This is a genomic window from Alteromonas sp. MmMcT2-5, from assembly GCF_022348315.1.
GTDB classification, from domain to species: Bacteria; Pseudomonadota; Gammaproteobacteria; order Enterobacterales; family Alteromonadaceae; genus Alteromonas; species Alteromonas macleodii.
The window spans coordinates 1-57671 of sequence record NZ_JAKRFB010000015.1 but is presented as its reverse complement, the minus strand read 5'-3'; the positions used below and the strand labels follow the sequence as shown (position 1 = coordinate 57671).

The following is a 57671-nucleotide window of genomic DNA, read 5'->3' as shown; positions in this document are numbered from 1 at the left end:
GGCAAAACGGGGGAGTGTTTCTCCGTCTTTTTCAACCGACTCAACAAACATATCTAGTGGACGAACCCAAAGCGCTTTTTCGCCGTAGCATGGGCGGTAAACCACTAGCTTACTTTCATCTTCTGAATGCGTCGCCACTTCGTATACATCGTATAAATTACCTTTGTAATGCTTGTAGCGACCTGGGGTTTTAAGTTCTTTCGAGTCCATAACGTCCTTCATTAAAGTGGAAAAAAATAGTAAGGGTTAGCCAATCGCTTTCATTTGCCAAAGATTAAATGGTCTTAGAAACTAAATTCTGTGGGATTGGCCTTTTATCGGGTAATACAAAAGCGTCGACCTATCGCATAGTATCAGTGCGTTAAGTATAACAAGTGGTTAGATAGAGGCTACTGCATGTTAGTACTTAAAAAGTACTGAGCTTATTGGCTAAATCGGTTCAAAAGGTAACACCAATTGCTGTGTTGATTGGTCGGCAGCAAGGCCTATGTGAACGCCAACAAGACGAATACCCCGCCCTGTTGCTCGTTCGAAGGCTTCCTGCATTAACGTGCGAAAATACGCCTCATCAAGCGTGGCACAGCGGTGTTCTACCGTGGTTAGTTGGAAGTCGTTAAACTTAAGCTTAACGCCCTGCGTGCGAATACGTACCGGCTTACCCGTACGCTTCTTGTGATTTTCCATTCGCTCTTGAAGCTTTTCAAATAAATGTGGCAAAAAATCTATGCATTGCTCGAAGGTGTGAATGTCTTCACTTAGCGTGCGCTCTACGCCGATAGACTTTCGCTCACGAGATACCGATAGTTCACGCTCATCAATACCGTGAGCACGCTCCCACAGCACACTGCCAAATTTACCCAGCTCTTTTTGAATGCGCTCAAAAGGGTATTGGCGAACATCGTCGCAGGTATTAAGCCCCATACGCTGAAGCTTTTGCATGGTGACTTTGCCTACGCCCGGTATTTTCTTTAGTGGCATTTCGCGTACAAACTCATCGAGCTTATCAGGAGTAATGACGCAAATTCCATCGGGCTTATTTTCATCGCTCGCCACTTTTGCCACAAACTTACAAGGCGCAACACCTGCTGAAGCTGTAAGCCCAAGTTCATTTTTAATGCGTTCACGTATTTCTTCAGCAATTAACGTGGCGCTGCCACCGCAAAATTCACTGTTAGTCACGTCTAGGTAGGCTTCATCTAATGATAAAGGCTCAATGAGGTCGGTATAATCAGCAAATATCTTACGTATTTTTTGCGACTCGGCAGCGTACACATCCATGCGCCCTTTTACGAGGGTCAAGTTTGGGCATAGCTTTAAAGCATACGCTGTAGCCATAGCTGAGCGCACACCAAATTTACGGGCGGGATAGTTACAGGTAGAAATAACCCCTCGACGGTCGGCACTGCCGCCTATCGCAATGGGAATATCGCGCAAGGCTGGGTTGTCGCGCATTTCAACTGCGGCGTAAAAACAATCCATGTCGACGTGGATAATTTTTCGCATTACGTGCCTTTGTTCTTTACGTGCTTACGCAAAACTGTATAAAAAGTCAGTATATTATCAATAGCGTTTAATTACACTATGTCGTTGTCGATTCTTGATAAGATTGATGCCTCACACGCATGATTCAAGGCAATGTTGAACAGGAATTAATACAAATAAGCCCATTAATAACGCTTACTTTTACTTAGGCGTAATTGCGAGTGTGAGACGATCCGGCTATATTGTAAGTAATTTACTTACAGGGTTTGTCATATGGCTAGAACAATTACATTTCAACCAAGTAGAAGTATGAGCGAATTTATCGAAGCGATGGTAAATTCAGGCAATTATAACAATCAAAGCGAGGTAATTCGCGCTGCATTGAGACTGCTTCAAGAACAAGACGCATCGTCAAAGTTAAATGCGCTGAGGCTCTTGATTGAAGAAGGAGAACAAAGTGAAGACGACATTAATTTTTCAATGGACTCTCTTAAGAAACGGCTAGATAGTAGATAGTGACTAAATTCCGCGTTTCAAAAGCTGCTGCCAATGATCTATATGAGATCGGTGTTTATACCGAAGAGTACTGGGGCAAGGAGCAACGCAATAATTATTTAGATGACCTTGAGTCAAGATTTATCGAGCTTGCAAACGATGCCAACTCGGCGTTAGCTATACCGAGAAATGATATTAAATGGGGGTGTTTTTCTAGCAATGTGAATAAACATATGATCGTTTTTAGAAAGTTCAAATACGGTATCAGAATAATTAGGGTTCTTCATCAATCAATGGATATCGTTCGGCAACTTCAATAGAACTCAACGTTAACGAGCTAGATAGATATACTCACAGAACAAAAAAGCGCTGTCGATTAGTATCAAACAGCGCTTTTAAACCTTAAACCAACGATGGGTTAAGCATTACAAAATTTGGTTCTGCTTCCACTCGTTTAGTTTTTTCTGGCGGGCTTCTTCTTTTTCCATGCGCGACTTTTTACGGTCACACGGTTCTGGACAGTCACAGGCTTTTTCAATACCTAGTGCACCTAAGCCACCACAGCTTCCAGAGATTGATTTTTTCTGAAAAAGGTAACCTACGGCCATAGCCAGTACCATTGTTAGAAAGAAACCAAAAGCAAGAATGAATGTAGACATTGCTACCCCCTAATTATGAACTGTGACCAGTTTATCAAATTCTGGCGATGCATACTCTTCAAATCCATCTTCTGTGCGACGAATGAGGAATACAGCGAGTTGTTCTTGCTCAGCAACCGCTATCGCTTGTTCCCATCCCATTACATTAAACGCCGTAGCCAAACCATCAGACGTCATTGAAGAAGGATGAATTACCGTAACCGAAACCAGGTTATGTGAGATAGGTTTGCCCGTTGTGGGGTCGATTAGATGCGAATAACGAACGCCGTCTTCTTCGTAATAGTTGCGATAGTCACCTGATGTAGCAACCGCGTTTTCTCCTATTGAGACAACTTTTTGAACAGCACGTTCAGTGGTAACTGGCTTTTCAATGGCAATCAGCCACTCACTGCCGTCGCCTCGTTCACCTTTCACACGCATTTCACCACCTATTTCTACAAGGTAGTTTTCAATGTTGTGGTTTTCAAGGATCTCCGCCACTTCATCAACGCCAAAGCCTTTTGCAATAGTCGACAGGTCGACATAAAGCATTGGGTGACTTTTCTTTAAGCCTGTAGGCGTGGTTGACAGCTTCTTATAACCCACATATTCGCGAATATCGTCGATGTCTGTCTGGCTTGGTACTTTTTCAGGGCGCTTAGTTGGTCCAAACCCCCATAAATTAACCAATGGACCAACGGTAACATCAAGTACTCCGCCACTAAGGTTAGCCAAGCGTAATGCCTCGTTAACTACGGTTAGCGTATCTGGTGATACGGCAAAATTGTCGGTGTAGCGATATTGATTGAACCTTGATAGTTCTGACGTTGGATCGTAAGTAGACATCATCTTGTTAACCTCAACAAGACGGGCATCTATTTCAGCTTGTAAGCCTTCTACCGGTGTCTCCGCTACAAGGTACTTAACGTTGTAGGTTGTGCCCATTGTCTGCCCTTGCAGGTGTACTACAGGCGTTTTTTCGTCGCTACAGCTTGCGAGAAGTAGAATACCTACCGCAACAAAGGCGAGGAAAATTCGAATAGCAAATCGAATCACGATGTTGTCCTTAGCTAATATGCACATTATTCAATCGCTATTATGTGCATTCTGCGTTTTGCTTCAACGAAAAAGGGGCTTACGCCCCTTTTAATATGCTTAATAACTTTTAAGCGAGTAGCTCTTAAATTAAACGCCTAGCCACCGAAGTCATCTAGCATGATGTTTTCGTCCTCAACACCTAAATCTTTAAGCATGTTGATTACGGCCGCGTTCATCATAGGTGGTCCACACATGTAGAACTCACAGTCTTCTGGTGCAGGGTGATCTTTCAAGTAGTTCTCAAGAAGTACTTGGTGGATAAACCCAGTGTAACCTTCCCAGTTGTCCTCTGGCTGAGGATCAGAAAGTGCTACATGCCACTCAAAGTTGTCGTTTTCTGCTGCTAGCTCGTCGAAGTCTTCTGTATAGAACATTTCACGAAGTGAACGTGCACCGTACCAGAAGCTCATCTTACGCTTAGACTTAAGGCGACGAAGCTGATCGAAGATGTGAGAACGCATTGGGGCCATACCTGCACCACCACCTACGAATACCATTTCGTTTTCAGTTTCTTTCGCGAAGAATTCACCGAATGGACCAGAGATAGTCGCTTTGTCACCTTCTTTCAGGCTCCAAATGTACGATGACATTTTACCCGCAGGTAGGCTTAAGTTATTAGGTGGCGGCGTAGCGATACGCACGTTCAACATAATAATGCCTTCTTCTTCTGGGTAGTTCGCCATTGAGTAAGCACGAATAGTCTCTTCGTCTACTTTAGACTCGATGTCGAAGAAGCCAAAACGCTCCCAGTCACCGCGGTATTCTTCAGGAATATCGAACTCTTTGTACTTAACGTGGTGCGCTGGCGCTTCAATCTGAATATAACCACCTGCACGGAAAGGTACACTTTCACCGTTAGGAATTTTAAGCTTAAGTTCTTTGATAAAGGTTGCTTTGTTATCGTTAGAGATAACTTCACAATCCCACTTCTTAACACCAAATACCGACTCTTCCAGCTCAATTTCCATGTCCTGCTTGATAGCAACCTGACATGAAAGACGGCAGCCTTCGCGCGCTTCACCTTTAGTGATGTGGTCTAGTTCAGTTGGAAGGATCTCACCACCACCTGAGTGTACATCTACACGACACTGGCCACACGAGCCACCGCCGCCACACGCAGACGATACGAAGTAACCTGCGTCAGCTAGTGCACCAAGTAGTTTGCCACCCGGTGCAGTTTTGATTGCCTTGTCTGGGTCACCATTGATAGTGATAGTTACATCACCACTTGGTACCAATTTAGACTTGGCAAACATAATGATAAATACTAGCGCCAATACGATGGCAATAAACATGCCGACGCCAAGAAATATTTCTACGTTATTCATTTATATGCTCCCGAGCTCTATTACAGCTGAATACCAGTGAATGACTGGAAGCCAAGTGCCATTAGGCCAGCGATCATGAATACAGAACCAAGACCACGAACACCATCAGGCATATCAGCATACTTCAGCTTTTCACGTACTGCCGCTAGCAATACAATTGCTAGTGCCCAGCCCATACCACTACCAACGCCGTAAACGATGCTTTCAGTGAAGTTGTATTCACGCTGTACCGCAAACGCCACACCACCGAAGATTGCACAGTTAACGGTAATTAGCGGAAGGAAGATACCTAGTGCGTTGTAAAGCGCAGGGAAGAACTTGTCTAAGCTCATCTCTAGAATCTGTACCAACGCCGCGATAACACCGATAAACGTTAGGAAGTTAAGGAAGCTTAGGTCAGCTTCTGGGAAACCTGCCCATGCTAGTGCGCCTGGAGCAAGAATGTTTACATAAATAACTTGGTTAACGGGTACAGAGATACCTAGTACCACGATAACTGCAACACCAAGACCCATAGCAGTTTTAACTTTCTTAGATACCGCTAGGAATGTACACATACCTAAGAAAAGTGATAACGCCATGTTCTCAACGAAAATTGAGCGAACAAATAACGACAAATAATGTTCCATGACTTACTCCTTAGGCTCTACTTGCTCTGGACGGATAGTACGGATAAACCAAATCATACCGCCGATTAAGAAGAATGAGCTGAATGGTAGGATTAACAAACCGTTACCCTGATACCAGCCACCGTTTTGAACCAGTGGAAGGATTTCGAAACCTAAAATAGTACCGAAACCAAATAGCTCTTTAATTGTACCAATAACAATTAGAATGAAAGAGTAACCCAAGCCGTTACCAATACCATCAAGGAAGCTCATCAGAGGTGGGCTCTTCATGGCGTAAGCTTCAGCACGACCCATTACGATACAGTTAGTAATAATCAGACCAACGAATACCGACAGCTGCTTCGATATTTCATACGAATACGCTTTCAGAATTTGGTCAACAACGATTACCAACGACGCAATGATAGTCATCTGGATAATAATTCGAACGCTAGATGGGATCTGGTTACGAATTAGTGAAATAAACAAGTTTGAGAACGCTACAACGCTTGTAAGCGCAAGCGACATTACCAATGCTGTTTCCAGCTTAGTGGTAATCGCCAGTGCTGAACAGATACCCAATACCTGTAGGGCGATCGGGTTGTTGTCCAGGATTGGCCCAAAGAGGGCCTTTTTCATTTCTTTAGTATCTGCCATGAGACTTCCCTTATGAACGCCATGCTTGGTTCTTCAGGAACTGGCCGAAGCCTTGCTCGCCTACCCAGTAACGAATAGTGTTTTCAACACCGTTGCTGGTTAGGGTTGCACCTGAAAGCGCATCGATAGTGTGAGGATTGCTAGGGTTAGCATTTTTCACTACGCGAATAGCAACTTCGCCATTCTCGTAAAGCTCTTTGCCGTCCCATTTGTCCTGCCAAGCAGGGTTTTGCACTTCACCACCTAGTCCTGGCGTTTCTTTTTGCTGATAGTAAATAAGCTCGCGAACCGTTTGGCCGTCTGCGTCTACCGCTAAGAAACCGTACATAAGATCCCAAAGGCCGCTGCCGTGAACAGGAAGGATGATACGAGATACATCACCTGCGTCGTCGCGAACTAAGTAAACACTTGCCACGTTAGGGCGGCGTTGGAAACCAACATTGCTGTTAGTTACCTTTGTGCTGTACTCAGTTTCTTTGGCTGCTTTATACATATCGTAATCTGGCTTAGGCGCTTCTACGAAAGTACCTTCGTCAAGATTAACAAAACGCTGTTCTACTCGCTCGCTGTACGTGCTTTCAATTGCGCTATTGCTCATGCCCATTTCATAAAGGCCTGCAGCATTAAGAATGTTGCTCTTTTTATCTAGAGCTGCGTTTGTTTGTTGTAGAGAGCGAAGGCCAACAGCCGCACCAGAAACAACAATTGAACAAACTAAACATACGGCAACAACAATACCTACCGTTTTGCCTAAAGATTCTTTCTTAGCCGACACGTGCTACCCTCCGCTTGATATTGCTTTGTGCGACGAAATAGTCGAACAGTGGCGCCCACAAGTTAGCAAATAGAATTGCTAGCATTACACCTTCAGGGAAGGCTGGGTTTAGGACGCGGATTAGTACCGTCATGAAACCAATGAAGATACCGTAAGCCCACTTACCTTGGTTTGTGAACGACGCAGAAACTGGGTCTGTCGCCATAAAGAACATACCAAAAGCAAGACCACCAACAACAAAGTGCCAATGAGCAGGCATTGCAAACATAGGGTTCGTATCGCTGCCGATTAGGTTTAGCAAGGTTGCGAAGAACGCCACACCAATTGCTACACCAGCCACAATGCGCCAGCTTGCTATACGCATGTACATGATGAACAAGCCACCAAGAATAATAGCAAGGGTAGACACCTCACCCGCTGAACCTGAGATAGTACCGATGAAGCTGTTCATCCACTGATCCATGTTCGCGTAATCAAGGTTGCCTGAAGCCGCTTGGCTTAGAGACGTTGCACCAGAATAACCATCTGCCGCTACCCATACTTGGTCACCTGAAATTTGCGCAGGATACGCAAAGTAAAGGAATGCACGACCAGACAATGCTGGGTTAAGGAAGTTACGACCTGTACCACCGAATACTTCTTTAGCAATTACAACTCCGAAGGTAATACCTAGTGCAACTTGCCATAGAGGAATAGTAGCTGGAAGTGTTAGTGCGAATAGTACCGATGTAACGAAGAAACCTTCGTTAACTTCGTGCTTGCGCACAGACGCGAACAATACTTCCCAGAAACCACCTACCGCGAACGTTACCGCGTAGATTGGCAGCCAGAAACATGCGCCATAGAAGAATAGACCTAGTGTACCCGCATTTGCCAAGTCACCGCCAAGGGCAGCGAATAGGCCTGCTTGCCACGTATCAGGTAGTGTTCCTGCGCCAGCAGCAATTGCTTCTTGCGCTTGGAAACCAATGTTATACATACCAAAGAACATAGCTGGGAATGTTGCCATCCATACCATGATCATGATGCGCTTAAGGTCAATGCTGTCACGCACGTGCGTGTTAGCTTTATTTACTTTACCTGGGGTGTAGAAAATGGTCGCCGCAGCTTCGTAAAGCGCATACCACTTTTCATGCTTACCACCTGGTTCGAAGTTTGGTTCGATCTTTTCTAAATACGCTTTTAAACCCATGACTTAACCCTCTTTCTCTATCGTGGTCAAACAGTCGCGTAAGATAGGAGCGTAGTTGTATTTGCCAGGGCATACATAAGTACACAATGCCAAATCTTCTTCGTCCAACTCTAAGCAACCCAACGTCTGAGCACCGTCAGTATCACCAGAAATCAGGTCCCTAAGCAGAAGCGTAGGAATGATATCTAGGGGCATAACGCGTTCGTAATTACCAATTGGAACCATAGAACGTTCAGAACCATTGGTAGTTGTTGTCATATCAAATTTCTTGCTGCCACTTAGGTGACCTAAGTAAGCACGAGTCACTGAGTGTTGGTTTGAACCAGGTAGGATCCAACCGAACAATTTCTTCTCGCGACCTTCTTTTAGTAGTGAAACTTGGGTGTGGAAACGACCAAGGAAGCCGTGAACGCCCATCGCTGTCGTACCGCTAAGTACAGAACCAGAGATAACACGTACTTCACCGTCTACTTGCTCGCTAGCAGTAAGCTCGGTCAAGTCTGCGCCCATTACGGTGCGCACTAGGCGTGGGTTAGTTGCTGCAGGACCTGCAAGTGAAATAACACGACGGTTATCTAGCTCACCAGAGGTCAACAATGCACCAATTGCCATTACGTCTTGGTAGTTGATGTGCCAAACCGTTTTGTTCATGCCAGCAGAATCAAGGAAGTGGATGTGAGTACCCGGTAGGCCCGCAGGGTGAGGACCGCCAAATTCTTCAACATCAACTGCCGCATCGCCAGTAGCAACAGAAGCACCTGCCGCTTTACAAACGTAAGTCTTGCCGCCGCTCAATTGCGTTAACGCTTTAAGACCATTTACGAAATCGTCTTGGCGCTCAGCAATAATCACAGCAGGATCTGCTGCTAGTGGATTAGTATCCATTGCTGTAACAAAAATTGAACTTGGAACAGAGTCTAGCTTAGGAGATTTGCTAAATGGACGTGTACGGAACGCTGTCCACATGCCTGACTCTACAAGGATTGACTGAAGCTGCTCGCGTGAAGCGCTCGCGATCTGGTCAGCTGCAATTTTATCAAAAGTTACAGCATCGCTGCCGTTCACTTTGATAACTACAGACTGAAGAACACGTTTTGCACCACGGTTAACCTCTACCACTTCACCCGCTGCTGGGGCAGTGAATTTAACGCCAGGGTTCTTTTTGTCTTCAAAAAGCACCTGACCTTTCTTCACTACATCGCCAACTTGGACGTGCATGGTAGGGCGCATACCCACATATTCTTCTCCCAGAATGGCAACGCGCGTTGCAGCAGATGCATCAGCAATCTCCTGCTTTGGCGCTCCCTCAATTGGGAGGTCGAGACCTTTCTTGATTTTTATCATATGTAATCGCACTACTCTAATAGAAATACCCTTTTGCATGACCGCAGAAAACCTGCCTGTCAGCATGCAAAAGCGCACTATTAACAGGTGTAGAACACCTTTTCGTTGTTGATTGATGGAACTTGCTGCAATTGCTACGGTCAGCCTGTTATGAAGCCGTAACGCATAATTCCTTTTGCGGACGCTTAATTCGCCCTTTCTTTATAGACCACCAGCAGAAATTTACACTTATTATTGTTGTTGTGTAGCTGCAATCGCTACTGCTGTTTCGGTAGAGGCAGAAAAGACCCCTACTTAATTTCGGGATTTTAGCATTAACCCATACGTTTGTGCCACGCTATTTCTAGATAAAGGCAAATTTTTCTACAATTTAATGTAAACCTTTGGTCTTATTCATTTACATTTTGCAAATCCATATGCCGTATCAACTTGTAATCAGGTACAAAAAAGCCGTCAAATCAGACGGCTTTTGCGCATATAAGCATTAGGTTAATTAATGGTAAGTTTAGGTTTTACCAATTAACCATTGGGTCAACTTCACTGTCGTAATCAACACTTGAAATGTCAAAACCGAACAGTTTTAAGAACTCATGGTTGTAACCTTTGTAGTCACTTAAGTCATGAAAGTTCTCTTGTGTCACTTGATCCCATAGCGCCTTAATTTTTGCCTGTGTTGCGTCGTTAGTTTCTTTGCCATCCATGCGATAGCGATTTGCTTCATCTAACGTTGGTGTATTGCCGTATAGGCACTGTGTAAACAAGCCATAAATCTGTTCAATACACCCTTCATGCGTCCCTTCCTCTTTCATCACTTTGTAAATAAGTGAAATATACAGAGGCATTACAGGAATAGCCGAGCTTGCTTGCGTTACCAGTGCTTTCAACGAGCTCACATTGGCTTGCACAAGCAAATCACTGTTTTTACCAATAATGGCTGCGGCAGCGCGATCCAGGTCTTCCTTCGCTTTACCAATCGTCGCTTGACCATAAATAGGCCATGTTAGTTCTTTACCGATATAGGTATATGCGGTGGTTTTACAGCCTTCAGCAAGCACATCGGCTTCACGTAAAAAGTCCATCCAACGCTCCCAGTCTTCCCCACCCATAACTTTAATGGTGTTAAGGATCTCTTCGTCGTTGGCTGGCTCTAGCGATACCTCATGTACTTTGTCTTTATCAGTATCATAAGTTTTTGTGGTGTACGCCTGCCCTACAGGCTTAAGCGTAGATTTATACGTTACACCTGTTTCTGGGTCGGTTCTACGCGGGGATGCAAGGCTATAAATGACCAAATCAACCTTGCCCATTTCAGCCTTAATCTTTTCGATGGTTTCATTTTTGATTTCATCAGAAAAAGCATCGCCATTAATGGTCTCTGCATACAAGCCCTTTGCTTTGGCTTTTTCATGGAATGCAGCGGTGTTGTACCAACCCGCAGTACCTGTTTTGCGTTCTGTTGGTGCTTTTTCAAAGCACACACCCAGCGTTTTAGCGCCATAGCCAAACGCAGAAGTAATGCGTGATGCTAAGCCGTATCCCGTTGAGCAACCAATAACCAAAACATTTTTAGGGCCTTCGCCTAAGTCGCCTTTTGCTTCTACATAAGCAATTTGCTCGTCAACCGCCGTTGCACAGCCAACAGGGTGCGCGTTTGTACAAATGAAGCCTCTCACTTTAGGCTTGATAACCATAATAATTTTCCTTATTTGAGCGTGGGGCTATTGTAATGCCGAAGCCACTGATAACAACTCGGAGCAGATGAAACCTAGCATATCGCAAACGCAAGGCGACACCAATGAAACAACGTGCCAAATTTAGGTTTGCTTTGTATTTACGAGAAAAGACAGAGAAGAAAAGAGATAGGAAAAAGAAACATTAGGCCATATCGCTAAATTTAACGAAGTGCGGGCTAATATTTAAAGTGCGATGAACTATGAATAAGAAGAGATGGAACACAGGTGTACAGAACTGCACACCTGTAAACAACACATTAACCTAGAACGTCTAGAAGCTCTACGTCAAAGATAAGCGTGCTGTATGGTGCAATAGCTGCACCCGCACCTTGCTCACCGTAAGCAAGATCATGTGGCACGTATAAACGGTACTTAGCACCTACTTTCATAAGTTGAAGTGCTTCAGTCCAACCTTTAATAACGCCGCCTACTGGGAATTCAGCTGGCTGGCCGCGCTCGTAAGAGCTGTCAAAAGTGGTACCGTTAATAAGTGTACCGTGGTAGTGAACACGTACAGTGCTAGCCGCAACTGGCGTTTCACCATCACCTTCAGCGATAACTTCATACTGAAGACCAGATTCAGTAACGGTTACTTCGTCACGCTTCGCATTCTCTTCAAGGTACTTTGTGCCTTCTTCAATAACCGCTTTGCTAGCTTCTTCTTTAGCCGCTTGCATACGCTTGTGAATTTCGCCGAACGCATCACGTAGTGTGTCGTTATCAACCTGAGGCGCTTGACCTGCGAAGGCGTCTTTTAGGCCAGCTACAACAGCGTCAATCGCTAGTCCATCAAACGGATTTGATTGTAATTGTTGACCCATTTGAAAACCAATGCCGTAACTTGCTTGGGTTTCTACTGTATTGAATGTATCAGTCACAAGAACTCCTGAAATTAAATTACAAATGCAGTACAAATTTCAAACAAAACGCGTAACGCGAGAATGTTTCTGCATTTTCCGGTGCAAGAGTGTATCACACCACAAAATATCTTGCTTTGAGCAATGTTAATTAGGGTGCAAAAGTATCAAAACGTTGTAAATTATAACCGAAAGTGGTTAGACAAGTCGCAAAGGACACAGTATGGTTAAGGCCATATATTTAGGAGGATAGCATGCAAACACACTATGATGCTGAACTGAAAGATACCGTTCGATACCTAGGTAAGACCCTTGGTGAAACAATCAAAAATCAATTAGGTCAAGAATGGCTAGACCGTATTGAAAAGATTCGTAAAGGCGGCCGAGCTTCTTATCAGGGAGACGCTACCTGTAGCGAAGAACTGAAAGAAACTTTCAAAACAATGTCTGACAGCGATTTGCTTACTGTTGGTCGTGCTTTCGCACAATTCTTGAACTTAGGCAATATTGCCGAGCAGGAATACAACGCGGCAATGAATGTCGATGCATCGATTGATGCTCTGTTTAAACACCTAGATAAAGCAGAATTGACAGCTGAAAAAGTTCAGGATGCGGTTGCAAAACTGAACATCGATCTTGTATTGACCGCGCACCCAACTGAGGTTACGCGCCGTACACTTATTCACAAACATAAAGAATTGGCGAACTGCCTGCAGGCCATCCACCAAGAATCGCTTAATGATGTTGAGCGTAAGAAAATCGAAACCCGCATTGCTGACCTTATTGCACAGGCTTGGCACACTGAAGAAATTCGTTCAGTACGTCCAACACCTGTTGATGAGGCACGCTGGGGCTTCTCTGTTATTGAAAACTCATTATGGGAAGCAGTGCCAGACTTTATGCGCGAGCTTGATGGTCGCCTAAATGAAGATTACGAAGTATCACTGCCACTAGATGCGTCTCCCGTTCAGTTTAGCTCTTGGATGGGCGGCGACAGAGACGGCAACCCATTTGTAACGTCAAAAGTGACTGAGCAAGTATTATTACTTGCTAGAAAACGTGCGGCCAAGCTTTTCGCGATTGATCTTGATCGCTTGCAAGTTGAGCTTTCAATGTACGACTGCAACGACGCGTTACGCGAAAAAGTCGGCGACGCCAACGAGCCGTACCGCGCCCTTCTTCGTCCACTTGTGGACAAGTTCATCGCAACCCGCGATGGCATTAGCGACTACTTAGCAGGTAAAAACCCAGATACTTCAAACTGGGTTGAAAGTGATGATGAGCTAATTGAACCACTGATGCTTTGCTACCAGTCACTGTTAGACTGCGGAATGCAAGTTGTAGCAAACGGTCTGCTGCTAGACACTATTCGTCGTGCTCGTGTATTTGGCATTCACCTTCTGCGCCTTGACGTGCGTCAGGACTCTGAGCGTCATGCAGACGTTTTCAGCGAACTAACACGCTACCTAGGTCTTGGTGATTATGCTCAGTGGAGCGAAGCCGACAAGCAAGCGTTCTTATTGCGCGAGCTTGGCTCAAAACGCCCGCTATTCCCTGCTCAATGGGATGCGTCTGATGACGTGAAAGAAGTGCTTGATACCTGTAAGGTAATTGCGAAGCACAGCAAACACGGTTTTGGTATCTATATTATCTCTATGGCCAGTGAGCCATCGGACGTTATGGCCGTTCAGCTGCTACTTCAAGAAAGTGGTGTAGATTGGCCAATGCCAGTGGCGCCATTGTTCGAAACGCTAGACGATTTGAACAACTCGCCTGACGTAATGCGTAAACTTCTGTCTATCGACTGGTATCGCGGTTACGTTAAAGGGCGTCAATTCGTTATGATTGGTTACTCAGATTCAGCCAAAGATGCAGGTGCACTTGCTGCGGGCTGGGCCCAATATCAATCACAAGAAGCCTTGGTTGCTATTGCTGATGAGTTTGACGTAAGCCTGACGCTATTCCACGGCCGTGGCGGTACAATTGGTCGTGGTGGCTTGCCAGCACATGCTGCCATTTACTCTCAGCCTCCTGGCTCGCTAGACGGCGGCTTCCGTGTAACTGAGCAAGGCGAAACTATTCGCTATAAATTCGGTATGCCTAAGCTGGCTAAACGCAGCCTAGGTATTTACGCCAGCGCCATAATTGAAGCCATGTTATTCCCGCCTCCGGCACCAAAAGAAGAATGGCGAGAGCTTATAACTGCAATGGCAGCCCAAGGTCGTGACAACTACCGTGCAACCGTGCGTCACGATAAAGAGTTCGTACCTTACTTCCGTGTTGCAACGCCAGAGCAAGAGTTAGGCAAACTCCCACTAGGTAGTCGTCCAGCGAAGCGTAAGCCACAAGGTGGTATTGAGAGCCTACGTGCGATTCCATGGATATTTGCCTGGGCACAAACCCGTTTGGTACTGCCAAGCTGGTTAGGCGTTATGCGCGCTATCGATAGCGTGAAGACACCGGAAAATGAAAAAGTGGTTAACGAGATGTTCAGCGAATGGCCGTTCTATCGTTCACGTCTTTCAATGCTGGACATGGTGTTCCATAAAGCCGATCCGCGTATCAGTGAAGCTTATGATGAGCGCTTGGTACCCAAAGAGCTTAAACACTTTGGAGAAGCATTGCGTAGCGAGCTTAAAGAAAGCATCTCGTCGCTGTTGGCTATAACCGGTGACGGCGACATCATGAAAAACGACCCGCAGGGTAAAGAGTCTATGGAGATCCGTGCAGGATATCTTCAGCCCCTTCATTACCTGCAAATTGAGCTTCTGGATCGTATCCGTAAAGCCGGTGACGATGCACAAAACACCAGCCTAGAGCGTGCCATGATGGTTACCATCGCGGGTATTGCAATTGGTATGCGTAATACGGGTTAAGTAAGCTAACCCTATAAACAAAAGAGGCCCGCTTCGTATCACGTAGCGGGCTTTTTTATTATTACTATGCGTATTAGCTAACCATGCTTTGCAATCGGTAAAGGGAAGTACATCGCCTTTAAGGGTTAATGCTTTTGGCAGTTGAGCGAATGCAGTGTCTGCTAATGGTTCGGTATTGCTTGTAGCCGCAACAGTCTGGCGTTAGAACACACGATTAAAAGAGCGATAGAAAGTAAAGTAATTCGTTTTAAAAGACTCATAACACATCCTTGTTGAATTCAAATAAAAAACAGTCAGAATGGGGGTGGTAAATAACTAAGACGTAAACGACTTAACAAAATACGGACCTGATTAGTAACAAAATTTGTCGTTGTGCATTGAATTAAGCAGCCATTAGCCAAACAGATTTGTGCTTTTAGACGAAAGCAAGCGTTACTCCTCTTCTTTCGACTCGTATCTATTAAATCAAGGAAGCTAGAAGACTATTTGATCGAAAGACCCAAACCGAGTGGAATTGACGTTTTATGTAGCCTACAGCATTTTGCAATTATTACTTACGCAGTGCCAGCTAAGCGATTTGAAGGAATTTTCCCCGAGAGGTTTCAACTCGACACTATTGAAATAAATGGTCAAGAGCTTGGGCTCATATCCGTAGTACCTTTTATCGACGTTGATTTCACTTCCGCCGTGTTCCCTTTCCCTAAATTTACGATGGGACAAACCAATTATCGCATTTACATCATCGATAAAGAAACGGGTGAGCGTTGTGTCTGGTTTCTTGGTACTACGCTAGATTCTTGGACGCTAGCCGTTCCCCGATACGTTTGGAACCTGCCGTGGCATTCGGGAAGGGTTAGTTTTGATTGTGAGCGAGACAAAGAGAGTGGTCTCTATAACAAGTATCGAATGAATACCATTTCTGATTGGGCCCCTGCGTCGGTAGAGTTAGTGCAAGGTGAAAGTGACAAGCTTAGTTTCCCGGGCTTTCCCGACGTAGAATCTGCTTTAGTTTATTTAACCCACCCTCTCGCAGGCTTTTATTATCGAAGTGATAACAAACTGGGGACTTATCGCGTCTGGCATAAAGAACTAGCTGTTAAACCCGCTAAACTTGTATCTGCGAGTTTCAAGCTTTTATCTGATCTCGACATTGTTAAGGAGTCAGAACAACATTCGCCTTACAGCGTCCTGATAGAACCCATCAATGAATTCACTATTTACTTGCCACCGACTGTCATTAAATAATGCGAAGAGCTTATAAGCTCCTGTACCACAAGGATGTCGCGACGCAGCCTGCAAAGATGCAACAAAAAAAGGCCGGATACGTAAGGTGGTAACAGAAACACTTATTTTTAGAGAAATGAGAGCTAATAAAATTTCATCTTGGTGCAAAGACTGGAAAGGCGATTGAAATGTAGGCTCTCCACCGCAGGGATGCGGTGGCGAAGCCTACATGGACGTATTCACGGCGGGCCTACGTTTTGATTGCCTTTTCAGGCTTCCCCGCCAATAGCGCTATTAGCCGTTTACGAAGTCAACGCCTAGCTTGATGTCGCCACGTAGGCCTTCAAGCATGTCGTTTTTCGCTTTTTCTTCGAATGCGCTTAGCTCGCCGTATGGCAAGATTTCTTCAACACCGTTTGCGCCTAGGCGAACTGGGTGTGCAAAGAATGCTGCGTCGTCGCTGTCGTCAGTTTGTACATAAGTGTACTCAACAACGTTCTCACCTTGCATTGCTGCAACTAGTGATAGACAGAAGCGTGCCGCTGCTTGACCCATTGATAGGGTTGCAGAGCCACCGCCCGCTTTAGCTTCAACAACTTCAGTACCCGCGTTTTGGATACGAGTAGTTAGGCTAGCAACTTCTTCGTCTGTGAACTCTACGCCTTCAACTTGTGAAAGTAGAGGAAGGATAGTTGTACCAGAGTGACCACCGATTACCGGTACGTGCACAGAAGATACGTCTACACCTTTAAGTTCAGCAACAAACGTTTCAGCACGGATAACGTCTAGTGTCGTTACACCAAAAAGCTTGTTCTTGTCATAAACGCCTTTTGCTTTAAGCGTTTCAGCTGCAATAGCAACAGTAGTGTTAACTGGGTTAGTGATGATACCAACACACGCGTTCGGGCAGTTATCAGCTACACCTTCAATTAGGTTTTTAACAATGCCGGCGTTGATGTTGAATAGATCAGAACGATCCATACCTGGCTTACGAGGCATACCCGCTGGAATTAGAACAACGTCTGCTCCAGTTAGTGCATCAGCTAGGTCATCTTTACCGTGACCGGTTACTTTTACCGCAGTGGGGATGTGGCTCAAATCAACGGCAACACCAGGAACAACTGGCGCTACGTCGTAAAGCGCTAAATCTGAACCTGCTGGCAATTGTGTTTTCAACAACAAAGACAGCGCCTGACCAATACCACCGGCAGCACCTAACACGGCTACTTTCATACCATTTCTCCTATGGGATTACTTCACGTATTTAAACGGAACGTCACACTAATGCAACGCGGGGGAAAACTCAATCACCGGATCGTCTTATTAACGTTATTTATGGCGATTTTATCTCGATATTCATTATCATGAATGATTATGCAAAGAAATTGCGCAAAGTCTACCTGTACGGCACAATATACGCATACTAAATATAATTCCTAACGATAACCCTCAAAAAAGAAAAGAGCGCTAATGGCAAACGCAAAACAAGAGCTACTCATCAAAGCTTTTAAAGAAATTCTTAAAGCAGAAAGTTACGGTTCACAGGGCGAAATTGTTGATGCATTAAAAGCACAAGGCTTCGACAACATCAGCCAATCTAAAATCTCTAGAATGCTAAGCAAATTCGGGGCGGTACGCACGCGAAATGCCCGAGGTGACATGGTGTATTGCTTGCCTCCAGAGCTAGGTATGCCTACGGCTAAAAGCCCTCTTAAACAGCTGGTACTGGATATCGTTCACAACAACGTAATGGTAATCATTAGAACCAGCCCTGGTGCTGCACAGCTTATTGCGCGCTTGCTTGACTCATTAAGTAAGAAAGACGGGGTTTTGGGCACCATTGCAGGTGACGACACTATTTTCATCGCGCCAGCGGATGTGTCTAGAATTGAAGAACTAAGACAACGTGTTGAAGACCTGTTTGAGAACGTTTAGGTAGCCACACTTTTAAAACGGTGCCCTCTCATTGAGGGCACTATATATTCTGCTGTTCGCTGACGCTAACTCAATAGCTTAATCAGCGCATCGGCTGCTGGTCGTGATGACGGCGGATTCTGTCCCGTCACCAGTAACCCGTCGGTACACACTTTTACAGCAAAATTGTCGGCGCTCTCATACTTACCGCCTTTTTTAACCAGTTCATCTTCAACCAGATAAGGCACTACGTCAGTAAGCTCCACCGCTGCTTCCTCGCTGTTCGAGAAACCGGTAACCGACTTCCCTTCGACCAAATATTTACCGTCAGGCGTTTTAACGTCTTTAAGTGCAATTGACGCGTGGCATACTGCCCCAACGGGTTTATTAGCTGCGATAAAGTCTTCGATTAGTTTTATCGAGTGCACATTGTCAGAAAGGTCCCACAACGGGCCGTGTCCCCCCGGATAGAACACCGCGTCAAACTCATCAGCACGCACGTCTTCGAGCGGAATCGTCGACGCTATAGCGTTACGTGCCAGATCATCTTTCGTATATCGCATAGCGTCATCGGTCATTGCATCGTCAACCAGACTATTAGGGTCGATAGGTACTTGCCCTCCCATGGGTGACGCCAACGTTATCGTATATCCTTGGTCTTTAAATGCGTAGTACGGCGCAGCAAACTCTTCCAACCACATGCCTGTCTTTTTGCCAGTATCACCCATAATTTCGTGAGATGTCATTACCATTAGCATATGTTTTGACATAAGCCCTCCTTTCGAGCATTTAAAAATTTGTCGTCAATCAGTTCGACTAATGTACGTATTCAGATCATTAAAAAAGTGGAGGATCGTTAGATTGCATGGTTATGAGATTAATGACGGGCATAAAAAAGTGCCACTTCCTGTTAAGGAGAGTGGCACCTAACACTACAATAGGTTCACACCATTGGATTAGAAGCTGTACTTAACACCAACTCGGATTTGCCATAATGATTGCTCATTAAAGAATCCATTTTGATTAGTGTTACCTTCAAAGAACTCGTTGTACGTATATGTACCATCGCTATTTAGCGATGCATCAAGTACAGGAGCTGAAACGAATGGACCAATTTTACGAACGCCCCAATCATCATTTAAGAAGTTACCAACGTTCTTAAGGATGAAGTATGCACTTGCGCGATGACCTTTCATGAAACCAGGAAGTTGCTGGTCAATACGGAAGTCAACTCGAGAATACCATTCAGCATTTTCAGAGTTACGCTCAAGGATTTCGCCGCGAGCAAAACCACCTTCATCGATGAATGAGTTGAATGCACCTAAGTCGAAGCCTTCTGCATACGTCACGTTTGGATCATCAACTTCTGGGATGTAAAGAAGTGCATTGTTTGTTCTAAACTGCGCGTCGCCGATCGTGATACCGTCAAAGGTGTACGAGAATGGACGACCTTGCTGGCGAGATCCGAATAGCGAGAAGCTTGTTTTGTAACCGTCAACAATTTCAGTCGAATAACGCAAGTTAAACGTAAAGCGATGTGGCACTTCGTAGTTCGAAGTTGCGATACCAGGGTTTAACGGGTCTGATGAAGCAAAGTTAGTAAAGTTCGAGAACGCTACTGAACTTGCCATTGGTGTAACGTCTTCAGAGCGGTTGTATGCATAACCGAATGAAGCATCTAAACCAAAGTCATATTCTTTTTGAACAGCAAAAGAGATAGTGGTCGACTTGCCATCTTCACGAGCATTGGTAAGTACTAAGTCACTCTTACGGAAGTTACGGAAAACAGCGTCACCATCGTCATTAGTTCCAACTTGAATATAGTCGTAGATAGGTCGACCGTCAGCTGCAAAAGTAACGTTTTCTGTGTCCCAACCAACATTTATGATTTGTGCACTATCTTGCTTCTTGTTGTGAAGAATATCTGCTTGGAATACATAATCGCTGTCTGTTACCCAAGTGAAACCAAGATTGAACTTCCATTCGCTAGGAATCTCAAAATCAGGGTCTACGGCATTCGTTGAAGGCTCATTACCCAAAGATGGATCTGCATCAGCAACTTCATCAAACATCTCTTGAAGTGGTGAGTAAATTAGGCGACCACCATTAACCAGCGGAACCGTGTTACCGTTCTCATCGAACAACTCAAAATCACTGCGATAAGTATCAATATTTGTAATACCGTCGTTAGAGAAAGAGTTTGATAGCCAAACGTTAGGGTTACCACCAGAGTATAGGCCTACACCACCACGTACTTCCATATTGTCATTCAATGTATAGTTGAAGCCAAAGCGAGGCTGCAATAAATCAATTCCATCGAATGTTGAAGTGTTGTCATAACCATAGCGTTGAGCAAATACTTCATTGCGCTTAGGCTTGTCATCACTGCTGTATTTGTCATAACGAAGACCGAACAACAAAGTTAGGTCATCAAGGATCCACTCGTCTTGAACATAAAGCGTGTTCGTTTCATAAGAGAATCGTTGCGCTGCGTCCTGAGGATTATTTGTGCCAGCAGAGTTGTTGTAGTAGATGTCGTCAGCCAAACCAGCTTCAAAATCATCAATAGTTTCGAAACGGTATTCACCAATAGTATGTTGCATGAACAAGTTAAATGCTTCTAGCTCTTCATACTCATAACCGAATGTAATTGTATGGTTATCTAGGTAGTACGTACCAGCGAACTTGGCAGTTGTGCTATTCCAATCCATTTCGTTAGATTGACGAGAGTCATCTGGACCGAAAAAGACGTCTGCACCGTTTACTCTATCGATGCGAATTTCACCAAAACCACTGTCAGCATCTAGTGAGTTTTGACGGTTGGTAAGCTTGATTCGACCTAAGCGAACTTCGGTAGAGAAGTCGTCGGTCCAGTCTGAGTACAATGAAGCAACTGTTGAATTAAGCTTTGCACCTACTTCGTAGAAATGGCTATCTAAAGAAAGAGCTGTCGAGTAGTCATCAGATTGGTCGATTCTAAAGCCATCGTTATAGTTATAAACTAATGATGCACGGTGAGCGTCGTTGATGTTCCAATCAAGCTTAACAAGTACTTTCTCGTCTTCCACAGGCATTGAGCCAGGCGTACCGCCGATATCGTAATCGTAAACACGTGACGCAATTTCACGAATGCGATCGATATCTTGTTGTGATACTTGGTTACCTAGAGGGCCGTAAGAGAAGATTTGAGCGCCTTCAAGTTTTTCATAAGCACCAAAGAAGAAAAGTTCATCTTTGATTAGTGGAAGACCAACGTTTACACCGTAGCGCTTTTCAGTAAAGTCGCCTGTATCAACGTCTGTATCTTCTACTTTATCACCCATTAATGAATCACTAGTGTAATCATAGAAAGCACTACCGTGAACTTCATTTGTACCCGATTTTGTAACTGCGTTGATGTTACACGCCGTAAAACCACCGTATTGCACGTCAAATGGTGCAAGCTCAACGGTTACTTGGTCAATTGCATCGAAAGAGAATGGCATTCTAACAGTCGGATAACCATTTTGGTTCAAACCGAAACTGTCGTTCATACGAACACCATCAACAGTTAGTGCACTAAAACGTGGGTTACCACCACCACAGATGATCGCCTCTTCGCCGTCGCTTTCAGAAATACTAATACGAGGATCTACACGAACGATATCTTTTAGGTCACGGTTTGCAGAAGGAGCAGACTCTAAATCTTCAAGATTGAATGTTGACGCAGGACTTTTTTGACCGAATACGTCGTACCCCATTTGAGAAGCTGTAACTTGAATTCTTTCAACGTCAGCTTCGTCAGTTAGCGCTAAATTAAGAACTAAAGGCTCACCTAGTTGCAAATAAACATCACTTATGACTTTATCATCAAACTTATCTGAATCAAATTCAACAGTATAAGGACCACCTACGCGTAGACCTTGAGAGCTAAATTGCCCTGCGTTGTTAACTTGAACGGTTTTTCTGGCGCCAGTGGGGACGTGGGTAATAATAACTGTAGTTCCTGCTGCTGGAGCTCCTGCTGGACCAACTAGGCTACCTTTAATTGATGAAGACGTTTCTTGCGCCATTACAGCGGTAGACAACCCGATGGACAGCGCAACAGCAGCCGCAATACGGCTGAATTTAGCTGGAGAGTTCATGTGTGTGTTTCCCTTTTTGTTTAAAATTCTTTTTTATGGACTTGCGCAGGGCGTTGTCCCTATCAAGACCACTTACTATTCTAGTACCACGAAGAATTGTTATCGAGATTCATGTCAAATTTATTACAGTTTTACATTTTTGTTTAACACCAATTGCCCGACGCTAGTGACTTTGTAAAAAATTACTTGACCATGTAGTCAAGTTAACTTACTTGTTATTGTTGTTGTCTATCTGCAGCAATTGGACAGTGCTATTCTTGGCAGATGTGCGACTAATAAACAGCGTTTAATAAAAATCAGATTTACCTATAAAAATAAACTATATTTCAATAGCTTAACGATTTAAAATAAATTTACCTATTGCAATAAATAACCTTAACTGATGAAATCCCCACATAAATCGTTAATTCATTTGGTCGTTTTTTTGGCGAATTTTAGAATTGTTGCCTCCGGAAAGTGGATATTATTTGTCATCGTCGCTATCGCGTGCGGTACTTTTAGCTATTTACAAAAAAACAATGTTTATAGTGACATCACCCCACAAACTGGTCAATTTTTATACTGCAAAACTAAATTAAGTGCGAATAGCGACATTTTTTCAGTGTATGTTACCGACGGTCGCATTGCTGAAATGGCAAGAGATAGATTGTGCGCTGACAGCACAATAAAGAAGCAATTCGGCGAAGTAAAAATTATCATCGGTCAAAGCGACTATGACACGTTTCGCTACATCAACCACGGCGTTGTTGACCTTGCATTAGTGAAAAAGAACGTGGTCGACGCGTTTGGCGCTGACCAAATATATGGGCTGTCTAAAGTGGCATCGCACCCTAATTACAGCGCCTTTTTCATTGCGTTACGCGAACGCCCGCAATTAAGTAAAGAATACTTGCTCGGTAAAAAAATTGGTTTATTAGATTACCCAAGTAGTCGCTCAGGCCACATTGTACCCAAAACTATCCTACAAAATTTAGGGTTAAGCGACACAAACGTATCAATTGTATATTACAGTTCCCATCAAGAGCTTCGCAGAGCACTGTTAGCAGGTGATGTTGACATTATTTCGTCTTATTGGGCTGAAGATGACAGTGATCGCTTTTCAAGAAATTACGCAACACCGTTACAAGAAAGCATAGGTGGAATGCAGTGGTACCTGAAAATGCAGACACAAAACACCGATTTGTTCTGTGCTATGCAGTCTGTTGTACATGAAATAGCAATGGCTCGCCCGCGACCATATTACAAAAATATTACACTTGAAGCGGGGTGTAACAAATGATCAAACCTAAGTTCAAATCGCCTGCATGCATAACGTTAAACTGGGCACTGCTATTTCTGTGCTTACAGACTATCGCGCTGATTGGCCAGTACTTTTCATTTAAGGCTGATATTCATGAAGCGCAAGATAAAGTCGAACGTCGTATAAGCCTAGACAGCGCATTTCTAGATGTGGGCAATGTAACGCTTAATACGCCGGTCAATCAGCATGCTATCTATAGCTATTTAGATAGATTAAATAGCGAACTAACCAAAGAAGGCTATCCTATTTTAGTGAGCCATATTCAGGAAATCAGCGTTCAATCTCAAGATTTCACACAATACCCTAACGTGACATCTACCTTACTGATAAATGCAGAGCAACGTATTGTACTTGAAATGCGCAGTAAGTCGTCATGGAGTGGAGTAGGATTTAGTTTTATAGCATTGCTCTGCTCACTTTTACTACTTCCAGTATTTTCTATTGCAACGAAAAAGCGTAAGAAAGTGTCGGCTGTTGAAGAAGAATTGCTGCCGCCAACACCGAAGCTCATTATTAATCTCAAAGATAAAACACTTTCAAACGGTGTTGATGACAAGGTAGTTGCACTACAGAATAAGCCATTATGTTTCTATACTGCTTTAGTTAAGTTTTGTATTGAGTACCCCAATCAGCCGCTTCCTCCGCATAAAGATGTACCACATGAACTTATGATTCTTGCTAACAAGAGCTTTGGTAGACTGATTGAACTTGGGCATACTAAACGCAAAAGGCCAGACTTCAACGCGAATTTAGACAAAACCTTGAGCGAGATCCGTGCAGCCCTTGATGAAGTGTTTGCCGGATTCACTGAAGAAAAAGAAACCTACTACCCGCCCAGAGCGCAAGGTGAGGGCTCTCGCTCGAAGCAGCATTCGTATGCATTACCGAGTATTAAGGATGACGATATAGAGATAATTGGTAACTAGCGATATTTTGACTTGTTCAGTTAAAAACTGACCACTTGGAGAACTTTTTGGTATTTTTTGCATGCTGACTAAACGCCCTGCAATACCTTGAAAATACGATAAAGTTCTAGCAAAGACCGATCCAAAAACCGAGAACTTGTGAATATAACATTGATTCGCGAGGCCTAAACGCGTATCTTTGCACCAACAAAATCAGCTTTATAGTACTATGCAATCGCCACTTATTATTGCCATTTCTGGAGCTTCTGGCTCTGGGAAGTCTCTTTTTACAAAAAATTTGTTTAACGGCTTCAGTGCTCAAGGCCGCCCTGTTCAAGTGCTGCGCGAAGATCACTACTACCGTGCGCAAGATCATCTTCCCATGGAGCAACGTGAGAAGAACAACTATGATCACCCGAATGCCTTTGAACATGAGCTTTTGAAAGCGCACTTGCAAGCATTGCGCGATGGTCAGCCTATTGACTATCCACATTACTGCTATAAAACGCATACGCGTTTGCCTGAAACTGAGCGTCTAAATCCTGCGCCAGTCATTATTCTTGAAGGTATCATGCTACTTGCTCGTACTGATCTACTTCCTTTGTACGACGTGAAGATCTTCATTGATACTCCTCTTGATATTTGTTTGATGCGCAGAATGATGCGCGACCTAAAAGAACGCGGTCGTAGTATTGAATCTGTGGCAAAACAGTACGAAGAAACTGTTAAGCCTATGTATCATCAATTTATCGAACCTAGCCGCTTCACTGCCGACGTAGTAGTGACGCAAGGTGGCAAAAACCAAATTGCATTAGATGTGATCAAATCACACATTCAGCAAGCGCTTCTTTAAGGGAACATTACTATGGTGAGTTTACTGGGCATTGCAGTCCTTCTGGGTATTGCCTTCGCGTTATCATCGGCGAAACGCAATATAAATTGGCGCACCGTTGGTGGCGCATTTGCTATTCAAGCATCCGTTGGCGCGTTTGTCCTGTATTCTGAACCTGGTAAAGAAGTATTGTTGAGCGCGACGCGTTTTGTCGCCAACATCATTGCTTATAGCCAAGAAGGCATTAATTTCTTGTTCGGTCCTATTGGCGACAAGTCGATCGCGTTTATTTTTGCCTTTAACGTGCTTCCAGTTATCGTGTTTTTCTCTGCGCTTATTGCAGTTCTTTATCACCTCAAAGTAATGGGTTTGATCATCAAGGTTATCGGTGGCTTTTTACAGAAAGCGCTGGGAACTAGCCGACCTGAATCCATGTCTTCTGCTGCCAACATTTTTGTGGGCCAAACAGAAGCGCCTCTTGTGGTTCGCCCTTTTATTCCACACATGACGAGCTCTGAGCTATTTGCCATTATGGTGGGTGGTTTAGCGTCCATTGCTGGTTCAGTAATGGCGGGCTACGCTGGCATGGGGGTAGATCTTAAGTATTTGCTAGCAGCTAGCTTTATGGCTGCGCCAGGTGGCTTACTTATGGCAAAAATCATGTTGCCAGAAACCAGTAAGCCAAATGAAGATTTACATGACGTAGATGCGGAAGATACCGGCTACGCCAATGTATTTGATGCAGCCGCCAGTGGCGCTGCATCAGGCATGCAACTTGCGTTAAACGTAGGTGCAATGCTACTCGCTTTCATAGCACTTATTGCCATGTTTAACGGCCTTATTGGCTGGACAGCAGGATTATTTGGCTATGAAAACGTGACGTTTGAAGGGATCCTGGGTTATGTGCTTCAACCTCTTGCATGGGCAATCGGCGTACCATGGGAGGAAGCGCAACTTGCAGGCAGCTTTATTGGTCAGAAAATGGTAGTTAACGAATTTGTTGCCTACCTAAACTTCCTAGAGAACCAATCACAGCTATCTGAAGCATCTCAGGCCATTATCACCTTTGCACTTTGTGGTTTTGCAAACTTCTCTTCTATCGCTATTTTGATGGGTGGAATTGGTGCCATGGCACCAACACGCAGAAAAGAAATTGCGAGACTGGGGTTAAAAGCTGTTATTGCTGCAACGTTATCTAACTTAATGAGTGCCGCGCTAGCGGGCTTTTACCTCTCTCTTGGTTAAATTTCATTAATTTGGACCAGTTGGTCAAGATTTTACTAGACTAACTGGTCAGGTTTCTGTAAATTACGCGCAAATTCCTCGCGAGGTTGATTTATGTCAATTTCTGCGACTTTTTTCTGTAGCCCGTCTACCTTTATAATGCCGCAGTCAAAATATACGGGATAAAGTTATGCAATTAGTTGCTGTTGATTACCAAGCGGAAAACGCACAAGAAGAATTCGTGAAGTCACTTCGCGAGACAGGGTTCGGTGTTTTAAAAAATCACCCTATCCAACAGTCATTAGTTCAAGGTATTTACGACAATTGGCAGGGCTTCTTCGACAGTGAAGAGAAGAACGATTACCTGTACAACAAGGGTAAACAAGACGGATTTTTCCCTCAGAGCGTATCTGAGGTAGCCAAAGGCTTTACGAAAAAAGACATTAAAGAGTATTACCACTTCTATCCGTGGGGTCAGTGTCCAGAAGCGCTACACCCGCAGATTTCCCAGTACTATGGGGAAGCAAACACACTAGCGAAAGAGCTATTGGGTTGGATAGAAAAACATTCTCCTTCAGAGGTGAGCGATAAGTACAGTCAACCGCTGGGTGACATGATCAAAGATTCTGATCAAACCTTGCTACGTATACTGCACTACCCACCACTAAAAGGTGATGAAGAAGTAGACGCAATTCGCGCAGCTGCTCACGAAGATATTAATTTGATTACTATCTTGCCTGCAGCCAACGAGCCTGGATTGCAAGTACAAGCTAAAGACGGTAGTTGGATTGAAGTTCCGTGTGATTTCGGGAACTTGATTGTGAATATTGGCGACATGCTTCAAGAAGCGTCTGGCGGATACTTCCCATCAACTACGCATAGGGTTGTAAACCCAGATGGTGCTGACATGACGAAATCTCGTATTTCATTGCCGCTGTTCTTACACCCTAGACCAGATGTTGTTCTTTCAGAACGTCATACCGCAGGGTCATACCTGCAAGAGCGCCTTCGTGAGCTGGGCGTTATATAAATTAAGTTCCTTTTGTAGTGTTATTCTTTTGCCGCAGCTAGTCTGCGGCTTTTTTTTAACTGCTTGCTAACGTTGCCAGTTTTGACGAATAGCGTTGCTTTTCTTGCTCATTGGGCGAATACCTGACCGCTCGCTCTAGATAACGTTGAGCTTCACTTACATCACCTAACTCGTGATAGGCCTTTGCCATCCCAAATAGAATCTCATGGCGCGCGTTATCAAGTCTTAGTCCTCTTTCGTAATGAACTATTGCCAATGCAATATCACCTGCCTCAAGTGCCTGTTCTCCTAATATGTAGTGGTAATATGGATTATGCTTCCGCTTAGCTTCTACCATTTGGGTTATTTTTAAAGCCTCGTCATCTCTATCTTGATAAGTGTAAAGAATGGATAAATTTTCCCATGCGGTTAAGTTTTCTTCATTTAGCGATAGTGCGTGTTTGTATGTCATTTCAGCCTGCTCATATTCATCCACCATTCTATAAAGCACACCTAAGTTCACCCAGCTCTGCTGAAGTTCGGGAGCGACTTTTGCTGCTGCACGAAAATAGCTATAAGCCCGAGTGTAGCTGTTCGCCACTAAGGCATCCGCTCCTTTGTTGTTGTAATACATTGCTATTACTTTGTTTTTGGAAACGGCATTTCTTGGGAAGTAATTTCGCAGCATTTGTGGATCAAAATCAACGTCTGCCCACGTTCCTCCCACAGCTGCAACAGGACTTTCATTTGGCAATGAGAGTCGAAGGTTAATGTGCCCATTCAGTAAGCTATACCCTTCTCGTCGTGTCCAGTATTCCGGAATTTCCACCTCGTAAAATGTTGCATTGAGTCCAACGTGTTCTGCCAAAGCGTACGTCATAATAGAAAGAGACAGACAGTTCGCGGCTCGGTTATTAAATGTTGTATTTGCCGTTGTATTTGCGCTGTTACGATAAAGCATCCCATGATCAGAATGATCGAAAATTGCTTTTACTAACCCTTTTACATTCTTTTGCAGGATACTTTTTTCGTAAACTGCCCTTTCGGCAAAAAACTGTGCGTCTTCGTCTAAGTAAAAAATTTCATCTGAAGACTCTACGGGAAATAACGTATAGGAAGGAAAGAGACTGTCATTTAACAAAGTGGGCGCAGCTTTTACATGCTGATTATCAGTAGATTGGCAAGCGGCAAGCACTATGCATAACAAAGGAACAGCGAGTCGAGCATTCATAATAGGCACCTTTCTTATTTACTCGATAGATTAAGTATAGCAGTGCGCCATGAATTTACATTTTATTTACAACTCACTTTAAAGCTCGTTCAACGCATAATTTTACTCGCTTCATTAGGTGCTCATACATTGCGACTTGGCATTACACAAAGTTAATCATCAAATTTCCCTGAAGTGCCGTAACAATTCTCAATTCAGTAGCTTTCAGTGGCGTAGGTCAGTAGTTGGCGAAACGTAGGATGTTGAATTTCACTTAACGTAATGTAATAGGAAAAAGGAAAGAGTATGAAAAAGTTAATTAGTGCGTTCTTTTTAGTTGTATTGAGTGCCTCAGCGGTTGCTGGCCATCATGCAAAGGATGGACATAAAGATATTGTCGACACCGCAGCAAGCAACGACATGTTCTCAACACTTGTCACCGCAGTTAAGTCTGCAGACTTGGTCACTACACTAAAGGGAGATGGGCCATTCACTGTATTCGCTCCCACCGATGAAGCTTTTGCTGCACTGCCGGCAGGCACCATCGAAATGCTATTGAAACCTGAGAATAAACAAACCCTTGTTAAAATTCTCACTTATCACGTAGTAACGGGTAAAGTCACAGCAAAAGATGTAGCTGGGCTATCTGATGCCACTACCGTCGAAGGAAGCAAGGTAATGGTCTCAACTGATATGAATAAGGTTATGATAAACGACGCAAATGTGATCAAAGCCGACATCATGACGAGTAACGGTGTTATTCACGTGATCGATACCGTGTTGCTTCCAAACGATGTTAAGGCAGCGCTGTAATCCCTCTTGCAAAGAAAAGCGCTGAAAACGAAAGCACTAAAACTTGGTGCTTTCGTTCATCGATTTATGCATGTGCTTCGATCTCTTCAACAAGTCTCGGCGTAGAAACATTAAACGGTTAGTTGGTCACGGGCATGTTTAACATACGCATGTTTAAACAGGCCTTCGTTGTCATCTAACCAGTCGTCTGAATCCATTCAAGGAATAAAGAAAGGAGTTCACGTGTTCACAGTCTACACATATAGTATTGCGGGCCTTTTGCTTATAAGCTTTACCGTTTTCGTGCAAAACATCGTTGCCGCTATCGCTCACAGAAAACAGTCTCGCTATATTCCAGGGAAAGTCAGCGAGGAATTGAGTCATGATAGTTTCGTATTCAGAAGCCACAGAACATTTCACAATTCGCTCGAAAATATTCATCAGTTTACGCTCCCAGCTCTTCTTTGCATTTTTCTTGGCGCATCAACCAGCATACTTGCAGCACTTGTTTGGATTTACGCGCTAAGTCGCATCATTCATATGGGACTGTATTACGCAATCGCTACAGAAAAAAATCCAAGCCCAAGAAGCTATTTTTATATGATAGGCACGCTGTGTACCTTCGGCGTATTTGGTCTTGCAGTGTTTAATTTGTTTTCCTAGAAACGATATAAAGTAAGAAGATAAGAGTGAAATTGAACCAAATGGTTAAATATTAAACTTTTGGTTAATCCACATTTTCTAAAATTAGGCGTACTCTTGAACCTGAACACTCACCTTTGTGTTTAGGAGTACTTGTGTATATTGAACAAGTTGGCGACCGAACTTTAGCAGATTGCAAAGTACTGATTGTCGACGACCAAGCCAGCAGCAGACTTGTTCTGGAAACTTTACTTGAAGACACAGTCGCCTGCGCCTCTGTGGGCTCAGGTAAAGAAGCAATTGAATATTGCAAGTACCATACGCCTGACCTAATCCTCATGGATGTTTCAATGCCCGAAATAGACGGGCATCAGACCACCGCATTGTTAAGAAAAAAGCCGTTGTGTGCTCACATTCCTATTATTTTCGTGACCTCTTCGTCAAGTGATGAAGAGGAGTCGAGATGTTGGGAATCTGGCTGCGTTGACTTTGTGGTGAAGCCGGTAAACGCTTGTACCCTACGCAACCGTGTAAAATCACATATCAATCACAAGCTTAGAAACGATTTGCTCGAAAAGCTTATCTATGTAGATAAGTTAACAGGTGCCTACAATCGCCACTATTTAGACGACTATTTACCCCGTTTAGTGAGAGATGGGTTGCGTAACGTTACTCCTCTCTCCTTGGTCATTTTTGATGTTGATCACTTTAAACTGTTCAATGATATGTATGGTCATATAGATGGCGATGGCTGTTTGTGGAAGGTCAGTAAAACGATCAACGACGCCCTACTTCGACCCATGGACAAATTAGTGAGAATTGGCGGTGAAGAGTTTTTGGTTATTCTGCCTAATACCGATGTAGACGGCGCGAAGGCTGTCACTGAGCGCTTATTGCGAACGGTTTATGACCTGAATATTCCTCATGCAGCATCTGAGTATGAACGCGTTACGCTAAGTGCTGGCTTAGCCGTCAAGCATGCTGATGACAATAAAACTATCGACTACGTCATGTTAGAAGCAGACAAAAATCTGTATGTGGCCAAAACCTCTGGGCGAAATCAACTCGTGGCGCCGACAGCAGTAAGCGCTGGCAAAATAAAAGCACCGAGTCATCCCACAAAACTTAAGGCCTAAGTGCTATAGCTAGAATTGCCTTGTCTTCGACGCTAGTGCAGTACTCCCAGCCTAAAACGGCCAACAGCATTCGTATGAGCCAAAGACTCGAGTGAATTCTCCAAAGTAATTCCCAATTCATTTAGCTGGGCGTAAAACAACTGCATTGTCGCTAGCGCGTCATCTAGTGCGTTGTGTTCAGGAAACGCGGGTAAGTCTAACCGTTGCCTACAAACCGTTAGCGTTGCACTATTACTCGGTAGCACCTGATGTTGTTTGTTTAACTGATAAAGTGCGAGCTGAAGCGTATCAATATAGAGCACTTCCAACTGCGGTAATCCACACCGTTTGAAGGCACTATCAAGCGCCATCAAATCTAATCGCGCATTGTGAAAAATTAGAACATGTGTCTTCAGTAGTGGTAGCAATGAATTGATGGCGTCTGCTAAGCCTTCGCCTTGTTGCAAAATATCTAAGGTCAATCCGTGTATTACAGGGCTTTGTCCTAAGTCCGCTGACGTATTAATAACGTGATAGCCACTGGAGGAAAGCGTAATTTTTCCAGCTGAACCACTTACATAACCAATCGATGTAATTTGAGTTGTCACAGGGTCTAACGATGTGAGTTCTAAATCAACAGACGCCAAAGGGGTGTCGCCCAACGTTTTATCACGTAATGACTTTCTGAATTGACGCTTCCCAAACAGTACCGATGCACAGGCTTCGATTATTCGCGTTATCATGGGGTTAACTTACGCCGCCAGAGAACTTCATAACCATTGCTTGATTGGTTCGTTCTATAGCCTTGAATGCGGCTTTTAGCTGATGCTTTTCTATCGATGATAAACTTGAAACCGACACACGATTGTCCGTTACTTTATTTTCCAACTGATGACGCCAACGCAAACGATTTAAGAACAGCCAAATATCACGTAGGTTAGTCGCATCTCTTTTTGAGAGCTGTGAATTTTCCGATAGCGCGTCTAACCGGGCAAGTGTATTAGGCAACGTCACGCCATCAGCTAGCGCGTATATGCGGGCGATATTGTTAATTAAGGCCACGGCTCGGGTTTTAAGGTCGATAACGTCCTTCTCTTTACGGCCTTTTTCATAAATGAACTTTTGAAACATGGAAAGCGGAACCGATATTTCGTTACTATTTCTCGTAAGCGCTGCTAAGAACATATTTTGCTTCATCAAGGGGGCTCTTTGACGCTGCAACTGCTTAAATAAACTTATATCCCCGGCTGCGCAGCGAACATCAAGAAAAATATTAAAGTGCATAATCGCATCTTTAGTTGGTGCTTTTACCCATCGCTTAGCTTCTTCAATGGCTTCTTCAAGCGAGAGTCTAAGCTTAGGATTGCTCGCCATAATATTACCATCGCACAGTTTAATGCCGCATTTGGCCAAACCGTTGCACACATAATCAGCCATTTTTGCGAAATATTCTGCTTGCGCTTCGCTTGGCCGCTCAGCAAGAAGCAGTCCATTGTCTTGATCCGAACCCATCGTCTGATCTTCTCTTGCCTGTGAGCCATAAACAAGCCACGCAAACATCATGGGTGCTTTACCGTTAGCCTGTTGGAAAAAGCCAATAAGCTTTCTTGTCATAATATCGGTAGCTTGAGACAAAATTTTGCCAGCAATGTCATAGTCCCCCGCTTTTTTCGCATGAGCAGAGAAATAATGCGGTAACTGCCAGGATAGCCGTGTTAATTCGTAAAGGTTCTCCGCTTTGCTTAGCTCTCCAATTATAAAAAGAACGTTACCACGCTGATGACGAATAATATCGCTGGCTGTCACCATACCCAATGGCACAAGGGTTTGCTGGTCGATAACGGGTAGGTGATGGATGTTCCTTTCGGTCATAAGCGCCAAGGCATCAAATAGCGTTCTATTTCCCATAATCTGCGCAGGATTAGGCGTCATTATATGGCTGACTGGAAGATGAATATCGAGAGAGGCGGCAACCACTCTTGAACGTAAGTCTCGGTCGGTGATAATGCCAATAAGCTTATCTTCTCGTGTAACCAGTAATGACGATACCTTTTGAGTTGTCATAAGCTGCGCCGCAGCTGTAATTGAGGTTTCTACGTCCACCGACACGGGAGACTTATTAATAACATCCTCAAGCCCTTTATAAAGCCACATGGAGTTGCTATCGGAAATAGCATGGTTTTGAAGGGCATTATTGCGCAGCCCATCAAAAAAATTTCGAATTGCTGGCAGTTCAAATAACGGGGTAACAGCAGATGCTTCAAAACAGTAAACCAGACCTGGACTGTCTACACTGATGCTTAATGAAAAATTACGTTTTTCCATTATATTGGTGTAGCCGAAATAGTCGCCCTCACTTAAATGGCGTAAAGGGGCATCTGAATCTTGGACGGAAAACTGTCCATTTTGAATAAGAAAAAGCGACGATTTACCCTTTTGCAGGTCGCCCACATTATCCGCTGTTAGGTAAATCAATTCAGTATGTTTTACTAGCTCAAGCTTTTGCTCTTTATCCAGCATGTCAAAAGGTGCTGAAGTGTTGAGAAAGTCTTCAACTTGTTTAGCCATCGCAGTCATAGGGAATGTCCAGTTCACAAAAAGAAAAAACCAACCTACTCACTTTCGCCAGTAGATTGGTTTTATTTTGCTAAAGCCTATCTTAAGGCAACATTAGTTTAGTGCGCTGATGCTTCACCCGCTCCTTTAGGATAACGAATGCTTTCAACCAGTTCTTGGATTTCTTCTGGCGCTTCATCTGTTGCTTTGAACACAAGGAAAGCCACAATGAAGTTCACCATCATACCTAAGGTACCAATACCTTCAGGAGAAATACCAAACCACCAGTTGTCAGGCGTATTGGCCGCTGGGTTTACAAATTTGAAGTAAATAATGTAAGCCGCAGTGAAGGCAATACCTGAAATCATACCAGCAATAGCACCTTTATCGTTCATGCGCTTGCTGAAGATACCCATAATAATTGCCGGGAAGAAACTCGACGCCGCTAAGCCGAAGGCAAATGCCACCACCTGTGCAACAAAGCCTGGCGGATTGATACCGAAGTAACCTGCTATAACAATGGCCACCCCAGCAGCAAGTCGCGCATACATGAGCTCGGCTTTATCGGTTATGTTTGGCATAAAGTTTCGTTTCAGTAAATCATGGGACACAGAGGTTGAAATAACCAGCAGCAAGCCTGCGGACGTTGACAATGCTGCTGCCACACCACCCGCTGCAACGAGTGCAATAACCCACGCAGGTAAGTTCGCAATTTCAGGGTTAGCCAATACCATGATATCGCGGTCGACTTTCATTTCGTTGCGCTCGTCACCCGAATAGAACATCTTGCCATCACCGTTCTTATCTTCATATGAGATAAGGCCAGTTTGTTCCCAGTTTTTAATCCACGACGGCGCTTCTTCATAGCTTGTTCCCGTCATTTCAGGTCCATTAATGGTTTCGATCATATTCACACGGGCAAACGCTGCTAGTGACGGTGCTGTGGTATATAGAATTGCGATAAACGCTAGTGCATAGCCTGCAGATTTACGCGCATCGTGAACTTTAGGCACAGTGAAGAAGCGAACGATTACGTGTGGAAGACCCGCTGTACCTACCATTAACGCAAAGGTGATAAAGAATACATCAATGGTACTTTTTGTTCCTGAGGTGTATTCGTTAAAGCCTAACTCGACAGATAAATTATCGAGTTTCTGCAGCATATGCACCCCCGAACCGTCTGCTAAGGTTGCACCAAAGCCGGTTTGCGGCAGGATATGTCCTGTTACCATCATAGAGATAAATACCGCAGGTACAATGTAGGCGAAAATCATTACACAATACTGTGCAACTTGCGTGTAAGTAATGCCTTTCATACCGCCAAGTACGGTGTAGAAGAACACGATAACCATACCGATAACCACGCCAGACACAATATCAACCTCTAAGAAGCGGCTGAATACCACACCTACGCCACGCATTTGACCTGCAACGTATGTAAAGCAAACGAAGATTGCACAAAATACAGCAACCGTACGCGCGGTTTGTGAGTAGTAACGATCCCCAATGAAGTCAGGTACCGTGAATTTGCCAAATTTACGTAAATAGGGAGCTAAACAAAGCGCAAGTAGAACATAACCACCTGTCCACCCCATTAGATATACTGCACCGTCATACCCCATAAATGAGATAAGACCCGCCATTGAAATGAACGAGGCTGCCGACATCCAATCTGCTGCCGTTGCCATCCCATTCATAACGGGAGGTACGCCGCCACCTGCAACGTAAAAATCGTTAGTTGAGCCTGCGCGAGCCCAAATAGCGATGGCGATATAAAGCGCAAACGATGCGCCAACGATAATAAACGTTAAAGTTTGAACGTCCATGATTTACTCCTCATCTACGCCGTAGCGTTTGTCCATGGCGTTCATCTTCGCCATGTAGACAAAGATTAATGCAACAAATACGTAAATTGCGCCCTGCTGCGCAAACCAGAAGCCTAATTTAAAGCCAAAAAATTGGATTTCATTTAAGATATCGACAAAAATAATGCCGGCACCGAATGATACGATAAACCAAACGACTAAAAGCTTGGCGAGAAGAGCGAGATTCTCCCTCCAATACGCTTTTTTGTCCTCTTCGTTTCTAAATGCCATTGTTTCACCCTCATGTCAGGTTAATTGATTGTTATGATTTTACATATTCCTAACGCCCGGCTTTGTTAACGTTATTGCTGCGTGTTACGTGATTGAGGAAAGACAATCACAGGCAGCAAAGTCAAGCATTTAGGAGCTCGCGTATTACTCTAGACCTGCCTTTAAAAATTCAAAATGAGACCATGGTCGTAGGTAGACCATGGTCGAAATGATTATAATAGCGACAGCATTGTTAAAACTAAGTTAAAAGGAACGTTATGGTTTTTGGTTGGGTAACACTTGCAGTACTGTACCTCTTCTTGCTGTTTTCACTGGCGAGTTGGGGTGAAAAGAACTCGCCCACCGCTAGAGCACTAACGTCACATCCCGCTATATATTCGCTGGCCCTTGCTATTTATTGTACCGCGTGGACTTTTTTCGGCATGGTAGGCCAAGCAAGTAGAGACACCTGGATTTACCTGCCAATCATGCTTGGACCTATTCTCGTTTACGTCTTGGGTTATAAGTTTATTTACAAGTTAACCCTCGTCAGTAAGAAGCAACACATCACTACCATTTCCGACTTCATCGCGTCGCGCTATGGAAAGCGCCAAACCGTAGCTTTGGTAGTTACGCTTATCGCGCTCCTTGCCACTATTCCTTATATCGCGCTTCAATTAAAAGCAGTGGGTGCTACTTTCCAACTCCTTACTCAGCAGCCTAACAGCAACGGCATTATTATTGCCGCCACTGGCTTCATCGCGGCATTCGCAATATATTTCGGTACCCGGCAAACGGACGTCACCGAGTACCGACGGGGTTTGATGCTGGCTATCGCCTTCGAATCGACCATTAAATTGCTGGCGTTAGTGCTGGTTGCCATCGTTGGTTATAGTGCGTGGAAGCGCACCCAGTCTGGTCCATTCTTCGAAAGTTTCACCAATGAAATAGCCTTGGCGCAGTTTGGTTCGTTTACTTTCATCGCTCAAACTATCATGGCGGCAGCGGCCATTGTTTGTTTGCCTAGGCAGTTTCACGTTGCCATAATTGATAACCTAAGCCTAGGTCATCTGCGCACGGCAAGGTGGTTATTCCCTCTCTACCTGACCATTATTTCAGCGGTAATTCCTATTATCGCCATTGCAGGCAAAGCCATTTTTGCTGGCGCTAATATCGAGCCCGACTCTTACGTACTGTCACTGGCTGTATTTTCAGAGTCAGTTCTTCTTCAAGTGATTGTCTTCGTAGGCGGGCTCTCTGCCGCAACAGCTATGATCATTGTGGCAACACTCACACTGAGTACTATGCTCACCAACGATGTGATTCTGCCGCGCATTCTTGCATTTACAGGTAATACCGATGACAAACAGGACGTGTCGAGCAAAATCAGGCTTATTCGCCGTATCGTCATCGCGTTTATCTTGCTTATGGCGTTTTTGTACCACCAGCAAATGACCAGCAGCCGCTCGCTTCATTCAATTGGGCTTATTGCGTTCTCGTTAGTTATCCAGCTTATGCCAGCCATTGTTGGCGGACTTTACTGGAAACGCGCGCATGCGCACGGGGTTTACGCAGGGCTAATGGTGGGATTAGTGATTTGGGTATTGTGGCTTGTGCTTCCCATTGTGAGCGAGCAAGTTTCACAAATGGAACAAAACGAACTCATTAGCCAAGGCGCTATGATTAGCTTAGCGGCAAACAGCTTTGTTTACATACTCTTTTCACACTTTGCACCGCAGCGTCTTATCGACAGAATGCAAGCTGAAGCCTTTGTGTCTCCTGCCATTTCCACTAACAATACCGTTAAAGCGCAGGCAACTAACGTGACCGTCTCCGATCTTATAACGCTATTGTCGACCTTTATGGGATCCGGTCGTTGTGAACAATTGTTGGAACAATATCAGCAACTCAATAATTGCCAATTAAAGCACGACGATACGCCAAATGAGTCATTTTTATCATTTTGCGAACGCGCCTTGGGTGGCGTTATTGGCGCATCGAGTGCCAAAGTACTGCTAGACAGCGCATTGCGTGGTAAGAAGATGGACTTTACCGAGGTTATCAACTTCTTCGATGACACAACGCAAGCCATGCAATTTAATATGACTGCACTACTCACGTCACTTGAAAACATGGACCAAGGCATTAGCGTAGTCGACAAACACTTAAATTTAGTAGCGTGGAATAAACGCTATGCCAACCTCTACCCTTACCCAGATAACTTGTTGGCAGTAGGTACGCCCATAGAAAAGCTTATTCGGTATAACGCTTCACAAGGTGAGTTCGGCACAGATAACGTAGACGGTGAAGTAGAAAAAAGGCTGGCTCATTTGCGCTCTGGTATGCCCCATCGCTTCACGCGACAACGAATGGATGGACGGGTTATTGAGATGGTAGGTAATCCTTTACCTGGCGGAGGCTTCGTAACAAGCTTCAACGACATCACCGGACACGTGGAAATACAGCAAGCGCTTGAAGAATCAAACATTGACCTTGAGGCTCGTATTAAGAAGCGCACTGAAGAAGTACACTCCATAAACGCCGAGCTTCGACTTGAAATAGAACGGCGCTCTGATGCCGAGAAAGAACTGATAAGGGCACGAAAGGCTGCAGAAGATGCCAATGCCAGTAAAACCCGCTTCTTGGCGCTCGCAAGCCATGATGTTTTGCAGCCGCTAAATGCGGCCAAGCTCTACGTGAGCGCCCTTGAAGAACAAGAACTGACTGAGTCAGCGCTAGCCATTATTCAAAAGCTTAGCCATAGCGTGACGTCTAGCGAAACACTCATTGGCACTTTGCTGGATATTGCACGCTTAGATCAAGGTGAAATGAAACCCGATATTGAGCCTATTGATGTAAGGACCCTGCTGTCACCACTTGTGGACGAAATGGCGATGCGCGCGCGGGAAAAAGGACTTGGTTTTAAAGCGATTATACGCCCGTGCTGGGTAAAAGCTGACAAAACGTACTTATACCGAATAACGCAAAACTTGCTTTCAAATGCGGTGAAATACACGGAAAATGGCCGCGTTTTGTTCATTATCAAGCCTGTAAAAGACACCGTTTATTTCAAAGTTATCGACACAGGTATTGGCATATCTACCGATAAAAAAGACAGTATTTTTGGTGACTTTTTCCGCGCGAACGAAAGCAAGGAACACGGTATTGGTCTTGGCTTGGGGGTTGTTCGACGTTTAAGTCTGCAGTTGAACAGCGATATTAGTGTTACCTCGAAAATAGGCAAAGGCAGCTGCTTTGCGTTTAGCTTGGATAAGGCTGAGCCAAAACAGGTATCCAACGTTACAGCAAAGCCCCGCAGTACAACATTTACAGGCATGGACGTGCTTTGCGTGGACGATCAAAGAGAGAACTTAGATGCCATGCAGACCCTATTACAGAAATGGGGAATCAATGTAGTGCTTGCGAACAACTGGGATGACGCGTTGAAAGTCTGTGAGACTATTCAGCCTCAAATCTTACTTATGGATTATCAGCTCAGTCATGACAGCGACAAAAATGGGCTAGCTTTGATTGAAGAGATAAGACATCGACTTAATATTGTGGTGCCAGCAGCGCTTATAACGGCGACACCAGATGAAAGCTTAGTTACACAGTGTAAAGCCCAAGGCGTAAACTTCTTAGCTAAACCGCTAAAACCAGCGAAACTGCGCGCACTACTTCAAAGTATGACGCGCTACATCAGGGAGGCGAAAAACGTGTAGCTAGTAGCTCGCTGCATGTTTTTCGCTATATGTATAAGGAAAGACGTCTAGAGTAATTCGTCGTGTGGTTTACTTTCTTCAATTTTAACCACCGGCGTTTCTACGCTCGACTTTGCCACCACTTTTCCCATTGCTCCCCACTTCTCTTTAGGGTTGAGCAAAACAGGACGGGTTAAAATTAGGTTATTAGGATACATGAGGGTTTCACGCTCAGCGGTAAGCAAGCGCGTGCTAAACGGCCCTACATCGGCAATCACACCTTCAATGAAGTTATCGCCGTCGAGAATGCGCACATAATTACCTCTGCGATAGGCTACGTTTGTGAGCAAAATAAAGTACGCAGTGATGTTACTGATGAGTGACCAACTAGCAAAAAGCGCAACACCGGTTACCGTGATGATAGAAGTGGAAAGCACTAAGAGCCCAGAAAAATCGATCCCCCATGCTAGCAACAACAAGGCTAACGATACTGTAGCAACAATAACCCGTGCAGCAAAAAGCCCTTTAATAGCACTATTTGATTTTAGCTTTGACTTTACGATGTTGGTTTCTAATTTTGGCAGCAACTTACGAGACATCGCCAAATAAATTAGTAAAACCAAACCACTCCACACGACATTTGACTGGTACTGAGTTAACCACGCCAAAAACCCATGCCACCACTCATTCATTAACCCAAATCCTTACATTTTTTCGTTAAGCAGACTGACCTTAAATTCTGATTTTACGTTAAAAAGGCCGACGCGCTCTAATGCTAACGTGAAAAACAGTCAAGTTCATGCATTAAAAGCAATCGACACAACAAGAATTATTCGTAAGACACCCCCGAACACTTACATTAGTATGCGCGCAAAAATGACTTGTCTAATTAATACCAGTCCGCATAGATAATTACCCACTCAGCGAGAGTTAAAATGTTCGTAATCGCGGCGTGTTACCGCAGGTATAGTGGTTCTACATCAAGGTGACACAACAAAGAGCACGGACATTTTAAACTCGCCCTTCGGGAAGGTCTGGCAAGCTTCCTAGCTTCATTCTGGGAATTTGAAAGGGAACAGCCATTCCTGCATTCCCACGCTTCGCTAGGAAACTTGCCAGCGCCTTCTGAATGGGCAATTATCTATACGGATTGGTATCATCACGTTCTAACGTGGTAATAGATTGGTCGATAAAACGACAAAATAAAACACAAACTACAGGCTTTTTTATAATGCGCATTGCAATTCTTTCTAGAAATCCTCGTCTTTACTCTACTTCACGCTTAGTCGAAGCTGGGCAGGCTCGCGGGCATCAGGTTGACGTTATCGATACCATGCACTGCTACATGGATATCACCAGTGCGCGACCGTCAGTTCGCTATAACGGTAAGCGACTACCCTATTACGATGCAGTGATCCCTCGAATTGGCGCATCGGTTAGCTTTTATGGCACATCAGTCGTTCGCCAATTTGAAATGATGGGCACATACAGCCTTAACGAGTCGGTTGCTATCAGCCGCTCTCGAGATAAATTGCGTTCATTGCAGCTTTTATCACGTAAAGGCATAGGTATGCCGAGAACAGGCTTCGCACACCACCCTGATAAAATCGATGATGTTATTAAGACGGTTGGCGGCGCCCCAGTGGTTATTAAGTTACTTGAAGGCACGCAAGGTATTGGCGTGGTATTGGCCGACACGCAAAAAGCGGCAGAGTCGATCATTGAAGCCTTTATGGGTCTTAACGCCAGTATTTTAGTGCAAGAGTTCATTAAAGAAGCGGGCGGTGCAGATATTCGTTGCTTTGTGGTAGGTGGAAAAGTTGTAGCAGCGATGAAGCGCCAAGCAGCACCTGGGGAATTCCGCTCTAACCTTCACCGTGGCGGTCAGGCAAGTTTAGTTCGCCTAAGTCCAGCGGAACGCAAAACAGCGGTAGATGCGGCTAAAACGATGGGACTAAATTGTTGTGGCGTGGATATTCTTCGTTCGAACAACGGTCCAGTCGTTATGGAAGTAAACTCTTCGCCGGGCCTTGAAGGCATTGAGAAGGCGACCAATAAAGATGTGGCCAGTATGATCATCGAGTTCATTGAAAAAAGCGCAGAGCCGCACAAAACAAAAACCCGTGGAAAGGGCTAGCGCCCTTTAACCTTTGCTATGCAATAACGTAAATATAGGAAAACGTTAGTGGTAAATGATGTTTTAAGAATTGGGGGTGAAAACATTGCTCCTGGCGAAACAAAAAAGATTGAGTTAGAAATGCCGCCGTTGTACACGGCCACCAATATGAGCATTCCGGTTTACGTTAAACGAGGAAAGCGACCAGGTCCCATTATGTTCGTCAGCGCAGCCATTCACGGTGACGAATTAAATGGCATCGAAATAGTAGGCAGACTTATCCGCTCAAAAGCGATTGAACGCCTAAGAGGAACCCTTATCGCGGTGCCTATGGTTAATGTGTACGGCGTACTAAACCAGTCTCGTTATTTACCCGATAGACGCGATTTGAACCGCAGTTTTCCAGGGAGTAAAAAAGGTTCGCTTGCCGGTAGATTAGCCAACTTGTTTTTCAAAGAAGTGGTAAGTAAGTGCGATGTCGGCATTGACCTTCACACCGGCGCTATACACCGTAGTAACTTGCCACAGATTCGCGCTGACTTAGACGACCCAGAAGTACTGGAAATGGCAAAAGCGTTTGGCGTACCTGTACTTCTTAACGCAGAGTTACGCGATGGCTCTTTGCGCGAATCGGCCAGTGAAAGTGGCGTTAAAATTCTGCTTTACGAAGCAGGCCAAGCGTTACGTTATGACGAGTTTTCTATTCGTGCCGGCGTAAGAGGCATTATTAATACCATGCGTCATTTGGGCATGCTGAATAAAAGCCGCAGCAAGGGCCACAGTATCGAGCGTTTTATAGCGCGCCAAAGTGGATGGGTTCGAGCGCCAGAAAGTGGCTTTGTGACGCATTTAGCACAGCTAGGTGACCATGTTGAGAAAGGTGACAAACTGGCCATTATTGCTGATCCGTTTGGCAATTATTTAGACAGCCTTGAAAGCCCTGCAGAAGGTGTTGTAATTGGTAAACAAAATATTCCGCTTACCCAAGAAGGTGAAGCGGTTTACCACATTGCATACTTTTCAGAGCCTGATACTGTTGCAGAACACGTAGAATTATTACAAGACAATTTATTGCCACCAGAACAGGGGCCTGTTTTATAAAATTGGTAGAAAAACTGATGAACAATAAAAAAATTGTTGGTGCGGTAGAGCTGTGCGATTTACCCAAACTCGCCATCTCTGATTTGAACGTACGCGTTGATACAGGGGCGGCAACGTCTTCACTTCATGTGGACAACATTGAAGAGTTTGATCAAGACGGTGAATTATGGATTAAATTTGATATTCATCCGGACATTCACAACGTCGAACGCGTGGTTCGCAGAGAAGCACGTGTAGAAGGACAAAAACGCGTAAAAAGCTCAACGGCTACACTTGAGAAGCGCTATGTTATAATTACGCCTATAATAATGGACGGGTACCAGTGGGATATTCAGTTAACCCTAACGGACCGCTCTGAAATGACCTATTTGATGCTGCTCGGAAGAGAAGCGATGAGTGGTCAATTTATTGTAGACCCCGAACACGACTTTTTGCTGACGGGGAAAGATTAACATTACAAGTTAGCCATAAGGGAAATGTTAGCTGGATCCCTTGGGCAACTTGCAGTAAGGCATGCGTTTAGTGCATGAAAAATACAATATGGACGTTACGAAAAAAGCCCGAATTGTTGCCGCTTTGCTGTTGAGTGTAGTTACACCATTGAGTGCTCATGCTCAGCAGATAAACACAAACGAGGTAAGTACTGACTTACCTCACACCGTTCTCCGCCTGCCAAACATTCATCCTGGGCGAGATGCCGTATACGCCTACGCTAAACGTCTTCTCACAGAATCGCTGCGCGTTACTGAACCTCAATACGGCTCTTTTGAACTGATTGTCAGCGACCAAGAAACGGCGCAAGAACGTCAACTACGCAGCCTTGAACACCACATGCTAGACGTGACGTGGAGCGTTACCTCAACAGAGCGTGAACGTCAGTTCCTGCCCATTCGCATTCCCATTATGGCGGGTCTTTTAGGTAAGCGTGCACTGCTGGTCAGAGAAGGCGATACGCGACTTAAAGAAGTAAAGTCATTAAACGCGTTACGAGCATACCGCGCGGTTTTGGGCTACGACTGGCCCGATACGAAGATATTTCGCGCAAACGATATCCCAGTGTTGGAAACGACCTACCGAGCGTCATTTCGCATTGTTTCGGAAGGCTTCGCCGATATGTTTCCAAGAAGCGTAATGGAAATCAAAGAGGAGCTTTCAGACAAAACCCTTTCTCGCGGCCTAACTATTGATGAACACCTTATAATATCGTATCCAAGCCCCATCTTTTTCTTTGTAGGAAGCGACAATCAGGCATTAGCCGGGCGGATAGCTGAGGGTCTGTTAAGGCTCTTCGAAACGGGTAAGTTTCAGGAGCTACTGTTAGCTCATGATAACTTTAGAGAAGGTATGGCACTTACCGAAGGGCGAACGGTTATTGAAATTGACAATCCTTTGCTCAGTGAACAAAGCCGCTTGGCATTGGAAAAGTTCTTACCGGAATTTGCTACCTCAGAAGCCGTGCTTAAGTTCGACGCTACTGAACCGGCGGCTCCAACTCAAGTTGTGAAGCAATAAGTACCGCTTGTGTGCGGTTGTTTATGCCCAACTTTTTAAAGATAGCAGTAACATGCGCTTTAACCGTGGCCTCTGCGATATCTAAATTAAAGCCAATTTGCTTGTTCAGCAAGCCGTCTCGCATGTAACAAAGCACCTTGTATTGCGAAGGCGTTAGCGAGGCAACTTTATCCGCTAATTCAGAGAACTCTTCATTCACCTCATCAACGTCTTCACTTAAGTTATCAGGTAGCCATACATCGCCATCCAGAATTGCTTCTACGGCGTTTGCAATATCCTGCGCACTGGCAGTTTTTGGGATGAACCCTAGCGCGCCCACGCTAATAATCTTTGAAATAAGTGTGGTGTCTTCTGTGCCAGAGACTACGGCAACAGGAAGTTCGGGAAAGAGTTTTCGAATATGCAGCAAACCAAACAAATCATTGCTACCCGGCATGTGCAAATCAAGCAACAATAAGTCGATATCCTCGTTGTTGAGAATATCGACTGTAGTGTTAAGGTCTCCCGCCTCTTTGAGGGTTAAGGCTGGAAGTGACAACGACAACGCGCCTCTTAGTGCATCGCGATACAGCGGATGATCATCAGCGATTAGAAGGGTTATCATTGTCTATATCCTTAGTTTCTACTTATTTAGACGTTCCTCTATCAGTGTATCAACAACCGATGGATCCGCCAACGTAGATGTGTCACCTAATTGCTCATGCTCATTGGCGGCAATCTTACGCAAAATACGGCGCATAATTTTACCAGAGCGGGTTTTAGGTAATCCACGAGACCATTGGATCATATCAGGTGTAGCAATCGGGCTTAGCTCTTGACGCACCCACGCCTTAAGCTCTTTAGTAAGGGCTTCATCTGCTTCAACCCCTTCATTTGGCGTTACGTAAACGTAGATACCCTGCCCTTTGATATCATGTGGGAAGCCAACAACGGCAGCCTCAGCCACTTTAGGATGGGCAACAAGTGCGCTTTCGATTTCAGCGGTGCCCAAACGGTGTCCAGAAACGTTTAGCACGTCATCTACACGACCGGTGATCCAGTAGAAGCCATCTTCGTCGCAACGAGCACCATCACCGGTGAAGTACACACCTTTGTACGCGCTAAAGTAGGTGTTAATAAAGCGCTGATGATCGCCATAAACCGTTCGAGCTTGGCTAGGCCAGCTGTCTTTAATAACAAGATTACCTTCTGCTGCCCCTTCAAGCTCATTACCGTCAGCATCAAATAGCGCAGGCTGAATGCCGAAGAATGGACGGGTCGCTGAGCCAGGCTTCAACTCCGTAGCGCCAGGTAAAGGCAGGATCATGTGTCCACCTGTTTCTGTCTGCCACCATGTATCGATGATTGGACAACGGCTCATACCAATTACGCGGTGGTACCATTCCCATGCTTCAGGATTAATAGGTTCACCTACTGTTCCTAACAGACGAAGCGATGAGACATCACACCCTTCAGCTGGAACATCTCCGTGGGCCATTAATGCGCGGATAGCAGTTGGCGCGGTATATAAACTATTTACTTTGTATTTTTCCACTACCTGAGCAATACGCTTAACGTCTGGATAGGTTGGTACACCCTCAAAGAACACTTGTGATGCGGCGTTCACCATAGGGCCATAAACCATGTAGCTGTGGCCTGTGATCCAGCCTACATCAGCGGTACACCAATAAATATCGTCTTCTTTGTAGTCAAAGGCATATTTAAAGGTCATCGCAGAATATAAGAGATACCCGCCCGTGGTGTGTACTACACCTTTTGGCGTTCCAGTAGAGCCTGATGTATAAAGGATAAACAGTGGGTCTTCCGCGTTCATTACCTCTGGTTCACACTGCGCTGACACGCCATCAACAGCGTCATGCCACCACACATCGTGCTTACCATTCCAGTCTACTTCTCCTCCTGTGAGCTTATGAACTAAAACATGAGTAATAGACGGACACGCATCACCAGACAGTGCTTTATCCACATTCGCTTTCAGTGGAATACTTCTTCCAGCACGACGGCCTTCATCAGCAGTAATCACGACTTTGGCGTTGCTGTCGTTGATACGATCGGCAATCGCGTTAGGTGAAAATCCACCGAAAATCACCGAATGTACTGCACCAATTCGGGCACACGCTAGCATGGCGTAGGCAGCCTCAGGTACCATCGGCATGTAAATCGCAACACGATCACCTTTTGCTACGCCCATTTCTTTAAGTGCATTCGCTAATTTACAAACTTCATAGTGTACTTGTTGATACGTGATATCTTGGCTATCTTCTGGTGAGTCGCCTTCCCAGTGAAAGGCAACTTTTGTGGCATTGTTAGCCAGATGGCGGTCAATACAATTATAGCTGGCATTTAGCTCACCATCTTCAAACCATTTTATCGACACATCGTTTTCGCCAAACATCGTGTTTTTAATTTTGGTTGGCTTTTGATACCACTCAAGCATGGATGCGTGCTCAGCCCAGAACGCTTCAGGTTGCTCTACAGATTGCTTGTACATCTCGTCGTATTGAGATGCGGTTAAATGGGTAGACTGAAGAATGTTCTCAGGCACAGGATAAGTTTTGCTGGCGGTCATATAGATTGCCTCCAATATCAATGATGTAAATTCTTGTTGTATGGTGAAACACTCTAGCCATTCACCCACAAAGCAAAATGAGACTTTGGTCTTAGCAGCATACAACTAAGGTTCTACTAGAAAAGTATTACGACTATAGTCTTATGCGACCATTGGCTTATTTAATTTTGAGATAATAAGTACACAATCAGCAATGTTAACGTTGAATTTACATTTATTTAACCACTTTTTTGGAACAGACACGATGAAAGCTAAAATAAAAAATACGGCTACAGCAGTAGCGCTGTGCCTAGCAGCATCTACCGGTGCAGCGCAAGCAGCAACAATCGGCGACACAAGTGTGAAATTCACAGGCTACATTAAAGTCGACGCTATGGTCAGTGACTACTCAGATGGCACCATTGCATCGGGTAGCGTAGGTCGCGATTTCTATATTCCTTCACTAACACCTGTTGGTGGCGTTGACGAAGATCCACAATTTGATGCTCACATTAGAACATCGCGATTCCGCTTTGCTACTTCAACACCAACCGCTGAAGGCGATACCATTAACGGTGTTTTCGAGCTCGACTTTTTAGTGACCGATGGCGGCGATGAGCGCATCAGTAACTCTTACGTTCCTCGTGTTCGTCACGCATACCTGACCTACAAAAATTGGTTGGTAGGTCAAACATGGACAACTTTCATGGACGTAGGTTCTTTACCTGAATCTTTAGACTTTGTTGGTACGACTGACGGCATTACCTTTGGTCGTCAAGTTATGGTGAGATATACCAACGGCGGCCTTCAGCTTGCCCTTGAAAACCCAGAATCAACCATTACGCCATTTGGCGGTGGTAGCCGAATTACGAGTGACGACAGCAGCGTTCCAGACTTTGTAGCTGCCTATACGTCAAAGTATGACTGGGGTTATGTAAAAGTAGCGGGCTTATTAAGACAGTTGTCTTACGATAATGCCGCTGGCATTGATGCGGACGAAACCAGCTTTGGTGTATCGGTAACCGGTAAATACAATTTGTCTAATGGCGACGATATTCGCTTCACGTTCAACACGGGTAAAGGTTTAGGCAGATACTCTGCGCTAAACGCAGTTAATGGTGCAGTACTTACCGAAAGCGGCGACCTTGAAGCCATAGACTCAACAGGTTACGGCGTTGCGTATCGTCACAAGTGGAGCGAAAAAGCGCGCAGTAGCATCATGTTCTCGGCGTTTGAAGCAGACAATGACGTATCATTAACGGGTTTAGCTACCACTGAAAGCACTTATAGCACACGTGTAAACTACTTGTACTCGCCAACTAAAGCGCTAACCGTTGGCGCTGAATACGCTTTCGCAAAGCGTGAAATTGAAGCCGGCCTTGAAGGCGACATGAACCGCTTCCAAGTTTCAGCAAAATACGCATTCTAATACATGCACTAAGTTAAAAAAGAGAAACGGCACTGAGCTCATCAGCGCCGTTTTTTTGTGCATACAGAAAATAGAATGGCGCGCTACGTTAGCTACATAGTGGTGAAGATAATACCCAAAGGCATAATAAAGAATAAGCCACCGATATAAGCTGCGCCGTACATTTTCCGCTCTGCCGCTATCACTGATAATTGATAAGACAAATTGAGCGGAATATTGCGCAATAAAGGCAGCCCGTAAATAAGCGTAACGCCCAGAACGTTATAAATCAGGTGCACTAGCGCTATTTGTAGTGCAAATCCACTATTAACCCCCACTACACCCAACGCTGCGATAAGCGCAGTGATACATGTACCTATATTCGCGCCCAATGTGAACGGATAGATATCCTTAGCTTTTAAAATTCCACTACCAACCAAAGGTACCATAAGCGATGTGGTGGTTGACGAGGATTGCACTAGCACGGTCATCACAGCACCCGACGTTATTCCAGAGAGCGGACCTTTTCCTATGCTGGTACGCAATAACGCCTTTGCCTTGCCCACCATAAGTGATTTCATAATTTTACCCATGTAGGTAATTGAAAACATAATAAGGCCAATACCAAGAATTATTTTCGCTACGCCCGGATAAATAGAAGGTAAAAAGGAGAATGCTTGTGTAACTAAGTCTGTTACCGGTTGCGTCATCGCTTTAATAGGATTAACACCAGACACACCGATGGCTTCACCAGTATGGAGAAGCGCAACCAATTGGGCACTTAAAAACTCCAAAATACCAAACGCCATTTCAAGAGGTAAGAAAATTAGTACCGACAGTACATTGAAGAAGTCATGAATAGTGGCCGCATTGAAGGCTCGTTGAAACTCATCTTTTTTTGCAACATGACCAAGGCTCACCAAGGTGTTGGTAATACTGGTCCCAATGTTGGCACCCATCATCATGGGTATAGCGATAGTTATGGGTAAACCACCCGCTACCATTCCGACAATAATAGAGGTAACCGTACTTGAAGACTGAATAAGTGCGGTACACACCATACCAATAATCAATCCCATGACAGGATTAGAAGCAAAACTAAAAAGAGATTTCGCGTGGTCGCCAGTAGCAAATTTGAATCCGCTGCCAATCATGCTGACAGCTAATAACATCACATAGACTAACAAGGCTAAAAGAAACCACTTACGCCAGTTATGTGCTTTTTCTAGCACGCTGTTCTGGGCTAGTTGAGGGTCAATCATTGACATAATACGCACAACTTCATACTTGAAAAACTCATAATATGACGTGCGTATTACACAAAAATGACGGGGAGTGAAGTACTACCCCGCCATTCTTAGGAAGAAAATAAATTCGCTTAGAAGCCTAAAGGATACTGCCTTAGTACACTGTGAATGTCGTCCAATGTTTCCTTCGAAAGTGAAATATCAAACGCGTCTATATTTTCTTTAAGTTGAGGCACAGTGGTAGCACCAATAATTGTTGAGGTAACACCAGGCACTTGCTTACACCACGCCAACGCGAGCTGCGAAGGTGTTATTCCTGCGTTTTCTGCAATCTTCATATATTCTGCTGTAGCTGCCTGCGCTGGCGCTTTATCTCTAAATAACCCCATACGCTGAGCTAGTGTCCAACGACTACCTTCCGGTCTGGCTCCATCCTGATACTTACCACTTAACATACCCGTTGCTAACGGCGACCACGGAAGGTAAGCAATGTTCTCTAGTTCACACATTTCAATTAAATAAGGCCAGTCTTTCGCATGAAGTAAACTGAACTCATTTTGGATAGAAACTGGAAGCGGCATATCCAGCTCTTTGCAAAGTGTAAGAAAGGCGTGAATGCCCCAAGGCGTGTCATCTGACAGCCCCCAGTGTCTAATTTTCCCTTCATCCAGCGCGCGCTTAATGCCTAAAAGGATATCACGCATACCATCCAGTTCTTTTTCTCGATTGGTTTTGGTTGGATCAGCACCATCCGGCCAATGCTTACCGAAATGAGGTGTAACTCTATTCGGCCAATGAAGCTGGTAAACGTCGATATAATCGGTTTTTAAGCGCTCTAATGAATAGGTGAGTGCGTTTGCGATAGCGTCAGCTGTAATGGGCCCTGCGTTGCGAATGTACTTCAAACCGCTGCCAGCAATTTTAGTCATTAAAACAATGTCAGAGCGCTTTGATTCGTTCCTCGAAATCCAATTACCGATAATGCGCTCTGTATCGCCATAGGTATCTACATTTGGGGGAACAGGATACATTTCGGCCGTATCGACAAAGTTCACGCCTTTATCCAGGGCGAACGCCATTTGCTCATCTGCATCTTGTTGGGTGTTTTGAATGCCCCATGTCATTGTGCCCAAACACACATCCGACACCTGTAAGTCGCTATTTCCTAAGCGGTTAAACTTCATTTTTGCTTCTACCTTGCTTGGCTTATACCTTATTGATGCAATAATGAGTCGACCGCTTAAGAAATAAAAGTGCCCTCTGTGGTTATGAGGCTTTCTTAGTGGCCAACTCGGCTTCTACACTTGCTAGCCGCGCCTCAATATCTCTTTTGGACTCGACCATTTCATTCGCCAATTCTGCGAGTGATTTTAACTCTGCAAACCCTAACTTTCTCGTATCAATCATTTGATACTGACGCTTACAGCGATAAAAGAAAGTAAGAAAGTTAACAAAAGCGCGGTGAAATGTCGCAAAACTCTTGATCAATACCAGAATTAACACGATAGACGTGAGCGCAGCAACTAAACGGTCAGCCTGTAACCCGTAATTTGGGTAGATTCATGGTTTTCTAGTATTAGTGGCGAAGCAGCAAGCGCATCAGCCAATGTTTTTCTGCTTCCCCTATTTCGTAAAGCCGGTGAGGTAAGCTACTTATTATCTTTGTTCAGTGCCTCAGCCAGCGCGTAATTGCCTTGCGACAAGGCTATATCTGCCACTGAGTTACCAGCTTTATCTACATGCTTGGGATTTGCGCCTTTTTCTATTAGGCTGCTTACAACCTCTTGTCTATTGAAGAGACTTGCAAACATTAGCGCCGTTTGCCCTTGTGCGTTTTCTTCGTCTATATCGCAATCGGCAAATACCAGCTGCTTTGCCACACTGACATGACCTTTAAATATAGCGCCCATAAGTGCAGTATTCCCGCGGTTGTCTTCTTGACACGGGTTTACCTTCGCCTGCTCAATAAGAAAGTTCACGGTGTCAGTGTGACCGTGGTACGCCGCAAGAATAAGTGCTGTATAGCCTTTTTCATCTGCGACGTTTACATCTAGCCCAGCGTTATAAAAGGCTTGCAACATGGTGCTGTCGCCTTCTCTAGCTGCGTCGAAATACCGCACTTTTAGTGCTTCCATAGATAGCGAAGCTGATTGCGCAGGTTTGTCCGCCGCGCTAGTTACTTGTGTTACAGCACTGGCATCGAAGCTGAATAGAGTGACAATAACGAACAGCGTTGATAGTAGTGAGTGCTTAAAAATAGACATTGTGCCCTCTTTATTTATCGACGCATGAAGTGAAAAGTAATTGAAATTAGGTAGCTACGCATTGGGTGGACTATTTATCAACGATAAATAGTCCACCTTTTAGTACTTCTGACTTTAATATTTCTGACTTAAGTAGCTCTGACTTTAGTAGCTCTGGTTTATTGCATTAGCGCCGTCAGGCTTTCTGCAACTTGTTTCGCTTTAGCTGCACGTGCAGCCTGCTGTTCCATCAAGTCTTTCGCCGTTTGACGGACTTTAGCCATTGGTGCGTTTGCTAGTTTAGCTACGCCTTTGCCGTAGTCTTTATCTGCGTTGTACATATAAGCACTAATAATGACGCGGATTTCTTCTTCAGGCACCGATGCCAGTGCTCCACCTAAGTTATTAATCAGGTTTTGCTGGCCTTCTTTGGTTAGCTTTCTGAAAAACTCCCCTGCTTGTTTAAAGTTCTGCTCTTTGTAGAACGGAATTTGTTGCGTCATACCTGCAAGCGGTTTGCTTGAGTAACGGAACGCCGGTTCTTCGTTAAGATCAAGACGTCGACTTGGCTGGTAGTTCACATCGCGATTAGTACTCGTTGTGCGTAGCTGACCATGCTGTTCGTGGTTATTGATAACCGCATTTTTGAGGTTCTCACAGCTGTACTCCCACATGAAGGTTGGTACGAGGTTTAGGGGCTTTGACTTCTACGCAAACTTGGTCGCCATAATAGTTATCAGCGTAATTGCATTGCGTTCGAATGGGTTGATTAGTTGTGGAGGAAACACGGTGGCTATTCGCCGTTGTTAGCTTTTTTAATAGTGCGCTCATTTGGCTCTCCTTCTTAAGTTAAGCGCATTATCATTAATTGAACAAAACTATTAAAACGGGTTAAAACGATTCAAATAATTAATTTATTAGATTGTAAAGGTACTCGTTAATCGAGAAAAGGTATGAAAGTAAGTAAATGATGCGTGACGAAAGAAAGGTCGATAGAAATTTGCAGTTCACACTTTGGGGATAGCGGCGCCATTTTAAAGTAATAAGAATAAATGACGCCAGTTTACTAGAGAACCCTTAATATCTGGTCTCCAACCTCTGATCTCTAACCTTCAAGCCATGCCCCGGTTATAGCTAAGGTCTTCGTTGGAGAGTAAATATTCACGAAAAGCGTATTGCCGTCAGGCGAGAAACACGCGCCAGCAAGTTCAGTTTGCGCATGGAGTTTTGCAAAGTTATACACCTCTCCATTTGGTGTAACACCGCGTAAATGGTTATCAACAATGTCGGTATATTGGTCTTCACACACCAATAGATGTCCGTTTGGACATACGGTTAAGTTATCGCCGAAGTTATATAAGTTCTTGTCTTCGCTTTCTAAAAATAGCTGAAGCTTGTCTTGTTTACCATCAGCAGAAGGAACAAGTTTCATTACTTGACCGAGCTGCTTTTGGCCGCCATTAGTACAGCAAAAATAAAGCTCATCTTCACCCCAATGTATACCTTCACCGCGAGCGAATAAGGCAGCACCTTTCTCATATCCTCTAGCGCGTAAGTCATCGTTCGGGCTTTCTGGATTGTCTAATGCTATCCACTCAACGTCGAACCACGTCGCCAATGGCATAGTTGTGGAATTCCAGTTACGTGTATCAAACTGAGGTTTATTTTTTACTACCAGGGCTTCTAATTGGCCGCCAGCTGCCAAGTTAGCGTACTCGTTAGGTACAAAGCGATAAAGCAAGCTGTCACCCTGATCTTCAGTCAGGTAAACAATACCGGTTTTGGGGTCAACACATGCCGCTTCATGGTTAAAGCGCCCCATTGCTTTAAGCGGTTTAGCTTCAATGAGTGAGTCAGCGTTTGCAGGTACTTCAAATATGTAGCCGTGATCTTTGTTTACTACATCGCCGTTCGGGCCATGAGGTCGGTCTACGGACTCTTCACACGTAAGCCACGTGCCCCAAGGCGTAATGCCGCCCGAGCAGTTTCTTACCGTTCCAACAAGACTGATAAACTCTCGCTCTACCATTTTGGTGGTAAGGTTATACACCATGGTTGTGGTGCCGCCTGGTAAAGCAACCCCACTATGATAGTTGTCATAGGCCAACTCGCTAGTATGCTTTTGAATAGACTGTGGCTGAGCACTTAAATGTTTGGGGTGCAGTTCGTGGTTACGTATAAGCGCCACTTTGTCGCTACTGCCTTCTACAGGCAAACAACCCATACCGTCCGCTCTGTCAGGTACATGCATACCATCAGACATGCTATTTCCAAGGCTTGATATAACCTTATAGCTAAAGCCTTTAGGTAAATCGAGCAGCTTTTGAGGGTCGGCGACTAGTGCACCATAGCCTTCACTAATCGGCATAGACGCCAAATTTATTTTCTTACCAAAAGCACTGGTCGCTAGGCCACCAAATGCCAAAGAGCCTACTAAAAACTGGCGTCGTGTTATCATCAAAGTCTCTCACAGCACTAAATTCAAAAATTATAACTCGGTATTGTTACAGTATGACAAAAGGAGCTTATAAAACTTACAAGAAAGCCGCTTTTTCAGGTGGAAAAGAGAACCTAGAACACGATCAAGACTTGGCTAGCCAATAGCGGATAATTGCAAACTTTCTTTAAATTTAGGGTAGTTTTGTGTTTTCATTGATTCCCGCCCAATGTGCTTCCGGTTCAGGCCTTGAGAAGTAATAGCCTTGAAATTTTTCACAGCCTTTACCTATTAGGTATTTTAGCTGCTCTTCACTCTCTACACCCTCTGCAATACATGTGACATTCAGTGCTTTGGCCATTTCAATAATTGCATCAACAATCTGCGCCGCTTTTCCATCAAAGTCTTTTCCTATGTCGTCCACAAAGTACTTATCAATTTTAAGCTCACTGATAGGGAGAACTTTCAGGTATGCAAGACTGGAATATCCAGTACCGAAATCATCAATTGAAAAGCGAAAGCCGAATCTTGCGAGTTCAAGCATGGTTTCCTTAACCAGCTCAATATCCACCACTAAAGCAGTTTCTGTTAATTCCAGCATTAACATGTGAGGTGGAATGCCGTATTGATTTACGCGAGAAAGTAGCGAATTTATAAAGTCAGGCACAACGATTTGTCTAGCGCTTATGTTGATCGCAATACTGGTTTTTAAACCGCTTTTCACGAAGTTACTAATAACGCTCAGCGTTTTTCTTAAAACTATGTCACCTATTTCGCAGATAGCGTAGCTCTCTTCGGCAATAGGAATAAATTCACTTGGGCTTACTGGACCTAACTCTTTCGAGTACCACCGCACCAACGCTTCGAAAGAAGAAACCGTTCCATCATGGGTAACTTGAGGCTGAAGTACTATTGATAATTCATCGCGTTCTATCGCTTGTTCAAGCTTAGATTTTATATCTAAATAACGGTCGAACTCTTTAAACCCATCCTCTGAAATATGACAAAGACCAAAAGGTGCCGACCTTTTTGCCCTTTTAACAGCCTGTTCGATTACATTGATGATTGACTCAAAGCTTTGACCTTGCGGGTTAAAGATAGCACTGCCAAGTGACGCAGTAAGAGACCATTTCACTGAATTTATGACAATATCGAAATGACGTGGACTAAGGAGTGCGCTTTCCACTAAGTTCGCATCAAATTTATGAAGGTCTTCTTTTATGTAGGTTTTTTTAGACAGTACGACAAAACTATCACCGCCATATTTAAAAATTTCATAATCGTGGCCGATGACGAAAAGCAACTGCTCTGCAATCTTTCTTATAGCATAGTTGCCGTTACCAAAGCCGAAACGCGTATTAATTTGCGCCATATTATCGATATCTAACAACAAAATATGTATATATTCTTGCTTCAACGATGCGCGTAACATCAAGTCTTTAAAGCGTTGATGGAACCACTGCTGATTTCGAAGGCGGGTAACAGAGTCAGTATAAGCGAGGTTATAAATGGTATCCTGCGCTTCTATACGTTCACTAATATCCCGTATAACACCTATAAATCCCCTTTCACCCTGGTCAAAACTCTCCGACAATGACAATTCCATCTGGAATATATCGCCGTTTTTTCGCTTAGCCGGAAGCTGACGACCTACTCCTATAATTTTACCTACCCCAGTCTCCATATAATTGCGCATATAAAAAGCATGGTTAGACGCATAAGGTTCTGGCATTAGAATCTCTACAGATTGAGCGATTAACTCGCTTCGCGTGTAACCAAACGTTTTAAGCGCAATGTCGTTACAATGTGTGATTGTGCCCTTGACGTCGATACTAAATACAGCATCATTGATATTATTCAAAATATTTTGAATTTTCATCGCTCGCTCTTCATTGAGAGTAAGCGCGGTTTTATATTCAGTAATATCTTCAAATGCACCGAAAAGACGCTTCACTGCGCCATTCTTATAAAGCTCCGCTTTCCCAGAGGCTCTTACCCATCGAATAGTGCCTGACGAATCGATAATTTTGCACTGAATGTCATAGGGCTGTTGGTGAAAACGGAGGTTATCAAATGCGAGCGTTAACTCCTCAGTATATCCCGGGGCGAAAGAGTTGATGGCTTTTTGGACGTTTATGGCACTACCGACTGGTAAACCGAAGATACGGTATGTCTCTGATGACCATATTAACTTTTCAGTTTCAGGATAAAACTCCCATGACCCTGTTTTCGACATACGGCTTATTTCATCAATAAGGCTTAGGTTACGCGCGGTTTTTATTGCGAAAAAGTCCTTCTGCAGTTGTGTAGAAAACAACTTAGCTTGCAGTGAGAAAACTTGTAACCACTCATTGATGTCATGCTTGGGAGTGTTAAAAATAGCAACGAGTAAACCAATATCTTGGTTTTTCTCATTAAAGAGGCCCGCGCCTAAATACCCTTGCGCATTAAGCTCACTGAGGGTTTGATCATCGGGAAAATGCTCGCAAATGTCCGACTTGTAACCACACGCTCCAGTTAGCAAGACAGTTTCACAAGGCGAACCCTTCAGGTCATATTCAATTTGTGAAATTGGAGAGTCGTGCGCAAGCCCTACTAATACGGAAATTTTATCCGCTTTTTTGACGCCTAAAAAGAGATAGTCAGCGTGAAGTAACTCATTAAACCCTAATAAATCTTGCTCATAAGCACTACGATTTTCCAAAACAATTGTGCTGAACTCCGATTCATTTAAAACTGACTCGAATGACATTACTTATAAAACCTTGTTAAAACATTAAAATGGAGTTTGCCACTTCGCACTGACGGAAAAAAGGCAGGACGATAATAAGTTTCAAATTTATCAATGCCTAAGCATAGCTCAACTTGCGATTAAGGCTAGCCTCGAACCTAGTCATTTTGAAATAAGTTTGTCCGCTTCCCCATAAAACCCGCCGGGCCTTAAGTTATTTCTGTATTAGAGAGTGAGTGCTGTGCCCTCTGAAACTCTACAACGCAGGGGGGGCGGTGTCGAAGCTCTAACTTAAAAAGAAGGGTAAGTTTACGGCGTGTTTCCTTCTCTCCCCAAAGCTTTCTGTTATGCAGATTGCGAGGGAGTGACGTTCTAAATCGCAGGCATAAAAAAGCGCACCTAAGTGCGCTTTTCTTGGCTTGTGTTGCTAAGTCTAGATTAGTCTAGGATCTTAGATACAACACCGGCACCTACTGTACGACCACCTTCACGGATTGCGAAACGAAGACCTTCTTCCATCGCGATCGGAGCAATTAGCTCAACTTTGAATTTAAGGTTGTCACCAGGCATTACCATTTCTACGCCTTCTGGAAGCTCTACAGCACCAGTTACGTCAGTTGTA

At 44.3% G+C, this 57671-nt stretch carries 49 protein-coding genes and 2 pseudogenes (1 of these 51 running past the window's edge); 19 read left to right on the top strand and 32 right to left on the bottom strand.

Annotated features, from left to right (window positions below; all coding sequences use genetic code 11):
- Both MHN09_RS08740 and dinB read right to left on the bottom strand, forming a co-directional pair.
- On the bottom strand, positions 1–210 hold the 5' portion of the coding sequence (locus tag MHN09_RS08740; protein WP_239240209.1) for a DUF1653 domain-containing protein. The gene continues 39 nt to the left of window position 1, outside the view; 210 of the gene's 249 nt are visible here — the first part of the coding sequence; it begins with the start codon at positions 208–210; its stop codon lies off the left edge, out of view.
- A gap of 219 nt (positions 211–429) precedes the next feature.
- Complete coding sequence (dinB, locus tag MHN09_RS08735; protein WP_014950790.1) at positions 430–1503, bottom strand: DNA polymerase IV; 1074 nt, start codon at positions 1501–1503, stop codon at positions 430–432.
- A 252-nt stretch (positions 1504–1755) separates the two neighbouring features.
- Here dinB and MHN09_RS08730 point away from each other — a divergent pair, with 252 nt between their 5' ends.
- Together MHN09_RS08730 and MHN09_RS08725 are read left to right on the top strand one after the other, a co-directional pair.
- Complete coding sequence (locus MHN09_RS08730; protein ID WP_239240206.1) at positions 1756–1998, top strand: type II toxin-antitoxin system ParD family antitoxin; 243 nt, start codon at positions 1756–1758, stop codon at positions 1996–1998.
- Positions 1998–2297 (top strand): type II toxin-antitoxin system RelE/ParE family toxin, encoded by a 300-nt coding sequence (locus MHN09_RS08725; protein WP_165477921.1) that lies wholly within the window; start codon positions 1998–2000, stop codon positions 2295–2297. Before MHN09_RS08730 ends, MHN09_RS08725 begins: the two co-directional genes overlap by 1 nt.
- 105 nt (positions 2298–2402) lie before the next feature.
- Here MHN09_RS08725 and nqrM read toward each other — a convergent pair whose 3' ends face one another.
- From nqrM to MHN09_RS08675, 10 genes are all read right to left on the bottom strand, one after another.
- Entirely contained in the window at positions 2403–2636 is a 234-nt protein-coding gene (gene nqrM, locus MHN09_RS08720) for a (Na+)-NQR maturation NqrM (RefSeq protein ID WP_014950791.1), read from the bottom strand.
- Positions 2637–2645: 9 nt separating this feature from the next.
- Positions 2646–3671 carry an FAD:protein FMN transferase gene (locus MHN09_RS08715; RefSeq protein WP_014950792.1) on the bottom strand — a complete coding sequence of 342 codons (1026 nt, stop codon included), beginning with the start codon at positions 3669–3671 and terminating at the stop codon, positions 2646–2648.
- A 137-nt stretch (positions 3672–3808) separates the two neighbouring features.
- Positions 3809–5041, bottom strand: coding sequence for an NADH:ubiquinone reductase (Na(+)-transporting) subunit F (gene nqrF / locus MHN09_RS08710; RefSeq protein ID WP_014950793.1), 1233 nt, complete (start codon positions 5039–5041; stop codon positions 3809–3811).
- Positions 5042–5061: 20 nt separating this feature from the next.
- Entirely contained in the window at positions 5062–5670 is a 609-nt protein-coding gene (gene nqrE / locus MHN09_RS08705; RefSeq protein ID WP_014950794.1) for an NADH:ubiquinone reductase (Na(+)-transporting) subunit E, read from the bottom strand.
- A 3-nt stretch (positions 5671–5673) separates the two neighbouring features.
- A complete protein-coding gene (locus MHN09_RS08700; protein WP_014950795.1) occupies positions 5674–6306 on the bottom strand; it encodes an NADH:ubiquinone reductase (Na(+)-transporting) subunit D in 633 nt (210 codons plus the stop codon).
- 10 nt (positions 6307–6316) lie between these two features.
- Positions 6317–7081 carry a Na(+)-translocating NADH-quinone reductase subunit C gene (locus tag MHN09_RS08695; protein ID WP_014950796.1) on the bottom strand — a complete coding sequence of 255 codons (765 nt, stop codon included), beginning with the start codon at positions 7079–7081 and terminating at the stop codon, positions 6317–6319.
- Positions 7071–8273: an NADH:ubiquinone reductase (Na(+)-transporting) subunit B gene (locus MHN09_RS08690; RefSeq protein ID WP_014950797.1), complete on the bottom strand. Its 1203-nt coding sequence runs from the start codon at positions 8271–8273 to the stop codon at positions 7071–7073. The genes MHN09_RS08695 and MHN09_RS08690 overlap by 11 nt, the downstream gene beginning before the upstream one ends.
- Before the next feature lie 3 nt (positions 8274–8276).
- On the bottom strand, positions 8277–9617 hold the full coding sequence (locus tag MHN09_RS08685; RefSeq protein WP_239240204.1) for a Na(+)-translocating NADH-quinone reductase subunit A: 1341 nt from the start codon (positions 9615–9617) through the stop codon (positions 8277–8279).
- Between the two features lie 512 nt (positions 9618–10129).
- Positions 10130–11308 carry an enoyl-ACP reductase FabV gene (gene fabV, locus MHN09_RS08680; RefSeq protein ID WP_239240202.1) on the bottom strand — a complete coding sequence of 393 codons (1179 nt, stop codon included), beginning with the start codon at positions 11306–11308 and terminating at the stop codon, positions 10130–10132.
- Positions 11309–11607: 299 nt separating this feature from the next.
- Positions 11608–12228, bottom strand: coding sequence for an FKBP-type peptidyl-prolyl cis-trans isomerase (locus tag MHN09_RS08675; RefSeq protein ID WP_014950800.1), 621 nt, complete (start codon positions 12226–12228; stop codon positions 11608–11610).
- 233 nt (positions 12229–12461) lie between these two features.
- Between MHN09_RS08675 and ppc the strand changes: the two genes are divergently transcribed.
- Together ppc and MHN09_RS08665 are read left to right on the top strand one after the other, a co-directional pair.
- On the top strand, positions 12462–15083 hold the full coding sequence (ppc, locus tag MHN09_RS08670) for a phosphoenolpyruvate carboxylase (protein ID WP_014977467.1): 2622 nt from the start codon (positions 12462–12464) through the stop codon (positions 15081–15083).
- Between the two features lie 486 nt (positions 15084–15569).
- Positions 15570–16328 carry a DUF2071 domain-containing protein gene (locus tag MHN09_RS08665; RefSeq protein ID WP_239240200.1) on the top strand — a complete coding sequence of 253 codons (759 nt, stop codon included), beginning with the start codon at positions 15570–15572 and terminating at the stop codon, positions 16326–16328.
- 273 nt (positions 16329–16601) lie between these two features.
- Here MHN09_RS08665 and mdh read toward each other — a convergent pair whose 3' ends face one another.
- Positions 16602–17540 (bottom strand): malate dehydrogenase, encoded by a 939-nt coding sequence (gene mdh, locus MHN09_RS08660; RefSeq protein ID WP_014950802.1) that lies wholly within the window; start codon positions 17538–17540, stop codon positions 16602–16604.
- Positions 17541–17777: 237 nt separating this feature from the next.
- Here mdh and argR point away from each other — a divergent pair, with 237 nt between their 5' ends.
- A complete protein-coding gene (argR, locus tag MHN09_RS08655) occupies positions 17778–18242 on the top strand; it encodes a transcriptional regulator ArgR (protein WP_014950803.1) in 465 nt (154 codons plus the stop codon).
- 65 nt (positions 18243–18307) lie between these two features.
- Here the strand turns inward: argR and MHN09_RS08650 are convergent, their stop codons facing one another.
- Both MHN09_RS08650 and MHN09_RS08645 read right to left on the bottom strand, forming a co-directional pair.
- The gene (locus MHN09_RS08650; protein ID WP_239220030.1) at positions 18308–18991 is read right to left on the bottom strand and encodes a type 1 glutamine amidotransferase domain-containing protein; all 684 of its coding nucleotides are present in this window, start codon (positions 18989–18991) and stop codon (positions 18308–18310) included.
- A gap of 186 nt (positions 18992–19177) precedes the next feature.
- Positions 19178–22345: a TonB-dependent receptor gene (locus MHN09_RS08645; protein ID WP_187447207.1), complete on the bottom strand. Its 3168-nt coding sequence runs from the start codon at positions 22343–22345 to the stop codon at positions 19178–19180.
- Positions 22346–22769: 424 nt separating this feature from the next.
- Here MHN09_RS08645 and MHN09_RS08640 point away from each other — a divergent pair, with 424 nt between their 5' ends.
- The 5 genes from MHN09_RS08640 (at position 22770) to MHN09_RS08620 (ending at position 27636) form a co-directional block, all read left to right on the top strand.
- Positions 22770–23624: a PhnD/SsuA/transferrin family substrate-binding protein gene (locus tag MHN09_RS08640; RefSeq protein WP_168463575.1), complete on the top strand. Its 855-nt coding sequence runs from the start codon at positions 22770–22772 to the stop codon at positions 23622–23624.
- On the top strand, positions 23621–24571 hold the full coding sequence (locus tag MHN09_RS08635) for a hypothetical protein (RefSeq protein WP_239240198.1): 951 nt from the start codon (positions 23621–23623) through the stop codon (positions 24569–24571). The genes MHN09_RS08640 and MHN09_RS08635 overlap by 4 nt, the downstream gene beginning before the upstream one ends.
- Before the next feature lie 208 nt (positions 24572–24779).
- Positions 24780–25403 (top strand): uridine kinase, encoded by a 624-nt coding sequence (udk, locus tag MHN09_RS08630; protein WP_014950808.1) that lies wholly within the window; start codon positions 24780–24782, stop codon positions 25401–25403.
- A gap of 12 nt (positions 25404–25415) precedes the next feature.
- A complete protein-coding gene (locus MHN09_RS08625; protein ID WP_014950809.1) occupies positions 25416–26627 on the top strand; it encodes a NupC/NupG family nucleoside CNT transporter in 1212 nt (403 codons plus the stop codon).
- A 169-nt stretch (positions 26628–26796) separates the two neighbouring features.
- Positions 26797–27636 carry a 2OG-Fe(II) oxygenase family protein gene (locus tag MHN09_RS08620; protein WP_014950810.1) on the top strand — a complete coding sequence of 280 codons (840 nt, stop codon included), beginning with the start codon at positions 26797–26799 and terminating at the stop codon, positions 27634–27636.
- 55 nt (positions 27637–27691) lie between these two features.
- Here MHN09_RS08620 and MHN09_RS08615 read toward each other — a convergent pair whose 3' ends face one another.
- Entirely contained in the window at positions 27692–28846 is a 1155-nt protein-coding gene (locus MHN09_RS08615; protein WP_239240196.1) for a tetratricopeptide repeat protein, read from the bottom strand.
- Between the two features lie 285 nt (positions 28847–29131).
- Between MHN09_RS08615 and MHN09_RS08610 the strand changes: the two genes are divergently transcribed.
- The 3 genes from MHN09_RS08610 (at position 29132) to MHN09_RS08600 (ending at position 31395) form a co-directional block, all read left to right on the top strand.
- Positions 29132–29638, top strand: coding sequence for a fasciclin domain-containing protein (locus tag MHN09_RS08610; protein ID WP_039228607.1), 507 nt, complete (start codon positions 29132–29134; stop codon positions 29636–29638).
- Between the two features lie 222 nt (positions 29639–29860).
- The gene (locus MHN09_RS08605; protein WP_014950813.1) at positions 29861–30280 is read left to right on the top strand and encodes an MAPEG family protein; all 420 of its coding nucleotides are present in this window, start codon (positions 29861–29863) and stop codon (positions 30278–30280) included.
- Between the two features lie 134 nt (positions 30281–30414).
- On the top strand, positions 30415–31395 hold the full coding sequence (locus MHN09_RS08600; protein WP_239240194.1) for a diguanylate cyclase: 981 nt from the start codon (positions 30415–30417) through the stop codon (positions 31393–31395).
- A 32-nt stretch (positions 31396–31427) separates the two neighbouring features.
- On the opposite strand, the gene MHN09_RS08595 is transcribed toward MHN09_RS08600, so the two are convergent.
- The 4 genes from MHN09_RS08595 to MHN09_RS08580 all read right to left on the bottom strand — a co-directional run bounded on the left by MHN09_RS08595 (position 31428) and on the right by MHN09_RS08580 (position 36026).
- A complete protein-coding gene (locus MHN09_RS08595; protein ID WP_239240192.1) occupies positions 31428–32117 on the bottom strand; it encodes a 3'-5' exonuclease in 690 nt (229 codons plus the stop codon).
- Between the two features lie 4 nt (positions 32118–32121).
- Positions 32122–33951: a putative nucleotidyltransferase substrate binding domain-containing protein gene (locus tag MHN09_RS08590; protein ID WP_239240190.1), complete on the bottom strand. Its 1830-nt coding sequence runs from the start codon at positions 33949–33951 to the stop codon at positions 32122–32124.
- A gap of 98 nt (positions 33952–34049) precedes the next feature.
- Positions 34050–35756: a sodium:solute symporter family protein gene (locus tag MHN09_RS08585; RefSeq protein WP_014980378.1), complete on the bottom strand. Its 1707-nt coding sequence runs from the start codon at positions 35754–35756 to the stop codon at positions 34050–34052.
- A gap of 3 nt (positions 35757–35759) precedes the next feature.
- A complete protein-coding gene (locus MHN09_RS08580; protein WP_014950817.1) occupies positions 35760–36026 on the bottom strand; it encodes a DUF4212 domain-containing protein in 267 nt (88 codons plus the stop codon).
- A gap of 257 nt (positions 36027–36283) precedes the next feature.
- On the opposite strand from MHN09_RS08580, the gene MHN09_RS08575 reads away from it, so the two are divergent.
- The gene (locus MHN09_RS08575) at positions 36284–39727 is read left to right on the top strand and encodes a PAS domain-containing hybrid sensor histidine kinase/response regulator (protein WP_239240188.1); all 3444 of its coding nucleotides are present in this window, start codon (positions 36284–36286) and stop codon (positions 39725–39727) included.
- Between the two features lie 47 nt (positions 39728–39774).
- Here MHN09_RS08575 and MHN09_RS08570 read toward each other — a convergent pair whose 3' ends face one another.
- Positions 39775–40398 (bottom strand): mechanosensitive ion channel family protein, encoded by a 624-nt coding sequence (locus tag MHN09_RS08570; RefSeq protein ID WP_014950819.1) that lies wholly within the window; start codon positions 40396–40398, stop codon positions 39775–39777.
- Positions 40399–40937: 539 nt separating this feature from the next.
- On the opposite strand from MHN09_RS08570, the gene rimK reads away from it, so the two are divergent.
- The 4 genes from rimK to MHN09_RS08550 all read left to right on the top strand — a co-directional run bounded on the left by rimK (position 40938) and on the right by MHN09_RS08550 (position 44435).
- Complete coding sequence (rimK, locus tag MHN09_RS08565) at positions 40938–41843, top strand: 30S ribosomal protein S6--L-glutamate ligase (RefSeq protein ID WP_014950820.1); 906 nt, start codon at positions 40938–40940, stop codon at positions 41841–41843.
- 48 nt (positions 41844–41891) lie between these two features.
- Positions 41892–42923 carry a succinylglutamate desuccinylase/aspartoacylase family protein gene (locus tag MHN09_RS08560; protein ID WP_014950821.1) on the top strand — a complete coding sequence of 344 codons (1032 nt, stop codon included), beginning with the start codon at positions 41892–41894 and terminating at the stop codon, positions 42921–42923.
- A gap of 17 nt (positions 42924–42940) precedes the next feature.
- Positions 42941–43375: a RimK/LysX family protein gene (locus MHN09_RS08555; RefSeq protein ID WP_014950822.1), complete on the top strand. Its 435-nt coding sequence runs from the start codon at positions 42941–42943 to the stop codon at positions 43373–43375.
- A 61-nt stretch (positions 43376–43436) separates the two neighbouring features.
- A complete protein-coding gene (locus MHN09_RS08550) occupies positions 43437–44435 on the top strand; it encodes an amino acid ABC transporter substrate-binding protein (protein ID WP_239240186.1) in 999 nt (332 codons plus the stop codon).
- On the opposite strand, the gene MHN09_RS08545 is transcribed toward MHN09_RS08550, so the two are convergent.
- The gene (locus MHN09_RS08545; RefSeq protein ID WP_014950824.1) at positions 44395–45039 is read right to left on the bottom strand and encodes a response regulator transcription factor; all 645 of its coding nucleotides are present in this window, start codon (positions 45037–45039) and stop codon (positions 44395–44397) included. The two genes, MHN09_RS08550 and MHN09_RS08545, sit on opposite strands and share 41 nt — an antisense overlap.
- Positions 45040–45057: 18 nt before the next feature.
- On the bottom strand, positions 45058–47004 hold the full coding sequence (gene acs / locus MHN09_RS08540; protein ID WP_239240183.1) for an acetate--CoA ligase: 1947 nt from the start codon (positions 47002–47004) through the stop codon (positions 45058–45060).
- A gap of 244 nt (positions 47005–47248) precedes the next feature.
- On the opposite strand from acs, the gene MHN09_RS08535 reads away from it, so the two are divergent.
- Positions 47249–48412: a DcaP family trimeric outer membrane transporter gene (locus MHN09_RS08535; protein ID WP_187447297.1), complete on the top strand. Its 1164-nt coding sequence runs from the start codon at positions 47249–47251 to the stop codon at positions 48410–48412.
- A gap of 92 nt (positions 48413–48504) precedes the next feature.
- On the opposite strand, the gene MHN09_RS08530 is transcribed toward MHN09_RS08535, so the two are convergent.
- The 9 genes and pseudogenes from MHN09_RS08530 to tuf all read right to left on the bottom strand — a co-directional run.
- Positions 48505–49659, bottom strand: a complete 1155-nt coding sequence (locus tag MHN09_RS08530; RefSeq protein WP_239240180.1) for a Na/Pi symporter — start codon at positions 49657–49659, stop codon at positions 48505–48507.
- Positions 49660–49769: 110 nt separating this feature from the next.
- Positions 49770–50822: an aldo/keto reductase gene (locus MHN09_RS08525; RefSeq protein ID WP_014950828.1), complete on the bottom strand. Its 1053-nt coding sequence runs from the start codon at positions 50820–50822 to the stop codon at positions 49770–49772.
- 82 nt (positions 50823–50904) lie between these two features.
- Positions 50905–51045: a hypothetical protein gene (locus MHN09_RS08520; protein ID WP_239240177.1), complete on the bottom strand. Its 141-nt coding sequence runs from the start codon at positions 51043–51045 to the stop codon at positions 50905–50907.
- A gap of 242 nt (positions 51046–51287) precedes the next feature.
- On the bottom strand, positions 51288–51902 hold the full coding sequence (locus MHN09_RS08515; RefSeq protein ID WP_171338365.1) for an ankyrin repeat domain-containing protein: 615 nt from the start codon (positions 51900–51902) through the stop codon (positions 51288–51290).
- Between the two features lie 158 nt (positions 51903–52060).
- Positions 52061–52528 (bottom strand): annotated as a pseudogene (locus MHN09_RS08510) (catalase-related domain-containing protein); the annotation flags it as partial.
- A 7-nt stretch (positions 52529–52535) separates the two neighbouring features.
- Positions 52536–52712: a hypothetical protein gene (locus MHN09_RS08505; RefSeq protein WP_155279885.1), complete on the bottom strand. Its 177-nt coding sequence runs from the start codon at positions 52710–52712 to the stop codon at positions 52536–52538.
- A 274-nt stretch (positions 52713–52986) separates the two neighbouring features.
- Positions 52987–54339 (bottom strand): alkaline phosphatase PhoX, encoded by a 1353-nt coding sequence (locus tag MHN09_RS08500; RefSeq protein ID WP_239240171.1) that lies wholly within the window; start codon positions 54337–54339, stop codon positions 52987–52989.
- Positions 54340–54511: 172 nt separating this feature from the next.
- Positions 54512–57070, bottom strand: a complete 2559-nt coding sequence (locus MHN09_RS08495; RefSeq protein WP_239240168.1) for a GGDEF domain-containing phosphodiesterase — start codon at positions 57068–57070, stop codon at positions 54512–54514.
- Between the two features lie 417 nt (positions 57071–57487).
- A pseudogene (gene tuf / locus MHN09_RS08490) lies at positions 57488–57671 on the bottom strand (elongation factor Tu); the annotation flags it as partial.

Coding starts and splice junctions, on each gene's coding strand:
- MHN09_RS08535 (WP_187447297.1), top strand. CDS start 47,249: ATGAAAGCTAAAATAAAAAATACGGCTACAGCAGTAGCGCTGTGCCTA.
- nqrE (WP_014950794.1), bottom strand. CDS start 5,670: ATGGAACATTATTTGTCGTTATTTGTTCGCTCAATTTTCGTTGAGAAC.
- MHN09_RS08505 (WP_155279885.1), bottom strand. CDS start 52,712: ATGAGCGCACTATTAAAAAAGCTAACAACGGCGAATAGCCACCGTGTT.
- udk (WP_014950808.1), top strand. CDS start 24,780: ATGCAATCGCCACTTATTATTGCCATTTCTGGAGCTTCTGGCTCTGGG.
- MHN09_RS08730 (WP_239240206.1), top strand. CDS start 1,756: ATGGCTAGAACAATTACATTTCAACCAAGTAGAAGTATGAGCGAATTT.
- fabV (WP_239240202.1), bottom strand. CDS start 11,308: ATGGTTATCAAGCCTAAAGTGAGAGGCTTCATTTGTACAAACGCGCAC.
- MHN09_RS08635 (WP_239240198.1), top strand. CDS start 23,621: ATGATCAAACCTAAGTTCAAATCGCCTGCATGCATAACGTTAAACTGG.
- MHN09_RS08645 (WP_187447207.1), bottom strand. CDS start 22,345: ATGAACTCTCCAGCTAAATTCAGCCGTATTGCGGCTGCTGTTGCGCTG.
- MHN09_RS08520 (WP_239240177.1), bottom strand. CDS start 51,045: ATGATTGATACGAGAAAGTTAGGGTTTGCAGAGTTAAAATCACTCGCA.
- MHN09_RS08700 (WP_014950795.1), bottom strand. CDS start 6,306: ATGGCAGATACTAAAGAAATGAAAAAGGCCCTCTTTGGGCCAATCCTG.
- dinB (WP_014950790.1), bottom strand. CDS start 1,503: ATGCGAAAAATTATCCACGTCGACATGGATTGTTTTTACGCCGCAGTT.
- MHN09_RS08545 (WP_014950824.1), bottom strand. CDS start 45,039: ATGATAACCCTTCTAATCGCTGATGATCATCCGCTGTATCGCGATGCA.
- rimK (WP_014950820.1), top strand. CDS start 40,938: ATGCGCATTGCAATTCTTTCTAGAAATCCTCGTCTTTACTCTACTTCA.
- MHN09_RS08515 (WP_171338365.1), bottom strand. CDS start 51,902: ATGTCTATTTTTAAGCACTCACTACTATCAACGCTGTTCGTTATTGTC.
- MHN09_RS08580 (WP_014950817.1), bottom strand. CDS start 36,026: ATGGCATTTAGAAACGAAGAGGACAAAAAAGCGTATTGGAGGGAGAAT.
- MHN09_RS08595 (WP_239240192.1), bottom strand. CDS start 32,117: ATGATAACGCGAATAATCGAAGCCTGTGCATCGGTACTGTTTGGGAAG.
- MHN09_RS08685 (WP_239240204.1), bottom strand. CDS start 9,617: ATGATAAAAATCAAGAAAGGTCTCGACCTCCCAATTGAGGGAGCGCCA.
- MHN09_RS08650 (WP_239220030.1), bottom strand. CDS start 18,991: ATGTCAAAACATATGCTAATGGTAATGACATCTCACGAAATTATGGGT.
- MHN09_RS08500 (WP_239240171.1), bottom strand. CDS start 54,339: ATGATAACACGACGCCAGTTTTTAGTAGGCTCTTTGGCATTTGGTGGC.
- ppc (WP_014977467.1), top strand. CDS start 12,462: ATGCAAACACACTATGATGCTGAACTGAAAGATACCGTTCGATACCTA.
- MHN09_RS08555 (WP_014950822.1), top strand. CDS start 42,941: ATGAACAATAAAAAAATTGTTGGTGCGGTAGAGCTGTGCGATTTACCC.
- MHN09_RS08625 (WP_014950809.1), top strand. CDS start 25,416: ATGGTGAGTTTACTGGGCATTGCAGTCCTTCTGGGTATTGCCTTCGCG.
- argR (WP_014950803.1), top strand. CDS start 17,778: ATGGCAAACGCAAAACAAGAGCTACTCATCAAAGCTTTTAAAGAAATT.
- MHN09_RS08690 (WP_014950797.1), bottom strand. CDS start 8,273: ATGGGTTTAAAAGCGTATTTAGAAAAGATCGAACCAAACTTCGAACCA.
- mdh (WP_014950802.1), bottom strand. CDS start 17,540: ATGAAAGTAGCCGTGTTAGGTGCTGCCGGTGGTATTGGTCAGGCGCTG.
- MHN09_RS08620 (WP_014950810.1), top strand. CDS start 26,797: ATGCAATTAGTTGCTGTTGATTACCAAGCGGAAAACGCACAAGAAGAA.
- MHN09_RS08525 (WP_014950828.1), bottom strand. CDS start 50,822: ATGAAGTTTAACCGCTTAGGAAATAGCGACTTACAGGTGTCGGATGTG.
- nqrF (WP_014950793.1), bottom strand. CDS start 5,041: ATGAATAACGTAGAAATATTTCTTGGCGTCGGCATGTTTATTGCCATC.
- MHN09_RS08615 (WP_239240196.1), bottom strand. CDS start 28,846: ATGAATGCTCGACTCGCTGTTCCTTTGTTATGCATAGTGCTTGCCGCT.
- MHN09_RS08575 (WP_239240188.1), top strand. CDS start 36,284: ATGGTTTTTGGTTGGGTAACACTTGCAGTACTGTACCTCTTCTTGCTG.
- MHN09_RS08590 (WP_239240190.1), bottom strand. CDS start 33,951: ATGACTGCGATGGCTAAACAAGTTGAAGACTTTCTCAACACTTCAGCA.
- MHN09_RS08610 (WP_039228607.1), top strand. CDS start 29,132: ATGAAAAAGTTAATTAGTGCGTTCTTTTTAGTTGTATTGAGTGCCTCA.
- nqrM (WP_014950791.1), bottom strand. CDS start 2,636: ATGTCTACATTCATTCTTGCTTTTGGTTTCTTTCTAACAATGGTACTG.
- MHN09_RS08495 (WP_239240168.1), bottom strand. CDS start 57,070: ATGTCATTCGAGTCAGTTTTAAATGAATCGGAGTTCAGCACAATTGTT.
- MHN09_RS08530 (WP_239240180.1), bottom strand. CDS start 49,659: ATGTCAATGATTGACCCTCAACTAGCCCAGAACAGCGTGCTAGAAAAA.
- acs (WP_239240183.1), bottom strand. CDS start 47,004: ATGACCGCCAGCAAAACTTATCCTGTGCCTGAGAACATTCTTCAGTCT.
- MHN09_RS08585 (WP_014980378.1), bottom strand. CDS start 35,756: ATGGACGTTCAAACTTTAACGTTTATTATCGTTGGCGCATCGTTTGCG.
- MHN09_RS08570 (WP_014950819.1), bottom strand. CDS start 40,398: ATGAATGAGTGGTGGCATGGGTTTTTGGCGTGGTTAACTCAGTACCAG.
- MHN09_RS08550 (WP_239240186.1), top strand. CDS start 43,437: ATGCGTTTAGTGCATGAAAAATACAATATGGACGTTACGAAAAAAGCC.